Below are 51009 nucleotides of genomic sequence, written 5' to 3' on the forward strand. Positions count from 1 at the left end.
CACGTGCCGCTCGCGGCGTCGTACGGCTTGGGCGTCGGAGGCGCGGACGACGGCGGCGCGGAGGGCGCCGGCGTGGCGGACGAGGCGGCCTGTGTCTGGGAGTCTCCACCGCCGATCAGCGCGACGGCCGCGAAGATGCCGCCCACCACGACGAGCACGCCGGCGGTCGTCCCGATGATCGCCACCCGCTTCTTGCGAGCCTCGCGTTCGAGGCGCCGCTGCGCCTGCCGTTCGTAATGCTCCCGTGCCAGTTGCCTTTGACGGTCTTTGCCGGTCGCCACGCTGAGTCCTCCCGACTGCCGGAGTTGTGGGGGTTTGGCCGCCTCGCGGGGCGACCGCCACCTTTATGGAGTGGGCGAATCGTATCGGCCTACGGGTGATGGTTCGCAGCCCGGCGACCCGCACCGGTACCCTTCGGTTACATTCCCATCCGCTTTCCTTGACGAGATCGATCACCCGAGGACCGCTTCCGTGCTCATCGACGGCTTTCCCGCAGGCTCCTTCCAGACCAACTGCTACGTCGTGGCTCCCGCCGCGGGCGAGGAGTGCGTGGTCGTCGACCCTGGTCAGGACGCCGTGGCCGGTCTCGACTCCCTGCTTCGCGAGCATCGGCTCAAGCCGGTGGCCGTGCTGCTCACCCACGGGCACATCGACCACACCTGGTCGGTGGCCCCGGTGTGCGGGGCGCGCGACGTGCCCGCGTGGATACATTCAGACGACCGCGAGATGCTGGCCGATCCCGGCAAGGGGCTCTCGCCCATGGCGGGGCGGCAGTTGTTCGGCGGCATGGAGTTCACCGAGCCCGACGACGTGCGCGAGCTGACCGACGGCGCGGTGCTGGAGCTGGCGGGCATGGCGATCACCGTCGACCACGCGCCGGGCCACACCCGGGGGTCGGTCACCTTCCGGCTTCCCGGCGAGCGGGTGATGTTCTCCGGCGACCTGCTGTTCGCCGGGTCCATCGGGCGCACCGACCTGCCGGGCGGCGACTACGCCACCATCCTGCGCAGCCTCGGCAGGGTCTGCCTCGGCCTGCCGGACGACACGACGGTGCTGCCCGGCCACGGCCCGGGCACGACGATCGGCCGTGAACGGGCCGCCAACCCGTATCTTGCTGAGGCAAGGCCGTTCGTGGGTCCAACCAGGGGACTGTGATGAGCTTTCAAGCGCCCAAGGGCGTACCTGAATATCTGCCGCCGCGCTCGGCGACGTTCCTCGCGGTGCGCGAGGCGTTCGCCACCGCCGCGGGCAACGCCGGATACTCCTACATCGAGGTGCCGGTCTTCGAGGACACCGAGCTGTTCGCGCGGGGGGTCGGCGCATCCACCGACGTCGTCTCCAAGGAGATGTACACCTTCGCCGACCGCGGCGGGCGCTCGGTCACCCTGCGCCCGGAGTTCACCGCGGGCGTCATGCGCTCGGTGCTGGAGCACGGCCTGCACCACGGCCAGCTCCCGGTCAAGCTGTGGGCCACCGGCCCGGCGTTCCGCTACGAGCGCCCCCAGGCCGGCCGGTTCCGCCAGCTCCAGCAGTTCAACGTCGAGGCCATCGGCAGCGAGGACCCGGCGGTGGACGCCGAGACCATCGCCCTGGCCTGGGCGGGCTACCAGGCGCTCGGCCTGACCCGCGTGCGGCTGCTGCTGAACACGCTGGGCTGCAAGCAGTGCCGCCCGGCCTACCGCGCCGCCCTGCAGGAGTTCCTGCGCGCCCTCGACCTCGACGAGGACACCCGCCGGCGCATCGAGATCAACCCGCTGCGGGTGCTCGACGACAAGCGGCCCGAGGTGCGGGCGCTGGTCGAGAACGCCCCGCTGATCACCGACCACCTGTGCGCCTCCTGCAAGGCCCACCACGACCGCGTCCGGTCGCTGCTGGAGGACCTGCGGATCCCGTGGGAGGACACCCCGCGGCTGGTGCGCGGGCTCGACTACTACACCCGCACCACCTACGAGTTCGACCACCCCATGCTGGGCGCCCAGTCGGGCATCGGCGGCGGCGGGCGCTACGACGGCCTCTCGGAGGACATCGGCGGCCCCGCGCTGCCCGGCATCGGCTTCGCCGTCGGCGTCGACCGCATCATCATGGCCGTGGAGGCCGAGAACGACGACCGCCCGGCGCCGCCCCGCGTCGAGGTCTACGCCGTGCCGCTCGGCGAGGAGGCCGCCAGGCGCGTGTTCACGCTCGTCCACGAGCTGCGGGCGGCCGGCGTCGCCGCCGACATGGCCTTCGACGGCCGGGGCCTCAAGGGCGCCATGAAGGGCGCCGACCGCTCGGGGGCGGCCTACGCGGTGATCGTCGGCGAACGTGATCTCGCCGCCGGCACCGCCCAGGTGAAAGACCTTGTGAGCGGCGACCAGACCGCCCTGCCGCTCGCCGAGATCGTCACGACGCTGAAGGAGATACTGACCAAATGATCCGCACGCACACCGCCGGATCGCTGCGCGAGGAGCACGCCGGGCAGCCGGTGACGCTCGCCGGATGGGTGGCACGCCGCCGCGACCACGGCGGCGTGGTCTTCATCGACCTGCGCGACGCCTCCGGCACGGCGCAGGTGGTGTTCCGCGAGGAGGACCACGCGCACGACCTGCGCTCGGAGTACTGCGTCAGGATCACCGGGGAGGTTCGCGCCCGGCCCGAGGGCAACGAGAACCCCGACCTGCCCACCGGGGCCATCGAGGTCGTCGCCTCGGAGGTCGAGGTGCTCAGCGAGTCGGCGCCGCTGCCGTTCCCGATCGAGGGCGGTGGCGGGGTGTCGGAGGAGGCGCGGCTGAAGTACCGCTACCTCGACATGCGCCGCCAGCAGGTCGCCCAGGCCATTCGCGCCCGTTCCACCGCCACCTACCTGGCGCACGAGGTGATGCGCGAGCACGGCTTCCTGTACGTCGAGACGCCCGATCTCACCAGGTCCACGCCCGAGGGCGCCCGCGACTTCCTGGTGCCGGTGCGCCTGCAGCCCGGGAGCTGGTACGCGCTGCCGCAGTCGCCCCAGCTGTTCAAGCAGCTGCTCATGGTGGGCGGGCTGGAGCGCTACTACCAGCTCGCGCGCTGCTTCCGCGACGAGGACCTGCGCGCCGACCGGCAGCCCGAGTTCACCCAGATCGACGTTGAGATGTCCTTCGTCGACCAGGAGGACGTCATGGCGCTGGGCGAGGCGCTGATCGGCCGCGTCTGGAAGGAGACCGTGGGCTACGAGCTGCCGTCGCCGGTCCCGCGGCTGACCTACCGAGAGGCGATGGAGCGCTTCGGCTCCGACAAGCCCGACCTGCGCTTCGGCTGCGAGCTGGTCGAGATGACCGGCCACTTCGCCGAGACCGCCTTCCGGGTGTTCCAGGCGCCCTACGTCGGCGCCGTCGTCATGCCCGGCGGGGCGTCCCAGACCCGCAAGGAGCTCGACGCCTGGCAGGAGTGGGCCAAGTCGCGCGGGGCCAGGGGGCTGGCGTACGTCCTGGTGCAGCCGGGCGGCGAGCTCGGCGGCCCGGTCGCCAAGAACCTCTCCGAGCGGGAGCGCGCCGGGCTGGCGGCCGCGGCGGGCGCCTCCGAGGGCGACGCCGTCTTCTTCGCGGCGGGCGACCCGTCCGCCTCGCGCGACCTGCTGGGCGCCGCGCGCCTGGAGATCGGCCGCCGCTGCGGCCTGATCGACGAGTCCGCGTGGAACTTCCTGTGGGTCGTCGACGCCCCGATGTTCGAGCCCGTCCTCGACGACGCCGGCGCGCGGATCGGCTGGACGGCCGTGCACCACCCGTTCACCGGCCCGAAGCCCGAGTGGGCCGACAGTTTCCAGGACCATCCGGGCGAGGCCCTGGCGTACGCCTACGACATGGTCTGCAACGGCATGGAGATCGGTGGCGGCTCGATCCGCATCCACCGCGCCGAGATGCAGCAGCGGGTCTTCGACGTGCTGGGCATCTCCAAGGAGGAGGCCGAGTCCAAGTTCGGCTTCCTGCTGGAGGCGTTCAAGTACGGCCCGCCCCCGCACGGCGGCATCGCCTACGGGTGGGACCGCATCTGCATGCTGCTGGCCGGCGGGGAGTCGATCCGCGACGTGATCGCCTTCCCCAAGACCGCCTCGGGCTTCGACCCCCTGACCGGCGCCCCCACCCCGATCACCTCCGCCCAGCGTAAGGAGGCCGGCGTCGACGCCGCCCCGCCGCGGGCGGCCGCGCCCGCCGTGCCCTCTACGGGCTCCTGACGGCACTCCTCCGCGCCGGGGCTCCGAAACCATCGGGAGCCCGGCCGGAGGGCGCAGAAGGCCGCACATCGACGGGAAAGCCCCGGCGCGCCAGGCGCCGGGGCTTTCTGCGTGCCGCGTGGGGGCCGATCGCCCCGGGGCGTCAGCGCAGGGTCACGTTCTTGATGACGACCGGGAGCTTGGGGGCGTTTGAGCCCTCGCCCCGCACGTCGGACAGCGGGTCGCCGCCGAACGGGATGATGCCGCCCTTGGCGATCTTGTCGACGACGTCCATGCCCTTGGTCACCACGCCGAACGGCGTGTACGCGGCTCCCGCGCTCGCGAGCTGGATGTTCTCGTCGGAGAACGAGATCCAGAACTGGCTGCCGTTGGAGTTCGCGTCCTCGCCGCCCTGGGCCATCGCGACCGTTCCCCGGGTGTAGGGGATGCCGCCGAGGTTCTCGTCGCCGAACAGGTAGCCCGGGCTGCCCGTACCGTCGTCCTTGGACTTGCCGTCGCCCTTGGCGAGCGGGTCGCCGCACTGGAGCATGCCCAGACCGGTGGTCTCCACGGTGGCCAGGCGGTGGCAGCGGGTGTTGTCGAAGTAGTTCTTCTTCGCCAGGAACGCGAACGAGTTGACCGTGCACGGCGCCTGCGCGGTGGCGAGCTCGATGACGATCTGACCCTGGTTGGTGTCCAGCGTCATGGTCTTGAGCTTCGTGTTCGGCTTGGACGGAGGCTTGCCCACGTTCTTCTCGGGCGACCCGCTGTCGTCCTTGCGGTACTCGCAGGAGACGGGGCCGGCCTGGCCCGGGTCGGTGGTGGGGATGGGCAGCGCGGCAGGGGGGGACGCGCCCGCCGAGGCGGAGGGGCCGGGGGCCGCACCCGGTGCGACGGTGTCGTCCTCGCCGCCCATGAGCGTGGTGGCCGCGATGATGCCGCCCGCGACCAGGATGACGCCGACCCCCGCACCGATGATCGTGTTGCGCTTGGACGGGCGCTTCGTGGCGGCGCGCTCTTCCTGCCGTTCGCGGTGCTCCCGTGCCAGCTGGGTCTGGCGATCCACGTCGGTCACGGTATGCCTTCCATTTGCCGATAGATGACTGCGATGCCCGGGAATCGTACCGGCCTTTGTGTTGAGCATGCATAAAACGCCCAGTTCGCCCCCGGGGGAGATCGTCTTTGACCTGGTGTGCCAGATCGTTGCGAGGGGGAAAGTTGCGGTTCTCAATCTCTTATGGTGATCTGACGACCAGCCCGCGACCATGGGCTCGCACGGCCGCAGGGGGCGTCCGCGCGATCCGGACCGCCTCGGGGAACCCCGCGGCGGCCGCATCCGTATAGGGACGACGAGCCCACACGAGGAGCCAGCATCCATGTTCGAACAGATTCTCGGGCTGCCCGCCCACCCCCTGATCGTCCACGCCGCCGTGATCTTCATTCCGCTGCTGGCCGTCGGTTCGGTCGTCTACGGCCTCGTGCCGCGCGTGCGCCCGCGACTGGGCTGGGCGGTGACCCTGCTGGCGCTCGCCGCGCCGGCCGCCGCCTTCGCGGCCGAACAGAGCGGCGAGGCGTTCAAGGCCCACACCTTCGCCGGCGGCCTGCCCGAAGGGGAGCTCGGCATGCGGATCGCCGAGCACGAGGGGTACGCCGGCCCGCTGCTGTACAGCACGATCGGGCTCGGGGCGTCCGCACTGGCGCTGGTCTACTCCTCGCTGCGGCTGGGCAAGGTCACCACCACGCTGCTGACCGTGGTCACCGTGGTGCTGGCCCTGGTCGCGGGCTTCTACGCCGTCAGGTCCGGCCACAGCGGAGCCGTCGCCGTCTGGGGCTGAGCCGCGTGAGGGCGGCACGGAACCCTCCGGGCCCGCGCGCGGTAGACACGGGCATGAGGAACATCGTCATCCTGACGGTGTGCGCGGCGCTCGCCGCCGCGTGCGCCACCGCCCCGTCGTCCGCGAACCCCGTCACCCCCTCGCCCCCAGGCACGCCCCCGGCGACCGGGCCCACCGCCTCGGCGGCGCCGGCGGCCGGGACGTCGCCGACGGCCGCGGGCGGGTGCGGGGAGACCCCGGTGCGCGAGGGCCGGCCGCCGGACTGGGCCACGGTGAACGCGCCCGGGACCAGGTTCGTCGTCGGGCGCGAGGGCGACGTTCTCGGCTACCTGTTCACCAGGAAGCTGCGCGCCGGCAAGCCGACCAACCCGTACAACAAGATCCTCTGGTACGTGCGGCTGCCGCGCGGCACGGACGACCTGCGCTACGAGGGCCGCCCGCGCGGCCGGAGCGAGCCCGTGGTCCAGGGCTCCTTCCCGCCGAACTCCGGCCCCGGGGAGATCTACCCGAGCTCGATCGACGTCCCCGCCCCCGGCTGCTGGACCTTCGAGCTCACCTGGGGCCGCAACCACGACACGATCGACCTGCTCTATCAGCGGTAGTGTCGAGGCGTGGAGAGTTTGTTCGACTCGGCCGCGCGGGAGGCGCATCGGAGCCAGGAGCCGCTGGCCGTCCGCATGCGGCCGCGCACGCTCGACGAGGTGCTGGGCCAGCGCCACCTGCTCGGCGACGGCACGCCCCTGCGCCGGCTCGTCGAGAGCGAGGCGCCGATGTCGCTCTTCCTGTGGGGCCCGCCGGGCACCGGCAAGACCACCCTGGCCTACGTCGTCGCCGGCGTGACCGAACGCCGGTTCGTCGAGGTGTCGGCGGTCTCGGCCGGGGTCAAGGACGTGCGCGCGGCCATCGACCAGGCCAAGAAGGAGCTCGGCATGACCGGGCGCCAGACCGTCCTGTTCGTCGACGAGGTCCACCGCTTCAACAAGGCCCAGCAGGACGCCCTGCTCCCGGCGGTGGAGAACCGCTGGGTCACCTTCATCGGGGCCACTACCGAGAACCCGTTCTTCTCGGTGATCTCCCCGCTGCTGTCACGCTCGCTGCTGCTCACCCTGGAGCCGCTGTCCGACGACGACATCCGGGCCGTGCTCGACCGGGCCTGGCGCGACCCCCGGGGCCTGGGCGGGCGGGTGCGCCCGGCGCCCGAGGCGGTCGACCACCTGGTGCGCCTGGCCGGGGGAGACGCCCGCCGCTCGCTCACCTACCTGGAGGCCGCGGCGCTGCTCGTCCCGGACGGCGAGATCACCGTCGAGACGGTCGAGAAGGCCGTCGACAAGGCCGCGGTGCGCTACGACCGGCAGGGCGACCAGCACTACGACGTGATCAGCGCCTTCATCAAGAGCATGCGCGGCTCGGACGCCGACGCCGCGCTGCACTACCTGGCACGCATGATCGAGGCGGGGGAGGACCCCCGGTTCCTGGCCCGCCGCATCGTCATCTTCGCCTCCGAGGACGTCGGCATGGCCGACCCCACCTGCCTGCAGGTCGCGGTCGCCGCCGCCCAGGCCGTGCAGATGATCGGCCTGCCCGAGGGGCGCATCAACCTCGCCCACGCGGTGATCCACTGCGCGCTCGCGCCCAAGTCCAACGCCGTGATCAAGGCCATCGGCGCCGCCTCCGACGACGTCCGGCGCGGCCTGATCGGCCAGGTGCCCGGCCACCTGCGCGACGGCCACTACCCGGGCGCGGCCAAGCTCGGCCACGGCAAGGGCTACCAGTACCCCCACGACTTCGAGCACGGCCTCGTGCGCCAGGACTACGCGCCCGAGGAGGTGCGCGACCGCCGCTACTACGAGCCGACCCGGCACGGTGCCGAGACGCACGTCGCCGACCGCTGGTCCAAGATCCGCGAGTTCCTCCGCGGCCGCGCCTGAGCCTCGCGCCGGCGGGCCGTCGTCCACAGGTGGCGCGCTTGGCGCGGGCACGCGACTCCCGGCGCGATAGGGTCTCCCCTGTTCCGCCGCCCGAGCCGGGCCGCACATCCGTAGGTCATCTCCGAGGGGACGCACGACATGCTTACCGCGGGAGAGGTCGCCGGCCTCATCGTCGCCATGTTCTGGGCGATCCTGGTCAGCTTTCTGGTGGTGGTGCTCGTCAGGCTCTCCCGCCTGCTGACCCAGACCACCAAGATGGTGGCCGATCTCAGCGACCGCGTGATCCCCCTGCTCGACGACGTCAGCGCCACGGTGGCCGAGACCAACCGCCAGCTCGTCGCCGTCGAGGCCATCGCCGGCGACATGAAGGAGGTCAGCGGCAACATGGTGAAGGTCACCGGCGTCGCCTCCACGATCTTCGCCCGCCCGCTCATCAAGGCCTCGGCGCTGGTCCACGGCATCCGCGGCGCCGCGGCGCGCAGGGCCCCCTCCCCGCGCCGCCTGGAGCGCGGGCGGAGGCTCCCGTGATCCGCCGGCTGTTCTACCTCGCCCTGGGCGCGTACGCCGGGGCCTGGGCGACGCGTAGGCTTCAGGCGTTGAAGCCCGACCACCTGGCCCGCCGCGCGGCCGACCGCGCCGTGGGCCTGGCGGCCGGCGCGCGCCAGTTCGCCGACGAGGCACGGCGCCTGTCCGCGGGCAGGGAGTCCGAGCTGCGGGCGCGCTACGGGCTCGACGATTTCGAAGTCATCCACCACCACGATGTAAAGGACGGCCGCTGAGATGGAGTCGGCAGAGATCGCCCGCCGCTTCCTGCGCTTCTTCGAGGAGCGCGGCCACACGATCGTGCCCTCGGCCAGCCTGGTCGCCGAAGACCCGACCCTGCTGCTGGTCAACGCCGGCATGGTGCCCTTCAAGCCCTACTTCCTCGGCCAGAAGAAGCCGCCCTACCCCCGCGCGGCCAGCGCGCAGAAGGTCATGCGCACCCTCGACATCGACGAGGTCGGCAAGACCACCCGCCACGCCAGCTTCTTCCAGATGCTCGGCAACTTCTCCTTCGGCGACTACTTCAAGGACCAGGCGATCCCCTACGCCTGGGAGCTGCTGACCAAGCCCGAGTCCGAGGGCGGGTTCGGCTTCCCCGAGGACCGCCTCTGGGCCACCGTCTACCTCGACGACGACGAGGCCTTCGGCATCTGGCACGACAAGGTGGGCGTGCCCGCGGAGCGCATCCAGCGGCGCGGCATGGCCGACAACTTCTGGTCGATGGGCGTGCCCGGCCCGTGCGGCCCGTGCACCGAGATCTACTACGACCGCGGCCCCGAGTACGGCGCCGAGGGCGGCCCGGTGGCCGACGAGACCCGTTACCTCGAGGTGTGGAACAACGTCTTCATGCAGTTCGAGCGCGGCGCCGGCGGCGGCAAGGAGGGCTTCCCGATCCTGGGCGACCTGCCGGCCAAGAGCGTCGACACCGGCATGGGCCTGGAGCGCATGGCCGCGATCCTGCAGGGCGTCGACAACATCTACGAGATCGACACCACCTACAAGATCCTCGACAAGGCCGCCGAGCTCACCCGGTCCCGCTACGGCAGGGACGCCCGGGCCGACGTCTCGCTGCGCGTGGTCGCCGACCACCTGCGCGCCGGCGTCATGCTCGTCGGCGACGGAGTGCTGCCCTCCAACGAGGGCCGGGGCTACGTGCTGCGCCGCATGCTGCGCCGCGCCATCCGCAACCTGCGGCTGCTCGGCGCGGGCGAGGAGCGCTACATGCACGAGCTCGCCGCCACCACCATCGCCGCCATGGGCGACCAGTACCCCGAGCTCAAGAGCGACGCCGCGCACATCCACACCGTGATCGACGCCGAGGAGACCTCCTTCCTCGGCACGCTCCGCACCGGCACCGCGATCTTCGACGCGGCCGTCGAGGAGACCAAGCGCAAGGGAGCCCCCGTCCTGGCGGGCGGGCAGGCGTTCCAGCTCCACGACACCTACGGCTTCCCCATCGACCTCACGCTCGAGATGGCCGCCGAGCAGGGCCTGCGGGTCGACGAGGACGGCTTCCGCCGCCTGATGAACGAGCAGCGCGACCGCGCCAAGGCCGACTCCGCGGCCAAGAAGACCGGCAACGCCGACGTCTCGGTGCTCGGCGCGATGCTCGACCGCGCCGGCAGGGTCGAGTTCCTCGGCTACGACCACACCCTCGCCGAGGCGACCGTCGTCGGCCTGCTCGTCGACGGGGCGTCGGTCCCGGCGGCCGGCGCCGGCACCACGGTCGAGGTCGTGCTCGACCGCACCCCGTTCTACGCCGAGGGCGGCGGCCAGCTCTGCGACCAGGGTACGATCCGCGCCGGCGGGGCCCTGGTCGAGATCGTCGACGTGCAGTCGCCGTTCGCGGGCCTGGTCGTGCACCGCGGCAAGGTCGCCCAGGGCGAGATCCGCGTCGGCGAGGCGGTCCAGGCCGAGATCGACGTCGAGCGCCGCCGCGCGATCTCCCGCAGCCACACCGCCACCCACCTGGTGCACCGCGGGTTCCGCAACGCGCTCGGCGAGAGCGCGGCCCAGGCCGGCTCCGAGAACTCCCCCGGCCGCTTCCGCTTCGACTTCACCGCCTCCGGCGCCGTGCCGGTGAGCGTGCTGCGCGACGTCGAGGAGGAGGTCAACGCCGTCCTCGTCAACGATCTGAAGGTCCACGCCTACCACACCTCGCTCAGCGAGGCGCGGTCCATGGGCGCGCTGGCGCTGTTCGGCGAGAAGTACGGCGACGAGGTCCGCATCGTCGAGGTCGGCGACTACTCCCGCGAGCTGTGCGGCGGCACGCACGTCGCCAGCTCCGGCCAGCTCGGCGTGGTGAAGGTGCTCGGCGAGTCCTCGATCGGCGCCGGCGTGCGCCGGGTGGAGGCCCTGGTCGGGGTGGACGCCTTCCGTTTCCTCGCCCGCGAGAGCGTGCTGGTGGCCCAGCTCAGCGAGCAGCTCAAGGTGCGCCGCGAGGAGCTTCCCGAGCGTGTCGAGGGCATCGTCTCCCGCCTTCGCGCCGCCGAGCGGGAGCTCGAGAAGCTGCGCTCGGCCCGCGTGCTCGAGGTCGCCGGCGAGCTCGCCTCCTCCGCCCGCGACATCGACGGCGTCTCGGTCGTGACGCACCGCGCGCCTGACGGGACTTCCCCCGATGACCTGCGTAAACTCGCCCTTGACGTGCGCGGCCGGTTCCCCGGTGACCGCGCCGCGATGATCCTGATCGCGGGTGTGCCCGCAGACCGCCCTGTCGTGGTGGCCGCCGTGAACGACGCGGGACGCGGCCGGGGACTCAAGGCCGGGCGTCTGGTCGGCGTGGCCGCCAAGGCACTTGGGGGTGGCGGTGGCGGCAAGGATGACGTCGCGCAGGGCGGTGGGGTGCGTGCCGAGGCGATCGGCGACGCGCTCGGCGCCGTCGAGCACGCGGTGCGCGAGACCCTGTCCTGAGCGTGCGAACAGCGCGGGGGCTTCTGCCGGAGGCCCGGCTCGGCCTGACGAGCCGGCGCTTCCCGGCGGGCCGCCCCGCCCGGGGGGCGCCGTGAGACGCGGCGTCCGCCTGGGGGTGGACGCCGGGTCGGTCCGGGTCGGCGTGGCGCGCAGCGACCCCTCGGGGCTGCTGGCCACGCCGGTCGAGACCGTCCGCAGGGGGCGGGGCGACGTCGACCGCATCGCCGCCATCGCCGCCGAGCATGAGGCCGTCGAGGTCGTCGTCGGCCTGCCGACCTCGCTGTCGGGGCGCGAGAGCCACGCGGCGGCCGCCGCGCGCGAGTTCGCGGGCCGGCTGGCCGCGCGCCTCGCGCCCACTCCGATCCGCCTGTATGACGAGCGGCTGACCACCGTGACCGCCCAGCAGCGCCTGCGCGACGGCGGCGTGACGGCGAAGAAGCAGCGGGCGATGGTCGACCAGATGGCGGCCGTGGTCCTGCTCCAGGCCGCCCTGGACGCCGAGCGCGCGAGCGGCGCGCCGCCGGGCAGGCCCCTCGATCCGCCGGGGGAACGCCCCGGCGGGGGATCGAGCGCCGGGCCGGTCAGGTGACCCGCCCGCCCGGCCCCGGCGAGGCCGGTCGGCCGGAAGGCCCCGGCGAGGGCCCGGAGCCGGAGGACGGGCCCGCACGCCTGTTCAGCCGGTCCCGGGATCCGCAAGGCCGCCCCGGCGACCCTGAGGCGCCCCTTGGCGCCCCGGCGCCCGGCGACGGCGTCTTGGAACGTTCCCCGGAGCCGGAGGGCGGCTTCGCCCGTTCCGAGGAGCCCGTGGACGTCCCGGGGGGTGAGGGGCCGCCGCAGGGCACCGCGGCGCCGGAGCCGGAGGGCGGCTTCGCCCGTCCCGAGGGGCCGGTGGACGTCCCGGGGGGTGAGGGGCCGCCGCAGGGCACCGCGGCCCCGCCGGAGCGGGAGGGCGGCTTCGACCGTCCCGAGGGGCCGCCGGAGGGTCCCGACGCCCCGCCGGAGCCGGAGGGCGACTCCGGCGGGCTGATCTCCTTCGCCGAGGAGCCGCGGGACGCCTCCGTCGCCGGGCGTCGGGAGGCGGCGCGGCGCGGGCGGCGGCGCGCCGTGCTGCTCGTCGCGGCCGGCAGCGCCGTGCTCGTCACCCTCGGGCTGACCGCCGCGCTCACGCTGTTCCGGCCGCTGGTGGCCCCGGAGGACTTCGACGGGCCCGGTTCGGGCCCGGCAGTCGTGGAGATCGCGCCGGGTGCGAGCGCGGGCGCGATCGGCGACGTCCTGGTGGGGGCCGGCGTGGTGGCGAGCACCCGCGCCTTCGTGCGCGAGGTGGAGCGGCGCGGCAAGGCCGGCGGCCTGCGGCCGGGGCGCTACCTGCTGCGCAAGCGCATGTCGGCGGGCTCCGCCGTCGACCTGCTGCTGGCGCCGCGGTCGCGGATCCGCAAGCGGGTCACCCTGCCCGAGGGGCTGCGCGCCTCCGAGGTCGTCGCCCGGCTGGCCAGGGGCTCGGGACTGCCCGCCAAGGACCTGTCGGCGCTGGCCGCCGCGCCGGCCGGGCTGGGGCTGCCCGCGTACGCGGGAGGGGCCGTCGAGGGCTACCTCTTCCCGGCCACCTACGACATCGAGCAGCGGACCACGGCGCGCGACCTGATGAGCGCGCTGGTCCGCAGGTTCAAGCGCGCCGCGGCCGATCTGGACCTGGAGGCCGGCGCGGCCAGGCACCGCCTGAGCCGCCACCAGATCGTGGTGGTCGCGAGCATCGTGCAGGCCGAGGGCGGGGGAGAGGCCGACTATCCGAAGATCGCCAGGGTGATCTACAACCGGCTGGCCGCCGGGGCCAAGCTCGAGATGGACAGCACGGTGATGTACGGCCTCGGCAAGCACGGCATCGTGGCGTCCAACGCCGAGATCAAGAAGGACACCCCGTACAACACCTACATGCACCGAGGGCTGCCGGCCGGCCCGATCGGCAACCCGGGGGAGGCGGCGCTGCGAGCGGCGCTTCATCCCGCAAAGGGCGCTTGGAACTGGTTCGTCACGGTCGATCCAAAGCGTAGAATCACGAAATTCACCGACAAAGAGAGCGAGTTCGTGAAGTTCCGAGAAGAGCTCAACAGACGTCTCGGACAGCAGTGATGCTTGAGGGGACAGCCACCGTGTGCCGTACACTCCCGGTGACCCGGGCCGGTGCGGTGCCGGGCGTGGAACGGCCGCGTGCCTGGCGGATCCCCTCGAAAACGGGCACGCGCTTGACGGACGGCCGGTCCTACCGGGAGATTGGCGAGCGCACCTATGAACGATCTCGACCTCGATGGTCTGCTGGGCGCCGAGGACGACGAAGGTCCCCGGCGCAGGTCACGCGGTGCGAGGAGCACCCGCAGCCGCAGCAGGAGGCGCCAGCGCCGCCAGCGCCGCAAGGGCTACGCGGCGTTCCTGGTCGCGATGCTCATCATCGTCGGCGTCCTCGGCGTCGGCGGGTACTACGGCTACCAGTGGATACGCGGCGTAACCACCGTCAAGGACTTCGCGGGCCCGGGCACGGGCGAGGTGGTCGTGGAGATCAAGGAGGGCCAGAGCGCCAGCCAGGTCGCCCAGACCCTCGTCGAGCAGGGCGTGGTGGCCAGTGAGCGGGCGTTCATCAACGCGATCGGGGCGGCGGGCAAGACCGCCTCGCTGCAGCCCGGCGAGTACAAGCTCCGCAAGGGCATGGCGGCGAGCGGCGCGGTGCCGCTGCTCGACCCGGGCAAGCGGCTGAAGAGCACCGTCACGCTGAAGGAGGGCCTGCGGCTCTCGCAGATCCTGACGCAGCTCGCCGCCGCGACCGGCAAGCCCGTCACGGAGTTCCGGCGCGCCGCCAGGGACGCCGAGGCGCTCGGGCTGCCCGAGTACGCCAAGGGCAAGCTGGAGGGCTTCGCCTTCCCGGCCACCTACGAGATCTCGCCGAGGTCGAGCGCGCAGGACATCCTCGCCGAGATGGTCCAGCGTTACGAGCACGCCGCCGAGGAGGCCGACCTGGTCTCCCGCGCCAAGGAGGTCGGCCGCACGCCCATGGAGATCCTCACCATCGCCAGCATCGCGCAGGCCGAGGCGGGCACCGTCGCCGACATGGGCAAGGTCTCCCGGGTCATCTACAACCGGATGAGCCGCAACCCCCCGCTGACGCTCTCGATGGACAGCACCGTGATGTACGGCCTCAACAAGTTCGGCATCTCCGCCACCCACGCGGACCTGGAGAGCAAGTCGCCGTACAACACCTACAAGCGCCTCGGCCTGCCGCCGGGGCCCATCGGCAACCCCGGCGACGACGCGATCGAGGCGGCCCTCGACCCGACGCCGGGCCCGTGGCTGTACTTCGTCACCGTCGACCCCGACCGCAACATCACCAAGTTCACCGACTCCGACATCGAGCACCAGAAGCTGGTCGAGGAGTTCAACCGGAACCAGCGGGGCGGCTGATGCGGCGTGCCGCCGTCCTCGGGTCGCCCATCGCGCACTCGCTGTCGCCGTTCCTGCACCGGGCCGCCTACCAGGCCCTCGGGCTGACCGGCTGGCGGTACGACGCCGTCGAGTGCGACGAGGCGGCCCTGCCCGCCCTGATGGCCGGCATGGGCCCCGAATGGGCCGGCCTCTCGCTCACCATGCCGCTGAAACGGGCGGTGCTGCCCCTGCTCGACACCGTCTCGGCGCTCGCGGTCGAGGTCGGCGGGGCCAACACCGTGGTGTTCCGCGACGGAGCCCGGCACGGGGAGAACACCGACGTGTACGGCATCGTGGGCGCGCTCGCCGAATCCGGCGTCCTGCCGCCCAGGGCGGCCACGATCCTGGGCGGCGGCGCGACGGCCGCCTCGGCGCTGGCCGCGCTGCGCGAGCTGGGGCTGGGCGAGGCGTCGCTCGCCGTCCGCGACCCGTCGCGCGCGGGGGAGACCGCGCGGGTCGCCGAGCGGCTGGGCATGGCGCTGCGCGTGGAGACCTTCGACAAGGTCGACGGCCTGCTCGACGTCGACCTGGTGGTCTCCACGCTGCCGCCGGGCGCGGCCGACGGGTTCGCCGGCGCCGTCGGCCGCGTGCCCGCCCTGCTCGACGTCGTGTACGCCCCGTGGCCCACCCCCCTGGCGCGCGCCGTGCGCGCCGCGGGCGGCACGGTCGTCAGCGGCTTCGCCATGCTGCTGCACCAGGCCGCGCTCCAGGTGGAGCTGCACACCGGCCGGCGGGACGCCCCCGTCGAGACCATGCGCGCCGCCGGCGAGGCCGAGATCGCCCGGCGCGCGGCGGCCCCGGCGCGCTGAGACGCCCGCACCGGCCGCGATGATGACGGTGCGTGGCGCGCCGGTCGCGCCCCGTGCAGCGGGCGGGGAATCATTCGATAGGTACACGGTGTTGTGGTAGTGTTACTGCTTGATCGGTCCGGCACGAAACTGCTGGACGCGCAAGCGGAGGCCCTCCTCCCACCTGATCGGCCGCGAGGCCGGCGGGTCAAGGATCACACCGGTATCGACTTCCGGCGAGTTCACCTTCGGACGACCGAAGGGCTCAGTGGCCCCGCATGCGCGACGTGTGGGGCTTTTCGCACGTACAGGGCGACATCCCCGGGCGCGATCGAGCAGCGACGCAGGATACGCCAGGTACCTAGGAGGTCCCATCAGCACTGAGCCCCGCATCAACGAGCGTATTCGTGTGCCCGAGGTCCGCCTCGTCGGCCCGAACGGCGAGCAGGTCGGCATCGTCACCATCGGTGACGCGCTCAAGCTGGCCCAGGAGTCCGATCTCGACCTGGTCGAGGTCGCGGCCACGGCTCGGCCGCCCGTGTGCAAGCTCATGGACTACGGCAAGTTCAAGTACGAGTCCGCGATGAAGGCACGCGAGGCGCGCCGCAACCAGGCGCACACGATCATCAAGGAGATCAAGCTCCGGCCGAAGATCGATCCGCACGACTACGAGACCAAGAAGGGTCACGTCGTTCGGTTCCTCAAAGCGGGGGACAAGGTCAAGGTCACGATCATGTTCCGCGGGCGTGAGCAGTCCCGCCCGGAACTGGGTTTCCGCCTTCTGCAGCGGCTCGCCGAGGACGTCACGGAGCTCGGCTTCGTCGAGTCCCAGCCGAAGCAGGACGGCCGAAACATGATCATGGTGATCGGGCCGCACAAGAAGAAGGCCGAAGCGAAGGCCGAGCGGGCGGCCGCCCGTACGCGTTCCGACGACTCGCCCGAAGGGGCCGAGCTCGAGCAGGAACTGGCGGGGGCGGAACCGCAGGAGTGAGGCGGCGCGCCTGAGCGCGCGGCGCGGCGCGGACAAGCACAACCGTGACCGGGTCAGAACTCCAGTCAGGCGATCGTCTGCCTGGGGTAACTTGACCCGGTACATCGGCACGGACGAATGAGGGAGAGACGGCTGACATGCCGAAGATGAAGACGCACAGCGGTGCGAAGAAGCGGTTCCGCCTCAGCGGCAGCGGCAAGATCATTCGCCGTCGGGCGAACCGTGCTCACTACAACGAGCACAAGTCGTCCAAGCTGACGCGCCGTCTCGCGCCGGAGGTCGTCGTGTCCGATGCCGACTCCAAAAAGATCAAGAAGCTGCTGGGCAAGTAACCGAACCCCCGGGGAGATAGAACAATGGCACGCGTAAAGCGGGCGCTCAACGCCAAGAAGAAGCGCCGCGTCGTCCTCGAGCGGGCGAGTGGTTACCGGGGTCAGCGGTCGCGTCTGTACCGCAAGGCCAAGGAGCAGATGCTCCACTCGATGACCTACGCCTACCGCGACCGCAAGGACAAGAAGGGCACCTTCCGGCGCCTTTGGATCCAGCGCATCAACGCCGCGGCGCGCGCGAACGGCATCACCTACAACCGCTTCATCCAGGGTCTGCGGATCGCCGGGGTCGAGGTCGACCGCAAGATCCTCGCCGACCTCGCCGTCAACGACAGCCAGGCCTTCACGGCGCTGGCCGAGGCCGCCAGGAAGGCACTGCCGGCCGACGTGAACGCGCCGGTCGCCTGAGCCGGCGGCGCACGACCCGGTGAACGACTCGTTCTCTTTCGGAGCGGGTCGTTCATCTGTTTACACGCCCGCGCGCCGTCGCGCCGCGCGGGCTCTCCAGGGGGACACATGGCCGGATCAGAGCTGACCAACACCAGGTCCCCGCGGGTCAAGGCGGCCAAGCGCCTGACCAAGCGAGCCTTCAGAGACCGCGACCGCGCGTTCCTCGCAGAGGGCCCCCAGGCGGTCAGGGAGGCGCTGGGCCTTCCCGGCGTCGTCACCGAGGTGTTCACCACCGCGGAGGCCGAGTCGCGCCATCCGGAGATCCTGACGGCCGCTCGGCTGGCCGGGGTGCCGGTGCACGGCGCGAGCGGCGAGGTCATGGCCGAGCTGGCCCAGACCGTCACGCCCCAGGGGCTGCTCGCGGTCTGCCGCTTCGTGCACGTCCCCCTGGCCGAGGCCGTTCCCGAGGGGGCCGGCCTGGTCGCCGTGCTCGCCTACGTGCGCGACCCGGGCAACGCCGGAACGGTTCTGCGCACGGCCGACGCCGCGGGCGCCGACGGCGTGGTCTTCACCGACGCCTCCGTCGACCCGTACAACGGCAAGTGCGTGCGCGCCAGCGCCGGCAGCCTGTTCCACCTGCCGGTCGCCACCGCCGCGCCCGTGGCCGCGGCCGTGGGCGAACTGCGGGCCAAGGGCCTGCGGGTCCTCGCCGCCGACGGGGCGGGGAGCCGGACGCTCGACGACGTCGACCTGAGCGGCCCGACGGCCTGGATCTTCGGCAACGAGGCGTGGGGGCTTCCCGAGGAGGTTCTCGGCCTCGCCGACGAGGTGGTGCGCGTCCCCATCTACGGACGCGCCGAGAGCCTCAACCTGGCCACGGCGGCCGCGGTGTGCCTGTATGCCTCGGCGCGGGCCCGTCGTGCCGCCACGCCCGTCTGAGGGACGCGCGGGCCCCGCCCTCCCGGCGCGCCCGCCCCGGCCAGAAGCGGGGCTGCCGTCGGGCACCGGAAACCCGCTATTGTCGGCCCTGTAGTCGTCGAGGAGGCGGTGTGCACGGCGGACAGACCGACCGACGGGGCGCCGATGCCGCGTGTGCGATCCAGATCGACGATCTCCCCGACGGCGTCGTCGTGGCCGATCACCGCGGCCGGGTCGTGGGCTTCAACCAGGCCGCCGCCCGCCTCACCGGAGTGACTCCCGAGCAGGCCGTGGGAAGGCACTTCCCCGACGTCCTGCCGCTGCGCGACGACGACGGCCGCGACTGGTGGAAATGGCTGGACGCCTACGGCGGGCTGCGCATCCGCAGCCGCCAGCCCGAGTGCTCCCTGTCGCTGCCCGGCGGCCAGGAGCTGCTGGTGGCCGTGCGGTTCGTCCGCGGGCCCGAGCGCGGCGGCGACGTCGTGCGGGTGGTCGTCACCCTGCGCGGCTGCGCGGCCCGCGCCCGGCTGGAGCGCAGCAGGGCCGACCTCGTGTCCACGGTCGCCCACGAGCTGCGCTCGCCGCTCACCAGCGTCAAGGGCTTCACCGCCACCCTGCTGGCCAAGTGGGAGCGCTTCACCGACGACCAGAAGCGCGTGATGCTGGAGACCGTCAACGCCGACGCCGACCGCGTCACCCGGCTGATCACCGAGCTGCTGGACGTGTCGCGCATCGAGTCCGGGCGGCTGCAGATCCACCGCCAGGTGGTCGACATCCCCGCCAGGGCCCGTAAGATCATCGCGGGATGGGTGGCCGCCGGCGAGGCCCCCGAGCGCTTCCGGCTCGAAGTGGGCGACCGCCTCCCCGAGACCTGGCTCGACCAGGACAAGGTTGACCAGATCCTCGGAAACCTGCTGGAAAATGCGATGCGTCACGGGCGCGGTACCGTGACGATAGTCGTGGAGCCCATCGAGTGGGGAGTCGCCGTGTCCGTGCGCGACCAAGGCGAGGGTGTCGCACCCGAGCTGGCCCCGCGCGTCTTCCGGCAGTTCTGGCGCGGCAACGGCCGCCGCCGCGGCGGCACCGGCCTCGGCCTCTTCATCGTCAAGGGCCTCGTCGAGGCGCACGGCGGCACCATCACCGTGCAGCGGGCTCCCGGCGGCGGCGCGGAGTTCCGATTTACCATGCCCACCGGCACCCCCGACTTCGCCTGAGGCGTCGTCCGGAACGGCCGGTGGGCCGCCCACCGCTGGTGCGGGGGCTCACACCCGCGCCAGGCGTGCGGTCGCGGAGGTCGGCGACGACCTCCGCCGGCCTCCGGCCGTGAGGGCCGTCCACAGGCCCTCGCCCGCGGCCGGCGGGCCACCCGCGACGCACTAGAATCGTGCCCGCTCAAGCCCTGGATACGGAGCTCACTCTTGTCGAACACCTATGACCCGGTCGAGGTGACGCCGTTGCACGCCGACGAGGTGGCGCGCATGCAGGCCGAAGCCGTCGCCGCGATCGACGCGGCCGCCGACCTCGACGCACTCAAGCAGGCGCGGCTGGCCCACTCCGGCGACCGCTCCCCGATCGCGCTGGCCAACCGCGAGATCGGCGCGCTGCCGCCGCAGGCGCGCGCCGAGGCCGGCAAGCGCATCGGCGGCGCGCGCAAGGCGATCTCCGAGGCCCTGGCCGCCCGGCAGGCCGTGCTGCAGGCCGAGCGCGACGAGCGGGTGCTGGTGGAGGAGACCGTCGACGTCACCCTTCCCTGGGACCACACGCCCGCCGGCGCCCGCCACCCGCTGACCACGCTGCAGGAGCGCGTGGCCGACGCCTTCGTCGCCATGGGCTACGAGATCGCCGAGGGCCCCGAGCTGGAGGGCGAGTGGTTCAACTTCGACGCCCTCAACATCGCGGCCGACCACCCGGCGAGGTCCGAGCACGACACCTTCTTCGTCGAGTCGGTCGACTCCGGCATGGTGCTGCGCACCCAGACCTCCCCGGTGCAGGTCCGCGCCCTGCTCTCGCGTGATCTGCCGGTGTACGTCATCTCGCCCGGCAAGGTCTTCCGCACCGACGAGCTCGACGCCACGCACACCCCGGTGTTCCACCAGATCGAGGGCCTGGCCGTCGACGAGGGCCTCACCATGGCCCACCTCAAGGGCACGCTCGACCGCTTCGCCGAGGTCATGTTCGGCGAAGGCATCATGACCCGCTTCCGCCCGAACTACTTCCCCTTCACCGAGCCCTCCGCCGAGATGGACCTGCGGTGCTTCGTGTGCCGCGGCGCCTCGGCCGTGCCGGGCAACCCGCCCTGCCGCACCTGCAAGTCCGAGGGCTGGATCGAGTGGGGCGGCTGCGGCATGGTCAACCCCCGGGTGCTGGTGGCCTGCGGCGTCGACCCCGCCCGCTACAGCGGGTTCGCCTTCGGCATGGGCGTGGAGCGCACGTTGATGTTCCGCCACAACGCCGAGGACATGAGGGACATGGTCGAGGGAGACGTGCGCTTCACGCTCCCGTTCGGTATGGAGGTCTGATGAGGTTCCCGCTCTCCTGGCTGCGGGAGTACGTCGACCTGCCCGCCGTCACCGCCCACGAGGTCGCCGACAAGCTGACCGCCGCCGGGCTCAAGCTGGAGTCGATCGAGTCGGTCGGCTACGACATCAAGAACGTCGTCGTCGGCGAGGTCCTGTCGATCGAGGAGCTCACCGGCTTCAAGAAGCCCATCCGCTACTGCTCGCTCGAGGTCGGCGAGGCCGCGCCGCGCTGGCTCATCTGCGGCGCCGTCAACTTCGCGGTCGGCGACCGCGTCCCGGTGGCGCTGCCCGGCGCGGTGCTGCCGGGCGGGTTCGAGGTCGGCTCCCGCAAGACCTACGGCCGGCTCTCCGACGGCATGATCTGCTCGGCCCGCGAGCTCGGCGTCGGCGACGACCACGACGGCATCATGATCCTGCCGTCCGACACGCCCCTGGGCGCCGACGTCGTCGAGCTGCTCGGCCTGCGCGACGACGTCATCGAGCTGGAGGTCACCCCCGACCGCGGGTACGCGCTGTCGGTCCGGGGCGTGGCCCGCGAGGCCGCCACCGCCTTCGGCGTGCCCTGGCGCGACCCCGCCGACGTGGAGCCCCCGGCGTTCACCGAGGAGTCCCACCCGGCGTCCATCGCCGACCCCTCGGCGTGCGACCGCTTCGTGCTGCGCGCGGTGTCGGGCGTCGACCCCACGGCCGAGACGCCGATGTGGATGCGCGTGCGGCTCACCCGCGCGGGCATGCGCCCGGTCTCGCTGGCCGTCGACATCACCAACTACCTGATGATCGAACTGGGCCAGCCGCTGCACGCCTTCGACCGCGCCCGGCTCACCGGGCCCGTGGTCGTGCGCAGGGCCGCGCCGGGCGAGACGCTGGAGACCCTCGACCACGTGGTGCGCGAGCTGCACCCCGACGACATCCTGATCACCGACTCCTCGGGCCCGATCTCGATGGCCGGCACCATGGGCGGCCTGGAGACCGAGATCTCCGCCGCCTCCACCGAGCTGGTCATCGAGGCGGCGCACTTCTCGCCCACCGGCACCGCCCGCATGTCCCGGCGCCACAACCTCGTCAGCGAGGCCTCGCGCCGGTTCGAGCGCGGCGTCGACCGCGAGCTGCCGCTGTACGCCTCCTGGCGCGCGGTGCAGATGCTGGTCGCCTTCGGCGGCGGCACCGCCGAGCCCGGCGTCACGCACGCCTGGGCCGAGGTCGAGCCGGTCACGATCACCATCCCGGCCGACCACCCCGACCAGGTCGCGGGCGTGACGTACGGCCGCGACACCGTCGTGCGCCGGCTGGAGCAGGTCGGCTGCACGGTCGTCGGCCACGGCGAGTCGGTCGGCAGGGCGGGCGCCGAGGGGTCGGTGCCGGTCGCGGCCGACCTGCTGGCCCCGCCCGGCCACCCGAGCCAGGCCGAGCTGCTGGCGGTCACCCCGCCGTCGTGGCGTCCCGACCTGACCGACCCCAACGACCTCGCCGAGGAGGTCATCCGGCTTGAGGGGTACGAGGGGCTGCCGTCGGTGCTTCCGGCCGCCCCCGCGGGCGCCGGCCTCACCGAGACGCAGCGGCTGCGCCGCCGCGTCGGCCGCGCGCTGGCCGCCGCCGGCTACGTTGAGACGCTGGCCTATCCGTTCATGGGCTCCCGCGACCTCGACCAGCTCCGCCTGGCCGCCGACGACGACCGCCGCCGCGCGGTGCGCCTGGCCAACCCGCTGAGCGAGGACGAGCCGCTGATGCGCACGACGCTGCTGCCCGGCCTGCTCAAGACCATGGTGCGCAACGCCGGCCGCGGGTTCGGCGACGCCGCCCTGTTCGAGGTCGGCCTGGTCTACCGCCCCGAGCCGGGCGCGCCGGCCAAGGCGCCGGTGCTCGGCGTCGACCGCCGGCCGAGCGAGGAGGAGCTGTCGAGCATCACCGCTGCGCTGCCCCGCCAGCCGCTGCGGGTGGCGGTCGTGCTGGCCGGTGAGCGGGTGCGCTCGGGCTGGTGGGGCGCGGGCCGCCCGGCCTCCTGGGCCGACGCCGTCGAGGCCGCCCGCGCGGTCGCCCGCGAGGCCGGGGTGGCCGTCACCGTCCACGCCGACCACCACGAGCCGTGGCACCCGGGGCGGTGCGCCGCCCTGTACGTCGGGGAGGCCCTGCTGGGGCACGCCGGCGAGCTGCACCCGCGCGTGGTCGAGGCGTACGGCCTGCCGCCGCGCACCGCGGCGATGGAGCTCGAGCTCGACGTCCTGGAGGCCGTCCTGCCGGGCCCGGCGCAGGCCCGTCCGGTGTCGGCGTACCCCGTCGCCACGCAGGACGTCGCGCTCGTCGTCCCCGCCGAGGTGCCGGTCGCCGGGGTCGAGGCGGCGCTGCGCGAGGGCGCGGGCGAGCTGCTGGAGTCGATCCGGCTGTTCGACGTCTACACCGGCGCCCAGGTGGGCGAGGGCAAGAAGTCCCTGGCCTACACCCTGCGCTTCCGCGCCGCCGACCGCACCCTCACCGTCGAGGAGACCACCGCGGCCCGCGACGCCGCCGTAGCCCTCGCCGGCGAACGCACCGGCGCCCAGCTGCGAGGAGTCTAGGCGGGCGGGCGGCAGGTGGCCTTCACCTGCCGCCCGTGCCGGATCACGTCCTCCAGCGCCGGGGGTCCAGGACGTTGAGGCGACGTGGCCCGCCCGGCGGATCGGAGAGCGCCTCGCCGGCATCGGCCTGGCCCCGTCCCGGCGGGTCCGGCGCGATGCCGATCCTCTGGAGCAGCTCGCGGGTGATTCCCGCCTGTTCGAACAGGGCCATGAGCACCGCCTCCGCGAGGCGGCCGCGGGCTTCGGGGGTGCACATCATGGCCAGGGCGGTGAGCAGCGGTGCCGAGCGCGAGCCGAGGTGGGGCAGGAAGTGTCGCTCCAGGGTCTCCCGGTCGATCACCTGGCCGTGCGCGACGGTCAGCAGGGTGTGAAAGCTCCACACCTGGTCGTCGGGATGGTCGGCGTGCAGCACTTGGACCGCGGTCAGCAGGTCTCCCCGCTCTCCCAGCTCCCGGGTGATCGCCGCCCGGTTGGCCCGGTCGTCCCCGCGTGCCGTCAGCACCGCGCACAGCGTGTGAAGGGTGTGCGGCTCGACGGGCTCCCGCGTCGCGGCCTTGATCAGCACGTCCGAGTCGAGCGGCTTGAGGACGGAGACCTGTTCCTCCGGGTCCAGGTACGCGGCGAGCTTCAACGTGACGGCGGGTTCGGCCGGGGTCAGCCGGCGTAGCGCCGCCGCCAGCGGCGGGGCGATCCAGTGGTCGGCGTTCCGCCGGATCTCCTCGAAGTCGTCCAGCGTCAGCAGCGACCCGTACGCCATGCTCAGCACGATGCCGTACAGCCGTTCCCGCAGTTCCCGATCAAGGGACTGTGCCGTGACGAGCAGCCTGCGGTCGCCGACGATGTTCCGGATGTCCCGCATATGGTCGCCGGCGGTGACCGCGCCCCTCAGCGCGTCGAGCCGGTCGAGCCGGCCCGCGAGGCGCTCGGTCCGCCCCTGGTCGAGGCCGTCGGCGCACGCGATCAGAAGCTCGGCCGCCGCCTGGTGGGCGGTGCGGGTACGCGGCGGAACCCTGTACCGGGCGTCGTCGTCCTCGATGAGGGCGACGAACGCGGCGAGGTCGGCGGCCTTCATGGAGCGTGGCCTGGTGTCGCGCGCGAACCGTGTCACGAGGTCGCCCGGGTCCTCGTGGTTCGCCAGCATGGCGTGGTAGCGCCGGGCGGTGTCGGGGTACTCGTCCACGGATACCGGGCCGCTCCATCTGATCTTGTGGGCTTCCGCCGGGGCGTGCCGCGCGAACGACAACCTGATGCGGTGCCGTACCGCGCTGTCGGTCCAGGTGGAGGTGGTCAGCCTGCTCCGGAAACCGTAGGGGAGCAGCGCCGCCGCCGTGTCGAGGAACCGCAGCCGGTCGGCGAGCGGCACGTGTTCGGCGCCCACGACGCATACGGGCCTGCCGGTGAGGAGAAGGGCGGCCGCGGCCATGGCCGTGTCGTCCACCGCCGCGGCGGTCGACGCCCAGTCCGGTGCGGGCACATGGACGGTGGGCAGGCCCTCGACCGGCAGCGCGCACCCGCCGAAGCCCGTGTAGAGGGCCTCGTACGACACCGGGCCGTGGGCGAGCTGGGCGTAGGGGGCGCAGAAGTAGCGGGTGACGGCGATGTCTCGTCCCAGCCCGTCCCTGTCGTCGGACCGCTCCTGGATGGCCATGCCGACGTGCGCGTTCTCGCCGTCGTCCACCCAGCTGGTGGTCACCTGCGGCAGGTCGGCCTGGCCGCCCGGCGCGAACCGGGCGATGATCTGGGCGAATTCGTCGCGGGTGAACCGGCCCTGGCTGTGGGCCAGGATCTCGTCGCCGTCCCGGGCACCCGGACGCTTCCCGTGGATCGCCCAATCGGGGGTGACTCGTACGATCAATCGATCCTCACCAGTCGGACGCTAGCCGTGGAAGGCGGCCAGGTAGGCGAGCGTGCCGGCCATCACGATCCCGACGGCCCACAGAAGGATCTTGCCGAGAGGCGGGATGAGCGGGGAGGGCGGCTCGACGTCGGGGACCGGGGAGTCCTCGGCGAGAAGCTCGGCATCCCGGTTGCGGAGCCTGAACCCGGTCTTGCGGAACCATCGTGTGGTCTGCCCGTCGACCGGCGCCTCGGCTTCCGGGGCGTACGCCTGCCCCAGCTCGTGCCACGGTTTCGTCCCGCCCAGCCCGGCCCGGCCCAGCACGGCCTCCCGCAGCGCGTCTTCGGCCGCGTCTCCGTACTGGTCCATCGCCGCGGTGACGAGCCTCGCCCGCGGCGGTCGCATGACGCAGGCCAGGATCTCCTCGACGTGGCTCTGGTCCAGGGACGCGCCGTAGGCCGCGACGAGCAGTTGCCTCAGGCGGCGGATCTGGGCCTCGGGGTCGTCCGGGTGCGCCGCCGCGATCGCGTCCGCCAGGTAGGCGTGCCTGCCCAGCGCGGGGGCGATCTCGGGATCCTCGGTCCCCGCCCCCCGTGAGACCAACTCCTGGTGCACGCGCAGGACCAGCGCGGGGTGGAACGGTTCGCGCGCCGCCTCCGCGACGAGGTCCGGGGTCTGAACCTGTCCGAGGAGCCGGGCCTGCTGGGTCCTGTCCAGATGCAGCGCGAGTCGCACGGCGACGCCGGGCTCGGCCGCCTGCAGGCGCGGCCACATCGCCCTCACCAGCGACGGGTTCCGCCCGCCCGCCCGCATGATCCTCTCGTAGGACTCGACGGTGAGCCTGCGCCCGTAACCGAGGGTCAGCAGCACCTGGAGGAACTCGACCGCCATGTCGTCGGTGAGGTTGGTCGTCGCGGCCGGCAGCAGGCGGGTCTCGATGATCTCCCGGTAACGCTCCGGCTCCTCACCGGCGGGTTCACGAAGCTGCGCACTGCGGCCGAGCCGCCCGACGACGACGCTGAGCTCGCCTGTGCGTCTCTCGGCGAGCAGGCCGGCGCACAGGTGCAGGTCCTCCTCGACGGTGTGCGCCGGGGCGGGGGAGCCGCCGGCGACCAGCGTGCGACCGGAGTCGTCCAGCAGTGCCAGAGCCTCCGAGGGGGTCTTGAACGTCAGCGGCTCGGTGGTGCGGGCCAGCCTGTCGACGAGCTCGGCGGGGGAGCGCTGGAGCAGCAGCTCGAAGTAGCGGCGGGCGATGTCGCCGCCCGGCACGCCGATGTCGTCGCCGGCCCCCCAGGTGACGGCGTGCGCCTCGTCCCGGGGGTGTTTGGCGAAGGCGAGTCTGATGCGGTGCGCCGCCGAGCTGTCGGTCCAGGTGGAGGCCGTCAGCCTTGTTCGCAGGCCGTAGGGGAGCAGCGCCGCCACGGTGTCGAGGTGCCGCAGCCGCTCGATCATGGGCAGGGCGTCGGCGCCGACGATGCACACCTGCCGGTCGGTCAGCAGCAGCGCCGCCGCCGCCATGTGCGTGCGGTCGACCCGTGACGCGATGTCGCCGTGGTCGAACGCCGGGACGTCCAGGACCAGCGGGGCGCGGGCGGACGCGGCGTCCGTGCCCGGGTCCTGGTCGAAGGCGCGTGCCAGGTCCTCGTATGACACCGGCCCGCAGGCCAGGTCGGTGTAGGGGACGCAGGCGTAGCGGGTGACGGCGATGGGACGGCCGAATCCGTCCTGCTCGTCGGACCAGCACTGGATGGCCATGCCGACGTACGCGACGTCGCCGGGTCCGTTGACGTAACTGATCGTCACCTCGGGCAGGCTGGCGAGGGTCCCCGGCGTCCACCTGGTCATGATGTCGCGGAAGTCGGCGTCGCTGAAGTGACCCTTGTTGCAGCGCAGGACCCCGTAGTCGTCCTCCGTGCCCTGCCGCTTCCCCCAGACCGCCCACTCGGCGACGATCTTCACCGTGGGCCTCACCTGCCGGCCGTCCTTCTCGGCGCCTGGGCGGCCATCCGCTGTCCGAGCCAGAGCATCGGCTCGACCACGTTGATCGGATACACCGGCCCTCGGATGCGGTATCTCTTGGCGGGCGGCCCGCCGGGCCCGGCGGGCTCTCCCGGATGCCTTGGCGCCTCCGGCAGCAGGTTCTGCGGGTCGTCGAGATCGAAGCTTCCCTTGGCGGGATCCACGAAGAACCCGATCGACGAGGTCACGAAGAACTTGATCTGCTCGCGCCGGAAGAACTGCTTGAGGGCGGGCACGACCATCCCGGCGTACCCGCTGGAGGACACCGAGCACAGCTCCTGGAACAACTCCTCCGCGTAGTCGTCGTCGACCCGGGGGAAGGAGTGCTGGTCGTCGGGGTCCGGCATCAGCATCCCGAGCTTCTGAGCCGTCCGAAGGACACGAAGGTCGTCGAACTTGGTGACGCACACCGCCAGATGGTGCGGCAGCATGTCGTCGGCGTACTCGCCGTTGGAGAGCATCCGCCCCGCGAGATCGGTCAGCACCCCGTGCAGGAAGTCGAACGCGTCGCCGGACTTGAACTCCCGGATCGGGTCGAAGAGGTAGACGATGCCGCTGCTGCGTTCCAGGTTGTCCAGCAGGGCCTCGCGATCAGGGCCCGCTTTGGCGCGCTGGGCGTGGTAGAAGCCGCCCGGCGCGTCGACCACGTCCAGGCCGATGCGGTGGGCGGTCTTCGGCTTCGGTCTCAGGCTTCGCCCCGGCCCGTCGTCGTCCGCCTTGCGGCTCAGCACCCATCTGTAGTTGCCTATGGCCTGCGTCGCCTCGGGAAAACTCTGGTTCTTGGACAAGGCGGTCGTCATCTCGACCAGGAAGTCGCTTGAGGGACCGTCGCTGCCGAAGATGCGCCACGGGCCCTTCTTGTGCATGAGAGCGATGTTCAGGGCGGCCAGGAACGTGGTCTTGCCACTGCCCGGCGCGCCCCATATGGCGATGCTGTGCTCGGGTGGCGACGGCTTCTGCTGCTCAGGGGGCATGATCGGACCTCACTCAATCCATGGTGCGAGCCGGCTCAGGGCGCGGCCAGGAACGGAAAGGGGATGCGGCGGCGGGAGGGGGCCGCGAGGCCCAGCGCCGTGCTGAAGGTGCGCACGTCCACGGCCTCCAGGTGGGCGAGCGCGTCCTTTCCCAGACGCCGCCAGACGGGGTGCGCCTCGCGGGGCGGGTGGTCGCAGATGGCGCCGAAGGTCAGGCCGGGGAGCGTTTCGAGCCGCGACAGGAGCCTCTCCCAGTCGTACCGGCCGGGACAGGGCAGGATCTCCGACAGGTCGGCCCGAGGGGGGTGGGGCGGCCGGGCCCCGACCGTGAGCAGGAGCGCGCGGCCGCCGTCCCCGGCGCCGAGCCTGCGGGTCACCTCCTCCAGCACGTCCTCGACCGGGGCCGCGTAGAAGTATCCGTGGACGGCGGCCGCGTCGTGCTCCGGATGGCGATCCTCCAGACGGCGCAGTGCCTCGTGGGCGCGCTTGGCGGAGACCTGCCAGCTCGGCACGTGAAGCGGTTCGTCGACGGCCCCTCGCTGGTACGCGTGGGAGCCGTAGGCGATCAGCGAGACCCTCAGCGCGTCCGCGAGGTCGTCGGCGATCGCCGAGACGAGCTGCCCCACCCGGCCGATGCGCTCGTGGACCTGTTCGCCGGGCCCGTCGACCTCGACCGCGCAGACGAGATGCACCGGGCCGGCCGGGGGGTGGTCGAGCCGCGGCGGCACCGCGTCGACCAGTTCCTCCCAGGTGCGATCAGACCTGACCATCCCCGGCGGCTCGGAGAACTCGACACGTCCTGGACGTATGAGCTGGGCGACCACGGTGTGACGGCCGGGGGGCAGCCTCGCGGCGTGGACGGACAGCAGCCTCGGCCGGCGATCCTGCCAGGCCGCGACGGCGAACATGACGCCGTCCTCGTCGCTGGGCTCGCACCGGATCGCCACCTCCGCCACCGCGCCGCGGCGCGACTCCAGGCCGAACAGCGGGTGACCGCCCAGCCGGAGCCGGCCCGTGACGGGGTGCCGTTTCGCGACGATGAGGTCATACGACTGCACCAGGGGATCGTCGGCGATGGCCTCGCGGAGCAGTTCGTCGACCCTCGCGCCCGTCTCGGCGAAGGCGGCGGCCTCCGGAAGCGCCGCCTGCAGCCGGTCCATCGCCTCGCCGGCCGGTGAGCCGTCGGGGGAGGTGTTCACCAGGATGACCGTGTCGCGGCCGGGCTCGCCGGCGGCCAGGTCCACCGCCCGTGCGGCCGCGGCGGCCATGGCGCCGTCCCAGCGCACCGTCGGGTTGGCCCAGCCCCGTGGTGTGCCGGCCTCGTCGCGGCGTACCTCGAAAGGGGTGACGCCCTCGGCCGCGACGTCGAAGACGATCAGTCGACGAGACTCCACCAGGTCGGCTATTCCTTCGACAAGAGCCTTACGCAGGGGATTATCCCCCAAAAGGGTCAAATGCCGCTCCAATAACGTGCGTGGAACAAACGGAGCACTCTTGGCGGTGCGCCGTTCGCTGGATCTTGATCCCCCGGCGGACTTATCCGCGTGATCTTTGCAATGCGCCCTAGTATGACCATGCTGAGTTATATGTATAGCCTAAATGGCGATGGGTGCTGATGTGGTGGGCCGCAATTAGGGTGTCCCTGACTTCAGGCCACTGCTGATGCTGGGAGTGGTAAATGCAGAATGTCCTAGTTGTCCTATCCGGCGCCCGTCCGGAGGTTCTCAAGCACTGTGCGACCGAACGCGGCAAGTTCGAGGGCATCGGCGGCGCGGTGCTCACCACCAGCGTGCTGGCCGCCGTCTCCATGGCGTTCGCCTTGCACAGTGCCCTCGGCATTCACCTACTCGTCGCCATCCCCGCCAGCCTGGTCTGGGGACTCGCCATTCTCAGCCTCGACCGGTGGCTGGTCGGCTCGATCCAGCCCGACGGACCGCGCCGGTGGCGGTTGGCCGTGCCGCGGATCATCATGGCCGCGCTGCTCGGCGTGGTGATCTCCACCCCCCTCGTGCTCCAGATCTTCAAATCCGAGATCGACGCCCAGATCGTCGAGATCAAACAGGACCGCGCCGGCGCGTTCACCGACCAGCAGAACAGGGGCGCCGTCGGCGCGGAGGTCACGCGCCTTCGCGGCGCGCTGGCCGCCCAGGAGAAGATCGTCACATCGGGCGGGGAGGTGGCGCAGGACCCGGCGAAGGACCCGAAGATGAAGTCGCTGCTCGCCGAGCGTGACGCCCAGCAGGGGGTCGTCAAGGAGCAGTACGACGAATGGCAGTGCCAGCTCTACGGCGGGCCCGACTGTCCCCGCAAGGGGGACGGCGTGCTCGCGCAGACCAGCAAGAAGAACTACGAAAAAGCGCGGCAACGCGTCGACCGGCTGAATAACCAGATCGAGGAGCGCAAGAGAGAACTCACCGCCACCAGCGAGGACGCGAAGGGCATCCGGCTGGAGGCGGCGAGGGCCGAACTTCCCAAACTGCGAAGCCAACTCGACGTGGCCGAGCGCCGGCAGATGGAACTGCAGGCGTCGTTCGACGCGGAGAACCAGAGCCTCAACGGCCTTCTGATCCGGCTGCAGGCTCTCAACCAGGTTTCCGGCAGGGATTTGACGCTCAACGCGGCCAGATTCCTTCTCTTCCTTCTCTTCCTGCTGATCGAGTGCCTGCCGGTCGCCGTCAAACTGATGCAGAAGCCGGGGAACTACGAGAAGGTGCTCGACCTCATGGCGCGCAAGGAGTTCATCGGCGCCAGGGAAAGCCTCAACGCGGACGCCTGGACCGGGTCGAGAACGAGGCAGCAGGGGCTGGACGACATCTGGGTGAGGGAGCCGGCCGCGCAATGGCGCGCCGCGCACGATCCCGTCGCTGTTCCTCCCGTCGTCCCGCCCGAGCCCGGGCCCCCGCCGCCGTCCGCGCACCTGGGACCGTCCGCGCACCTGGGAGACGACTCCGCGTCCCTGGAGGACGAGTCGCTCCGCGAGATGCCGGACACGCGCGCGATCACGCTCTCGCAGGCCGGAGGCCCCGAGCGGTCCCGCAGACGCGAGCTGTTCCCCGACGACGATTGAGATGCCGATGACGTCCGCCTCGCGGAACAGCCTGCTCAGGGGCAGGTACCGGCTTCTGGAGCCGCTCGGCAGGGGCGGCATGGGAAACGTGTGGCTCGCCGCCGACGAACTGCTCGGGCGCCGCGTCGCGCTCAAGGAGCTCGTGCTGGTCGCGAACGGGGAGCCGATGGCGGTGCGCCGCGAGCGTGCCCTGCGGGAGGCGCGCGCCGCGGCCGGCATCAAGCACCCCAGCGTCGTCGACATCCACGACGTGTTCGAGGACCGAGGGTGCCCGTGGATCGTCATGGCGTACATCGAGGGCCGGTCGCTTCGCGACCTCATCGACGAGGGAGAGCTGGACGAACGCGACATCGCGCGGATCGGCCTCCACGTGCTCGGAGGACTGAACGCCGCGCACGACGCGGGGGTGCTGCACCGCGACGTGAAGCCCGCCAACATCGTCATCGGGCGGGCCGGCGAGGTGCTGCTGGTGGACTTCGGCGTCGCGCAGATCGGCGGCGCGAGCCCCCTGACCGCGCAGAACGGCTTCGTCGGCACCCTGGAGTTCATGTCCCCCGAACGCATAGACGGCCGCACGTTGACGCCCGCCTCCGACCTGTGGTCGCTCGGGGTGACCCTCTTCTGGGCGCTTGAGCGGTATTCGCCCTTCGGGCGCGAGGAGGTGGTCGCCACCTTGCGTGCCATCACCGACCACGCCTGCCCCCGGCCCGCGCGCCGAGGCCCGCTGTCCGAGGCGATCGCGCGGCTGCTCCACAAGGACCCCGATCGGCGGATGAAGGCGGGCGAGCTCGATCTCGTCCTGCGGTCCCTCGTCCGAAACCACGCCGCCCGTCCCGCACAGGCGGGACCGGGCACGCGTGACCGGCACGCCGGACGAGCGGCGAGCGCTCGACCGGCGGCGCCGCACCGACCCCGGCCGGGCGGTGACGCCCCGCCGCGGCCCCAGGCCGCCCCGCCGCGGCCCCAGGCCGCCCCGCCGCGGCCCCAGGCCGCCCCGCCGCGGCCGTCCGCGCCTCTCGGCGACCTGCCCGCCGAGTCCGCCGCACGCCTCTGCGCGCGGCTGCCCGCCGAAGCCGGCCGGGATCTGCTGGCGAAGGAGGCCCCCGACGTCGCCGGGCGCGTCCTGCTCGCCCTGCCCCGCGATGTGGCGGCCTCGATCCTGGCGGTGACCCCGGCCCGGACCACGGGCGTTCTGCTGGGCGCGATGGCGTTCGGCGGCCGGGAGACCGCGGCACTGTTGCAGACGCTGAAGGCGGCCAGGGCGGGCCGGGCGCTCGACTACATGGACTTGGACGCCGCCGCCCGGCTGTTGACCGTGATGCCGCCGCACGAGGCCGCTCGTATCCTCGTGCGCGCCTACGCCAGGACCGCGGCCGGGATCATCACGATCCTCGCCGCCGGGCCGGTCGCCGCGCACGTGGTGGACGCCATGTCGGAGCATTCGGCGAAGACGGTCGGCGAGGTCCTCGGGCACGTGCCGCCCGCGGCCGTCGCGGGGTTGCTGAGATCGCTACCGGAACGGCGCGCCGTCCACCTGCTGGATCGTCTCGGCACCGCGACGCGCGCGCGGGTGCTCCGGCATCTCGAGCCCTCCTGAGCCCTCCTGAGGCGAACGGGGGCGGTGGGCGGCCCGGGCCCGGCGGCGGAGGGCGTCCGCCGCCGGCCGGTTGCGAGGGGTCCGCCGCCTCAGCGGGGGTAGACCTCCAGTTCGTAGAGCGAGTAGCCGTACGACGTCGCCCGGGTCGTGCCCTGCATGCGCACGTAGCGGGCGGTGACCGGGGCGAAGGTCACGTTGTCGACGCCGCCGTTGCCGGCGGTGGTGCTGTGGCGGGTGGTCCAGGCGGATCCGTCGGTGGAGGTCTGGATCGCGTACGCCGACCCGTAGGCCGCCTCCCACCGCAGGATGACCCGGGCCACTGAGGTGGGGGCGCCGAGGTCGACCTGGATGTACTGGTTGTCGCTGGCCGCGCTCGACCAGCGGGTCGACGGGTCGCCGTCCACGGCCTTGCTCGCCGGGTAGAGCAGGAAGAACTCGCTGCTGGACGCGCGGGCCGTCTTCCCGGCGGCCACGTTGGCGACGGCCTCGCCCCTGCGTGCCGGGAAGGACACGACCTGCTGGTAGGTCGGCCGGTTCTGCCACGAGATCAGCGAGTGCTTGATGCCGCCCAGCGGCGAGTGCTCGATGGAGTCGGCGCACCACTGGTCGCCCGCCGAGCAGACGTCGTCGCCCGGGTAGGTGGTCGTGGCCGGCTCCGCCAGCGCCGCCGCCAGGCTGTTCAGCAGCACCGTGCGGCAGCCCGCGACGGTGCCGTCCCCGCAGTACTTCGCGGGAAGCGGACCGGCGACCGGATCACCGAGCACCGCGCGCACGTCCTTGCTGACGTAGCCCCACCAGCCGTACTGGAACGAGGACCCCTTGTGCGCCTGGGCCTCGCCGGCCGAGCCGGGCAGCGAGGAGAGGTCTCCGCGCTGGTGGCCCGAGGGGGACTCGTTGATCTGCATTGCGTCGACCAGCGACCGGTACAGCGGGTCGCCGAGCCCGGGCCTGAACTGGGCCTGGACGAGCCTGGGCCACCAGGCGTCGAACGCGCGGATCGCGTCCGCGTGCGCGTACGCCCTGGAGCCGGGCGAGGTCTCCAGCCGCTTGGCGCCCGAGGCGGCCCACGCGGACAGCCTGGCGACCGCCGAGGCCTGCGCCGGGTCGCTCACCGGTGCGGAGCCGATGACCCGCAGCAGGTCGGGCAGGACCTCCTTGCCCCGCAGGTCGGTGACGGCGGCCTCGGCCATGATCTTGACGGTGCCGGCCCGGTCCAGCTTGCCGGCCCCGGCCAGGGCCGCCTTCACCGGCGCGTCCAGCAGGTCGGCGCGGTGGACGGCGCCGAAGCTGAAGTTGCCGTCGGAGGCCCCGTAGTCCTTGGCCTGCTTGTTGTTCCAGCTCACGAAGTAGTCCTGGTCGGTGGCCTGCGGGTGGGCGGCGGCCGGGGCGTAGGTGGCGGTGTTGGTCGCAGGGTCGTAGCCGGCCCATTCGTGGGCCGGGTCGGCCGTCATCGGCAGGTTCGGATCCGACACCGCCGAGCGGACGGGGTTGTTCCCGGACATGAAGTACGACGACTGGGAGGAGTTGACGTAGAACCAGTTGAAGGCGAAGCCGATGGTGGAGGCCGAGTTCCTGAACGCCGTGGCGTCCCCCATCTGCGAGGGGTCGTTGAACATCTGGAACCCGACGGCCGAGTCGGCCTCGTGCTGGTAGGTCGAGCGCAGGGCGGTGTACGCGGTGGGCTGCCCGCCGACGGTGCCCCGCCAGGTGACCAGGCCGTACTTCGTCCGCTTGACCACCAGGTCGTAGGACCCCGGGGCGGTGGGGTCGGCGACGGTGGGCCGCCAGCGGTTGGTCTTCTTCAGCGTCTCCATCGCCGTGCAGGTGCCGTGGTACAGGTAGTGGTCGGAGGCCACGGTGGGCGTTCCGCCCGCCGGGTCGCACAGCCGCACGGCGTAGGTGTCGGTGATGTCCTGGCCGCTGGAGGTGGCGCTCCAGGCGTAGTCCGTTCCCCGGCCGAGCAGCACGTAGAGGTTGACGCCGGCGAACGCGACGCCGCGTGCCCTGACGCCCGGCCCCGACAGCTCCTGCAGCATGAGCAGCTGAGGGGCGAAGTACCCGGTCTGCGGGCCGAACACCGCGATCGGGTGCCCGGACGCCGACTCGGCGGCCGAGACGACCACCGCGTTGGACATGCCGGGCTTGGAGTTGTCCACCAGCAGCCCGTCGAGCACGCCCTTGGCCGTGGAGGCGGCGGAGGTGGCCGAGCCGCTCTCGTTCTGGGTGATGTCGACCGGCGAGGTCGTGGCCGGTTCGGGCAGCACGACGCCGGTGGCGGCGGGCGCGGCGCCGAAGGGGAAGCTCTGCCCGTTGTGCAGGGTGAGCACCGCCTCGGGGTCGTTCTGCGCGCGGAACGCGGCCCACACCTGGTCGCCGGCCGCCGTCCCGTACTTGGCGCGCGCGGCCACCCGGACGAGCGCCGACTGCATCTCCGCGCCGCCGCCTCCGCCGAAGAGCCCGCCGATCACGCCGGACACCGCGACCAGGTCGGTCATGGTGAAGTCCACGGGCCCGCCCGCGTTGGTGATCGCGTCCAGGTGCCCGGTCAGGACGTACTCGCCGGGGCAGTTCCGGTCGGCCATGCAGCGGTCGATGTAGGCGTTGACGCCGTTGATGTACTCGCGGACGTCGGCGTAGAGCTGCGCCCCGCGGGGGCCGGAGTCGCGCAGCCGGTCGATCTGGGTCTGCAGGTCGGCCTCGGTGTAGGGGGCGTTGCGCCAGACGCTCTGCTCCAGCGCCCGGTTGCCGGGCGCGCCTCCGGCGAACGGGGTCAGCTCGCCCCGGCCGACGTGCCTGAGCAGGTCCATGACCCACAGCCGGTCCTGCGCGCCGGCGTACCCGGCGCCGAACATGGTGCCCTCGCGGGTCGTCCCGGTGATGTGCGGCACCCCGGTGGCCCGGTCGCGGACGATCGTCACGTCCGCCCGCGGGCTGACGGTGCTCTCCACCTGCCCCGCCGGCACGCCGAACGAGGCGTCGTTGAAGAACGTGGCGATCTGGTCGTTCGTCAGCCCGGTGTAGCCGGAGATCAGCCCGGCGTACTTGCCGAGCTGGTCGTCGCTGTGCCGGGGCCTGGTGCCCAGCGACTGGTTGGCCAGGATGTCGACCAGGGTGGCGTTGCCGTTCTGCCCGGGCGGCAGCACGTCCGCGCACTCGCCGAGACAGTAGTCGTCGGCGGGGTAGAAGGCCGTGGTGGTGGAGGTCGTGGTCGTCGTGGCGGCGGTGGTGGCGGTGGCCGCCGATGCGGGCACGACGGGGGATGCCAGCGCGACGATCCCGAGGGCGGTGGCCGCGATCATCGTGCGCCGGAGACGTGCGTGCATGTGAGAGAACCCCCAGAAACATGAGGTGTACTCGGTTGGGAGGAACATACGCTCGCCCCAACAACGGATCAATGGCCCCGGTGAGGATCGCCCTCGCCCATGACACCCACACAGCCCGACCCGTGCACCTCGCACGGCCTCCCGATGACGCGAGGGAGTGCCATTTCCGCGCGCCCCCCCGCACGAGACTTGAAGCCGGGGCTCGCGGCCCCGCTCGCCTAGACGGTGGCCGTGGGCTCGGCGCGGCGGGCGCGTTGGGCCAGGGCGTGTTCGTCGGTGCGGGCGTCGTAGCGGCGGAAGGCGGGGAGGGCGGCGGCCATGGCGGCCACGGCGCCGATGCACAGGAGGCCGCCCGCGCCCAGGGAGAAGCGGGCGCCGCCCAGCTGGGCCATGAAGCCGGCCCTGGCGTCGCCGAGCATGGGGCCGGTGGAGTACGAGAGCAGTTCGATGCCGGCCAGACGGCCGCGGTACTCGTCGGGGATGGTCTGGTTCCAGATCACGCTGCGGAACACGCCGCTGATCGTGTCGGCGCCGCCGGCGACGGCCAGGAAGACCGCCACCAGCCAGATGTTGGGCATCAGCGAAGCCAGGGCGACCCCGGCGCCCCACAGCGAGGCCGCGATGATGACCGCGCGGCCGTGGCGGTGCACGTGGCTCGTCCAGCCCGACGTGGCCGAGGCGATCGCCGAGCCGATGCCGCCGGCCGCGTACAGCAGGCCGAGAGCCGTGGGATGGCGCAGCTCGTCGGCGAGGAACGGGTAGAGGGCGTTGGAGAACGCGAACACCATCGCGGCGATGTCGACCAGGTAGGTGCCCATCAGGTCGGGGCGCCGGACGGCGTAGCGCACGCCCTCGACCAGGGACCGCAGCGACGCTGGGCTGCCGTCGCCGGGGACGGCGACGGGGGCGACCCGCACCAGCAGGTACAACGACAGCAGGAAGGACACCACGTCGATGCCGTAGGCCGTGGCGGGGCCGAGCACGACGACGATCACCCCGCCGACCGCCGGGCCGATGATCATGCCGACGTTGCGGGCCAGGCTCTGGATGGCGAAGGCCGCGCCCATGTGGTCGAGCTTGAGCACCCGGTTCAGGATCGCCTGCTCGCTGGGCCCGCGCAGGCTGGCCAGGCCGGCCGCCAGCGCCGCCACGACGTACAGCACCGGGATCTGGGCCTGCGGGGGCAGCAGCAGCGTGTTCGCCATCAGCAGCACCGAGGTGAAGCAGAGGCCGACCTCGGACCAGATCACGATCTTGCGCCGGTCGAGCGCGTCGGCGATGGCCCCGCCCCACAGGCCGCACACCACCATCGGCACGAACTCCGCGAGGCTGACCAGGCCGACGGCGACGTAGGAGCCGGTGAGCTGCTTCATCTGGTACGGAACGGCCACCATGGTCACCACGCTGCCGAACATGGTGATCATGCTGGAGCCGAGCAGCAGCCGGAAGTCGCGGGACTGGCGCAGCGGGCTCAAATCCATGCGCAGCCGAAGCAGCAGCCGGGTCAGAGACCGTCCGGGCGTGGTGGGCACAGGCGGCAGTGTGGAGGGCCGTGCCTGGTCAGGGCAACCGAATTTCGCCCCGGCCGGCGGGCCCCGGCCTCAGGACGGCGGGCCGGGTGCCCGCGGGCGCGCGGCGGACGGTGACGTCAGCGGCATCGGCCCGCCCCTCATCGCAGGGTGCCCGCGGGCGTGCGGGAGACGGGCTACAGGCCCAGGGTCTCCTTGCGCAGATGGGTCTTGAGGATCTTCCCGCCGGGGTTGCGGGGCAGCTCCGAGTCGCGGAACCAGAACCGGACGGGGACCTTGAACGGCGCCAGCGTCCCGCTCAGGAACGCCCTGAGCTCCTCCGGCGTCGCCGGCACGCCGGGCTTGAGCCGCACGACCGCGCCGACCTGCTCGCCGAGCTCCTCGTCGGGGATGCCGATCACGGCGGCGTCGTCGATCGCCGGGTGCTCGAACAGGGCGGCCTCGACCTCGGCGCAGTAGACGTTCTCGCCGCCCCGGATGACCATGTCCTTGGCCCGGTCGACGATGTACACGAATCCGTCCTCGTCCACCTTGGCCAGGTCGCCGGTGTGCAGCCACCCGCCGACGAAGGTCTCGGCGGTCGCCTCCGGCCGGTTCCAGTACCCGGCGATCACGTTGGGGCCGCGCATGCACAGCTCGCCGACCTGCCCCACCGGCACCTCGCCGCCCATGGGGTCGGAGATCCGCACGTCGCAGACGGCGACCGGCAGGCCGATGCTGTCGGGCCGCGCCTGGTAGGTGGCGCCGCTGTTGTACACGGCCAGGGCGGTGGTCTCGGTCATGCCGTACCCGTTGGACGCCTGCCGCTGGGGAAGCTGTTCGCCGATGCGCTCCAGCAGCTTGGGCGGGGCGGGCGCGCCGCCGTAGCTCACCCCGCCGAGGCTGGAGATGTCGTACTTGCCGAAGTCGGGGTGCGACAGCAGCTGCCAGGCGTTGGTGGGGACGCCGGTGAGCACGGTGACCTTCTCGCGCTCGATGAGCCGCAGCGCCTGCCCGGGATCCCACTTGTACATCAGCACCAGGCCGCCGCCGGTGAACATGGTCGCCGTCAGCACGGCGAAGCAGCCGGTGGCGTGGAAGAGCGGCACCGTCAGCAGGGTGATGCGCCGGGTGCCGGCCGCGGTGGCGGGGTCCTTGCCCGCCAGCGCCACGCTGCGCAGCATCGCGTAGGCGACGGTCATCGGCGCCTGGCCGAGGTTGCGGTGGGTGCCGAGCGCGCCCTTGGGGCGGCCGGTGGTGCCGGAGGTGTAGAAGATCGTGGCCGGGTCCTCGGGCGCGAACTCGACGGCGGGCAGGGTGACGTCGGCGCGCACCTCGCCGAGCACGTCGGCCAGGTCCCGCGCGCCGGGGGGCAGGTCGCCGGGGGAGCGGGTGACGATCACCGGCACGGTGCTCCCGCGCAGCCGCTCGGCGCGCTCACCGTCGGCGAAGATCACCTTGGCCCCCGAGTCGGACACGCCGTACTCCAGCTCCGGAGTGGTCCACCAGGCGTTGAGCGGGACGGCGATCGCGCCGGCCGCCAGCGTGGCCGAGAAGGCGACCACCCATTCGGGGTAGTTGCGCATGGCGATGGCGATCCGGTCGCCCTTGGTCACGCCGAAGTCCTCGACCAGCCGGTTGGCGAGGGTGGCGGCCCGGCGGAAGTGCTCCTCGTAGGTGATCCGCTCGTCCTCGTAGACGAGGAAGACGGCGTCGCCGTGGAATCGGCTGTTCTCCAGCATCGTCCGGAACGTCGTGGGGGCGTGCTTCCATGTCCGGATCCTCGCCCCTCGGATCTCGACCTCGTCCATCTCGAAGAGCTGGCCCGGCGCGGTGAGCTGTTCCTGGGCCTGGTCTGGAGTGACAGTCATGCGTGGTGACTCCCGGCGCTGAGTACGGATCGGCTGGAAAGTGAGGATACCGACCGGTAGGTACGTATAACAGAGGCTTGTTCCGGAGGTGAGATCGCCGTGGCGAATGATTTGCATGAAGATCCCGCGAGGTGCATACTTTCACCGTGTAGCTATGAGGTCGAATGCATGACCATGCGGGAGGTTTCATGAGGGCGGCGGTCGCGGGAGCCAGCGGTTACGCCGGGGGCGAGCTGCTGCGCCTCCTGCTGCGCCATCCCGCCGTCGAGATCGGCGCGCTGACGGCCGGCTCCAACGCCGGCGGCACGCTCGGCGCGCACCAGCCGCACCTGCCCTCCCTGGCCGGCCGTGTCCTGCTGGAGACCACCCCCGAGGCCCTGGCCGGGCACGACGTCGTCTTCCTCGCCCTGCCGCACGGCCGGTCCGCCGCCGTCGCCGAGCGGCTCGGCGACGGCACGCTGGTCGTCGACTGCGGCGCCGACTTCCGGCTGGAGGACGCCGCCGAGTGGGCCCACTTCTACGGCGGCGACCACGCCGGCACCTGGCCCTACGGCCTGCCCGAACTTCCCGGCCAGCGCGACGTGCTCCGCGGCGCCCGCCGCGTCGCGGTGCCCGGCTGCTACCCGACCTCCGTCACCCTGGCCCTGTTCCCGGCCTTCGCCGCCGGGCTCGCCGAGCCCGACGTCGTGGTGGTCGCGGCCAGCGGCACCTCTGGCGCCGGCCGTTCGGCCAAGACCAACCTGCTCGGCAGCGAGGTCATGGGCTCGGTCGCCGCCTACGGGGTCGGCGGGGTGCACCGCCACACCCCCGAGATGGAGCAGAACCTGTCCCGGGTCGCCGGCCGGCCGGTGAAGGTCTCCTTCACCCCGATGCTGGCCCCCATGAGCCGGGGCATCCTCGCCACCTGCACCGCCCCGGCCGCGCCCGGCCTCACCGCGGCCGCGCTGCGCGAGGCGTACGCGGCGGCGGTCAAGGACGAGCCGTTCCTGCGCCTGCTGCCCGAGGGCACCTGGCCGGCGACGGCGATGACGCTGGGCGCCAACACCGCCGCACTGCAGGTGGCGCTCGACGAGCGGTCCGGCCGTGTGGTGGCGGTCGTGGCCATCGACAACCTCACCAAGGGAACGGCGGGCGGCGCGATCCAGAGCGCCAACCTCGCCCTCGGCCTGGCCGAAGAACTCGGCCTTCCCCTCGATGGAGTCGCCCCGTGAGCCCTCTCGTCACAGCCGCCCGCGTAAGCGGGGGAGCCCGCACGACGTCGTTCCACACGCCCGGCGGTGAGCGCGCATGAGCGTCACCGCACCCCTCGGATTCCGCGCGGCGGGCGTCGCCGCCGGCCTCAAGGCGAGCGGCGAGCGCGACGTCGCCATCGTCGTCAACGACGGCCCCTCGCGGGCCGCGGCCGGGGTGTTCACCCGCAACCGTGTCAAGGCGGCACCGGTGCTGTGGTCCCAGCAGGTGGTGTCCGGCGGCCGGGTCAAGGCCGTCGTCCTCAACTCCGGCGGCGCCAACGCCTGCACCGGCCCGCTCGGCTTCCAGGACACCCACGCGACCGCCGAGAAGGTCGCCGAGCTGCTCGGCGACTCGGCCGGTGAGATCGCCGTCTGCTCCACCGGCCTGATCGGCGAGCGGCTGCCCGTCGACAGGCTGCTGGACGGCGTCGGCGAGGCCGCGGGCCGGCTCACCCGCGACGGCGGCCTGAACGCCGCCGACGCCATCCGCACCACCGACACCGTCACCAAGATCGCCTTCCGCAAGGGCGGCGGCTACATGGTGGGCGGCATGGCCAAGGGCGCGGGCATGCTGGCCCCGGCCCTGGCCACCATGCTCTGCGTGGTCACCACCGACGCCGACCTTCCCGCCGAGGAGCTCGACCGCGTGCTGCGCCGGGCCGTCGCCGTGACCTTCGACCGGCTCGACACCGACGGCTGCATGTCCACCAACGACACCGTGCTGCTGCTCGCCAGCGCCGCCTCAGGCGTGACGCCCGACCTCGCGGAGTTCGAGAAGAAGGTGACCGAGGTCTGCGCCGACCTCGCCCGCCAGCTCCTGGTCGACGCCGAGGGCGCCTCCAAGGCGATCGCCATCGAGGTCGTGGGCGCGGCCGCCGAGCAGGACGCCCTGACCGTCGGCCGGGCCGTTGCCAGGTCCAACCTGCTCAAGTGCGCCATCCACGGTGAGGACCCCAACTGGGGCCGGGTCCTGTCGGCGGTCGGCACCACCGACGCCGCCTTCCACCCCGACCGCGTCAACGTCGCGATCAACGGCATCTGGGTCTGCCGCGGCGGCGCCGCCGGAGACGACCGTGCCAAGGTCGACCTGCGCCCCCGCGACGTGACGATCACCATCGACCTGTCGGCGGGCCCGCACTCGGCCACCGTCCACACCACCGACCTCACCGCCGAGTACGTCCACGAGAACTCGGCGTACTCCACATGAGCGGCCCGGCGGCACACGGCCGGGCCGTCCCGGCGGCCCCGTCCATCTCCGGCGCGCACGCCAAGGCGGTCGTGCTCATCGAGGCCCTGCCCTGGCTGGCGCGGTTCCGCGGCGAGACCGTCGTGGTCAAGTACGGCGGGCACGCGATGGCCGACGAGGCCCTGCGCCGCGGCTTCGCCGACGACATGGCGTTCCTGCTGCACGCCGGCCTCAAGCCGGTCGTCGTGCACGGCGGCGGCCCGCAGATCAACGCCCATCTCGACCGCCTGGGCATCGAGAGCAGCTTCACCGCCGGGCTCCGCGTCACCACACCCGAGGCGATGCAGGTGGTACGCATGGTCCTGGTCGGCCAGGTGAACCGCGACGTCGTCGGCCTGATCAACCGGCACGGGCCGTTCGCGATCGGCATGTCCGGCGAGGACGCCCACCTGTTCACCGCCGAGCGCAAGCACGCCGAGGTCGACGGCGAACTGGTCGACATCGGCCAGGTCGGCGAGATCGTCGAGGTCGAGGCCGGGGTCGTGCGCGCGCTGCTGGACGACGGCCGCATCCCGGTGGTGTCCTCGGTCGCCCGCGGCGAGGACGGCGAGGTCTACAACGTCAACGCCGACACCGCCGCGGCCGCGCTGGCCGTCGCGCTCGGCGCCCGCAAGCTCGTGGTGCTCACCGACGTCGAGGGCCTGTACGCCGACTGGCCCGCCTCCAAGGACGGCTCCCCGTCCGAGGTGATCAGCCGGGTGAGCGCCGGCGAGCTGGCCAAGCTCCTGCCGGAGCTGTCCAGCGGCATGGTGCCCAAGATGGAGGCCTGCCTGACCGCCGTGACCGGCGGCGTGCCCCAGGCGCACGTGCTGGACGGCCGGGTGCCGCACGCCGTGCTGCTCGAAATCTTCACGGACGAGGGGATCGGAACCATGGTGCTACCGGAGGCCGCCCAGTGACCGCGGGCCCGGCGCGGACGGCGAACGCCGATCTGCGCGACCGCTTCGAGGCCGCGTTCATGCCCAACTACGGCGTGCCCCCGCTCGCGCTGGCCCGCGGCGAGGGCGCCTATCTGTGGGACGCCGACGGGGCGCGTTATCTCGACCTGTTCGCCGGCATCGCGGTCAGCTCGCTCGGCCACGGCCACCCCGCCCTGGTGGAGGCCGTGTCCCGCCAGGCGGCCACGCTGGCCCACAGCTCCAACCTGCTGGTCAACGAGCCGGAGGTCCTGCTTGCCGAGCGCCTGCTCGGCCTGCTGCGCACCCCGGGCCGCGTCTTCCTCGCCAACTCCGGCACCGAGGCCAACGAGTGCGCCGCCAAGCTCGCCATCAAGTACGGCAGGACGACAGGCAGGCGGTACTTCGTCGCCGCCGAGAACGGCTTCCACGGCCGCACCCTCGGCGCGCTCGCCCTGACCGGCAAGGCGTCCATCCGCGACCAGTTCGGCCCCTTCCCGCTCGACGTGCGCTTCATCCCCTACGGCGACGCCGACGCGCTCAAGCAGGCCGTCACGCACGAGTGCGCCGCCGTCTTCCTGGAGCCCACGCAGGGCGAGGCCGGCGTCGTGCCCCCGCCGCCCGGCTACATGACCGCCGCGCGCGAGATCTGCGACACCACCGGCGCGCTGCTGGTGCTCGACGAGATCCAGTCGGCCATCGGGCGCACGGGGCACTGGTTCGCCCACCAGCACGACGGCGTCGTCCCCGACGTGCTCACCCTGGCCAAGGGGCTGGGCGGGGGCATGCCGATCGGCGCCTGCGTCGGCTTCGGCGACGCCGGCGTCATCTTCGCCAAGGGCGACCACGGCTCCACCTTCGGCGGCAACCCCGTCTCCTGCGCGGCGGCCCTGGCCGTCCTGGACACCATCGACCACGACGGCCTGTTGGCCCACGCCCGCGCCGCCGGCGAGCGGCTGTCCAGCGGGATCCAGGCCCTCGGACACCCGCTGGTGTCGGGGGTGCGTGGCCGGGGGCTGTGGCTGGCGATGGTGCTGTCCGCCGAGCGCGCGGCCGACGTCCAGGCGGCCGCCCAGCGCGCCGGTTTCCTGGTGAACGCCGTGCAGCCCGACGCCGTGCGCCTGGCGCCGGCGCTGGTGATCACCTTCGAGCAGATCGACTCGTTCCTCGCCGCCCTGCCGGCGATCCTCGCGGAGGTGACCCCGTGACCGGCGCACCCACGAGCGGAGCCGGCCCCCTGAGCGCGGGCCGCCCCGTCCGGCACTTCCTGCGCGACGACGACCTGACGCCGGCCGAGCAGGCCGAGGTGCTCGACCTCGCCGAGGCGATGAAGAAGGACCGCCACGGATACCGCCCCTTCGAGGGCCCGATGACCGTCGCGGTGCTCTTCGACAAGCACTCCACCCGCACCCGCATCTCCTTCGCCGTCGGCATCGCCGAACTCGGCGGGCAGCCGCTGATCATCGACGGCGCGAACTCCCAGATGGGCCGGGGCGAGCCCGTCGAGGACACCGCGCGCGTCCTCGAACGGCAGGTCGCCGCCATCGTCTGGCGCACCTTCGGCCAGGAGCGTGTGGAGGCGATGGCCTCGGCCTCCTCCGTGCCCGTCGTCAACGCGCTGACCGACCTCTTCCACCCGTGCCAGGTGCTCGCCGACCTGCTCACGATCCGCGAGAGCCGCGGGCCGCTGGCAGGGCAGACCCTCGCCTACTTCGGCGACGGCGCCAACAACATGGCGCACTCCTACCTGCTCGGCGGCGCCACCGCCGGCATGCACGTGCGCGTCGCCGCCCCGGCCGCCTACCAGCCGGACGCCGTGATCCTCGACCGGGCGGCGGAGATCGCCGCGTCCACCGGCGGCTCGGTCGCGGTGCTGACCGACGCAGAGCGGGCGGCGTCCGGGGCGCACGTCCTGGCCACCGACACCTGGGTGTCGATGGGGCAGGAGGGCAAGGACCAGCGGGTCGCCGACCTCATGCCCTACCAGGTGAACGCCGCGCTGCTCGCGGCCGCCGCGCCCGGCGCCGTCGTCCTGCACTGTCTGCCGGCCTACCGCGGCCTGGAGGTCACCGCCGAGGCGCTCGACGGCCCGCAGAGCCTGGTGTGGGACCAGGCCGAGAACCGCCTGCACGCCCAGAAGGCGCTGCTGCACTGGCTGGTGACGCGATGACGATCCCGCTGACCAAGGCCGGCAGGCTGGCCAAGATCGCCGACCTGGTCACCCGGCACCGCGTGCGCTCCCAGCCGGAGCTGGCCCGGCTGCTCGCCGAGAGCGGCGTCGAGGTCACCCAGGCCACACTCTCACGCGACCTGGACGAGCTGGGCGCCCTCAAGCTGCGGGCCGACGACGGGGCGCTGGTGTACGCCCTGCCGGGCGAGGGCGGCGGGCGCATCCCGCTGCTCACCCGCAACGGCGGCGGCGAGACTCCCGCTTCCCGGCTGCGGCGCGTCTCCGAGGACTTCCTGGTGTCGGCCGAGTCCTCGGCCAACCTCGTCATCGTGCGGACGCCCCCCGGGGCCGCGCAGTTCCTGGCCTCCGCCATCGACCACGCCGAGTGGCCGTCCATCCTCGGCACCGTGGCCGGTGACGACACGATCCTCGTCATCAGCCGCGACCCCGCGGGCGGAGCCGAGCTCGCCGACGCCCTGCTCGGGCTGACCGCCCGACGAGGCCAGCCCGCGTGAGCGGGCGCCGACGACGGCGCCGCGCACCGGGCATTCCGCACAGGCCATACCGAATTCTTTCCAGGGAGAGCAGATAAATGAGCGACAGGGTGGTACTCGCCTTCTCCGGAGGCCTCGACACGTCCGTGGCGATTCCCTTCCTCGCCGACAAGACCGGCGCCGAGGTCGTCGCCGTCGCGGTCGACGTCGGCCAGGGCGGCGAGGACATGGAGGTAATCCGCAAGCGCGCCCTCGACTGCGGCGCCGTCGAGTCGGTGGTCGTGGACGCCCGCGAGGAGTTCGCCGCCGACTTCTGCGTGCCCGCCCTGCAGGCCAACGCGCTCTACATGGACCGCTACCCGCTGGTCTCCGCGCTGTCGCGCCCGCTGATCGTCAAGCACCTGGTCGCCGCGGCCAAGGAGTTCAAGGGCACGCACGTCTCGCACGGCTGCACGGGCAAGGGCAACGACCAGGTCCGCTTCGAGGCCGGTCTCGCCGCACTCAACCCCTCGCTCAAGGTGATCGCGCCCGCGCGCGACTACGCCTGGACCCGCGACAAGGCCATCGCCTTCGCCGAGGAGAAGGGGCTGCCGATCGACGTCACCAAGAAGTCGCCGTACTCCATCGACCAGAACATCTGGGGCAGGGCCGTCGAGACCGGCTTCCTGGAGGACATCTGGAACGGCCCCATCGAGGACGTCTACGCCTACACCGCCGACCCCGCGCAGCCGCGCGAGGCCGACGAGGTCGTGATCAGCTTCGAGGCCGGCGTCCCGGTCGCCGTGGACGGCCTCCCCATGACGCCGTTCCAGATCATCGCCGAGCTCAACCGGCGCGCCGGCGCCCAGGGCGTCGGCCGCCTCGACATGGTCGAGGACCGGCTGGTCGGCATCAAGTCCCGCGAGGTCTACGAGGCCCCCGGGGCGATCGCGCTGATCACCGCCCACCTGGAGCTCGAGAGCGTCACCGTCGAGCGCGACCTCGCCCGGTTCAAGCGGACGGTCGACCAGCGCTGGGGCGAGCTGGTGTACGACGGCCTGTGGTTCTCGCCGCTCAAGCACGCGCTCGACGCCTTCATCGCCGACACCCAGAAGCACGTCACCGGCGAGATCCGCATGACGCTGCACGGCGGGCGCGCCGTGGTGACCGGCCGGCGCTCGGAGGCGTCCCTGTACGACTTCTCGCTGGCGACCTACGACACCGGCGACGCCTTCGACCAGTCCCTCGCCAAGGGCTTCGTCCAGCTGTGGAGCCTGCCCTCCAAGATCGCCGCCGCGCGGGACGAGCGTCTCGGCTGAGCCCCCGAGTGGGCTAGGGTCGCGGATTGGCAACGGCGAGGAGAAGAGGAGAACGGTGGCTGAGGGTGGCAAGCCCATGCGGCTCTGGGGTGGCAGGTTCGAGGGCGGTCCGGCGGACGCGCTGACACGGCTCTCAGTGAGCGTGCAGTTCGACTGGCGGCTCGCCCCGTACGACCTGCTGGCGTCACGGGCGCACGCCCGGGTGCTGCATCAGGCGGGGCTGCTCACCGCCGACGAGCTCGAACGCATGATCGGCGCGCTCGACGACCTCGATCGGGCCTGCAAGGCCGGCGAGTTCCGGCCCACCGTGGCCGACGAGGACGTGCACACCGCGCTGGAGCGCGGGCTGCTGGAGCGGCTCGGCTCGCTCGGCGGCAAGCTGCGCGCAGGCCGCAGCCGCAACGACCAGGTGGCGACCGACCTGCGGCTCTACCTGCGCGACCACGTCCGCCACATCGTGTCGCGGCTGGTGGAGCTGGAGACGGCGCTGATGAGCCAGGCCGAGGAGCACGCGTCCACCGCGGCCCCCGGCATGACGCACCTGCAGCACGCCCAGCCGGTGTCGTTCGGCCATCAGCTCCTGGCCCACGTCCACCCGCTGGCCCGCGACGTCGACCGCCTGCGCGACTGGGACCGCCGCGCGGCCGTCTCCCCGCTGGGCGCCGGCGCGCTGGCCGGCTCCTCGCTGCCGCTGGACCCGCAGGCGGTCGCCGAGGAGCTCGGCTTCACCTCGGCGGCGGCGAACTCCATGGACGCCGTCGCCGACCGCGACTTCGCCGCGGAGTTCCTGTTCTGCGCCGCGATGATCGGCATCCACCTGTCGCGCCTGGGCGAGGAGATCGTCCTGTGGGCCTCACAGGAGTTCCACTGGATCGAGATGGACGACGCCTACTCGACCGGCTCGTCGATCATGCCGCAGAAGAAGAACCCCGACGTCGCGGAGCTGGCCCGGGGCAAATCGGGCAGGCTCATCGGCGACCTCACCGCGCTCCTCACCACGCTCAAGGGCCTGCCTCTGACCTACAACCGCGACCTGCAGGAGGACAAGGAGCCGGTGTTCGACGCCGTCGACACCCTGCTGCTGGTGCTCCCGGCGGTCTCCGGGCTCGTCGCCACCATGCGGGTCAACACCGCGAGGCTGGAGACCTCGGCGCCCGACGGCTTCGCCCTGGCCACCGACCTCGCCGAGCTGCTGGTGCGCAAGGGGGTGCCGTTCCGCGACGCCCACGAGGCGGTCGGCCATCTGGTGGTGTGGTGCCAGGTCAACGACACCACCTTCGAGCGGCTCACCGAGGAGGATCTCGCCAAGATCTCCCCGCACTTCGCCCCGGGCGCCGGCGGGCTCACCGGGCCCGACGGCGAGGAGCTGCCCGGCGCGCTGGAGGTGCTCAACGTGCAGGGCGCGCTGGCCTCGCGCAAGGCGTACGGCGGCACCGCCCCCGCCCAGGTGCGCAACCAGCTCCTCACGCTGCGCGAGACGGTCGACGGGCAGGCGGCGTGGGCGAGCGGGTCCTAGACCGGGAGTTCTTCGACCGGCCTTCCCACGAGGTCGCGCCCGACCTTCTCGGGCGCGTCCTCGTGCACGGGCCGGTCGCCGTCCGCCTCACCGAGGTGGAGGCGTACGGCCCGCCCGGTGAGGACCCCGCCTCCCACACCTACCGCGGCCGCACCCCGCGCAACGCGGTCATGTTCGGCCCGCCCGGGCACCTGTACGTCTACTTCACCTACGGCATGCACTACTGCGTCAACCTCGTGTGCATGCCCGAGGGCATGGGCTCGGGGGTGCTGCTGCGCGCCGGCGAGGTGATCGAGGGCGTGCAGGAGGCCCGCAGGCGGCGCGCCCGCCCGGGCGACGCCGCCGCGACCACCGGCGCGAACCGTCCACTCCTCGACCGCGACCTCGGGCGCGGGCCGGCGCGCCTGGCGGTCGCCCTGGGCATCGCCCGTGAGCACAACGGCCTCGACTGCTGCGACGACTCGGGCCGCGACCCCGCGGCGGGGGAGCCGCGGGTCCTGGAGGGCGACCCGCCGGACGCCGCCCTGATCCGCACGGGCCCGCGCACCGGCGTCTCCAGCGCCGCGGACATCCCCTGGCGCTACTGGATCGACGGCGACCCCACGGTGTCGCCGTACCGCAAGCATGTGCCCAAGCGGCGGCCCGGGTGAGCTGCCCGGCGCCTTTTCGGTGGCGAAGTGGTGAGATGATCGGGCAGGCTTGTCTGACGAGGCGAAAGCCTCGATCGGGCGAAAGCCGCACTTCCATCCGCTGACCGACCCACGAAAGCCAGGACCGTGACCGACATCCTCGATGACCTTGCGTGGCGCGGCTTGATCGCGCAGTCCACCGACATCGACGCCCTGCGGGCGGCGATGGCCGAGGGTCCGATCACGGTCTATTGCGGGTTCGACCCGACAGCCCCCTCGCTGCACGTCGGCAACCTCGTGCCGCTGTTGGCCCTCACCCGCATCGAACGCGCCGGGCACCGGGCGATCGGCCTGGTCGGAGGCGCCACCGGTCTGATCGGCGACCCCAGCGGCAAGAGCGAGGAGCGGTCGCTCAACTCCGCCGAGACCGTCGCCGAGTGGGTGCGGCGCATCCGCGTGCAGGTGGAGAAGTTCATCGACCTGTCCGAGGGCTCCGGCTCGGTCCTGGTCAGCAACCTCGACTGGACCGCCGGCCTCTCGGCGATCGACTTCCTGCGCGACGTCGGCAAGCACTTCCCGGTGAACCGCATGCTGGCCCGCGAGTCCGTCTCCGCGCGCCTGGCGGGCGAGGGCCTCAGCTACACCGAGTTCAGCTACCAGATCCTGCAGGCCAACGACTACCTGGAGCTGCACCGCAGGCACGGGTGCACGCTGCAGATCGGCGGCAGCGACCAGTGGGGCAACATCACGGCCGGCTGCGACCTGATCCGCCGGGTCGAGGGCGCCCACGTGCACGCGCTGACCGTGCCGCTGATCACCAAGGCCGACGGCACCAAGTTCGGCAAGACCGCCGGGGGGGCGGTGTGGCTAGACCCCGAGCTGACCTCGCCCTACGCCTTCTACCAGTTCTGGCTGAACGCCGACGACCGCGACGTCGTGCGGTTCCTCAAGATCTTCAGCTTCCGGTCCCGCGACGAGATCGAGGCTCTGGAGAAGAGCGCCTCGGAGCGTCCGGCCGCGCGTGAGGCGCAGCGCGCGCTCGCCGAGGAGTTCACCACGCTGCTGCACGGCGCCGACGAGTGCGCCGCGGTGATCGCGGCCTCCGCGGCGCTGTTCGGCCAGGGGTCCCTGGAGGCGCTGCCCGAGCGCACGCTGGCGGCCGCCCTCGCGGAGGTGCCCACCGCCACGGTGCCCGCCCTGGGGGCCACCCTCGTCGACCTGCTGGCCGAGAGCGGGCTGGTCGAGAGCAAGTCGGCCGCGCGCCGCGCCATCAAGGAGGGCGGGGCGTACGTCAACAACGTGAAGGTCTCCGACGAGGCGTACGTGCCAACCGACGACGACCTGCTGCACGGGCGCTTCCTGGTGCTCCGGCGCGGGAAGCGGTCCGTGGGCGGCGTCGAGCTGCGCTCGGCCTGACGTCTCGACACCGCTCGGCTTCCGGCCGCTCCCCACCGGGCGTACGGAAGCCGGCGGATGCCTGGTAACAGTCCTGTGGCGGATGCGTGAGACTTTGCGGGGGTCGGTTACTGACCTGCGAGGATCACCGTCACAGCGATTTGACGGGTCTCCGGCGGGCGTTTAGTGTTCTCTACGCCCCAGGGAACGACAGGTCGCCATCAGGCGCCTGGCTCCCGGGAAATCCCGGCCAACGCAACGGATTCACCGTCTTCGACGGAGAGTCCTGCGCCGCTGTGTCGTCGACCGATTTCCGCGAAACGACTGACTGTTTCGCTGGACAATAGGAAAGCGATAGAGTAAGTTGGTAGGGTTGCTCTGGAAACAGGGTAGAAGTAATGCCCGCTTTAACCCGGTAAGCAACAAATCAAACGATTTGACGCGAATTGTGTCGGGCGGGTAAACTAAGTAACAACAGAACGGTGAGCCCCGGTCGAGCCGGAACGAAGATTTCCGGTCGCGGTCGGTGTACGCGTCCGTTTCTTGAGAACTCAACAGTGTGTTAAAAGCCAGTGCATGATTGTTTTTTCCTCCGTGC

At 72.3% G+C, this 51009-nt stretch carries 41 protein-coding genes (1 of these 41 only partly in view); 32 read left to right on the forward strand and 9 right to left on the reverse strand.

The features are described from left to right. A protein-coding gene (locus PYR91_RS18365; protein ID WP_279781093.1) for a peptidylprolyl isomerase crosses the window boundary here: on the reverse strand, window positions 1-281 show its start. The gene continues 583 nt to the left of window position 1, outside the view; only the first 281 of its 864 coding nucleotides appear in the window; it begins with the start codon at window positions 279-281; the stop codon falls past the left edge of the window. Between the two features lie 190 nt (window positions 282-471). Between PYR91_RS18365 and PYR91_RS18370 the strand changes: the two genes are divergently transcribed. From PYR91_RS18370 to aspS, 3 genes are read left to right on the forward strand one after another with little or no spacing between them, the layout of a single operon-like run. Next, window positions 472-1155: an MBL fold metallo-hydrolase gene (locus tag PYR91_RS18370; RefSeq protein ID WP_279781094.1), complete on the forward strand. Its 684-nt coding sequence runs from the start codon at window positions 472-474 to the stop codon at window positions 1153-1155. Beyond that, on the forward strand, window positions 1155-2414 hold the full coding sequence (gene hisS, locus PYR91_RS18375) for a histidine--tRNA ligase (RefSeq protein ID WP_279781095.1): 1260 nt from the start codon (window positions 1155-1157) through the stop codon (window positions 2412-2414). Before PYR91_RS18370 ends, hisS begins: the two co-directional genes overlap by 1 nt. Then, window positions 2411-4189: an aspartate--tRNA ligase gene (gene aspS / locus PYR91_RS18380; RefSeq protein WP_279781096.1), complete on the forward strand. Its 1779-nt coding sequence runs from the start codon at window positions 2411-2413 to the stop codon at window positions 4187-4189. The genes hisS and aspS overlap by 4 nt, the downstream gene beginning before the upstream one ends. 142 nt (window positions 4190-4331) lie before the next feature. Here aspS and PYR91_RS18385 read toward each other — a convergent pair whose 3' ends face one another. Further along, window positions 4332-5234 (reverse strand): peptidylprolyl isomerase, encoded by a 903-nt coding sequence (locus PYR91_RS18385; protein ID WP_347943252.1) that lies wholly within the window; start codon window positions 5232-5234, stop codon window positions 4332-4334. A 310-nt stretch (window positions 5235-5544) separates the two neighbouring features. Between PYR91_RS18385 and PYR91_RS18390 the strand changes: the two genes are divergently transcribed. The 17 genes from PYR91_RS18390 (at window position 5545) to PYR91_RS18470 (ending at window position 23339) form a co-directional block, all read left to right on the forward strand. Continuing rightward, entirely contained in the window at window positions 5545-6003 is a 459-nt protein-coding gene (locus PYR91_RS18390) for a DUF2231 domain-containing protein (protein WP_279781098.1), read from the forward strand. A gap of 53 nt (window positions 6004-6056) precedes the next feature. Then, window positions 6057-6605, forward strand: coding sequence for a hypothetical protein (locus tag PYR91_RS18395; RefSeq protein WP_279781099.1), 549 nt, complete (start codon window positions 6057-6059; stop codon window positions 6603-6605). 9 nt (window positions 6606-6614) lie between these two features. Then, window positions 6615-7931, forward strand: a complete 1317-nt coding sequence (locus tag PYR91_RS18400) for a replication-associated recombination protein A (protein WP_279781100.1) — start codon at window positions 6615-6617, stop codon at window positions 7929-7931. Window positions 7932-8069: 138 nt separating this feature from the next. Further along, window positions 8070-8459: a DUF948 domain-containing protein gene (locus PYR91_RS18405; RefSeq protein WP_279781101.1), complete on the forward strand. Its 390-nt coding sequence runs from the start codon at window positions 8070-8072 to the stop codon at window positions 8457-8459. Then, entirely contained in the window at window positions 8456-8710 is a 255-nt protein-coding gene (locus PYR91_RS18410) for a hypothetical protein (RefSeq protein ID WP_279781102.1), read from the forward strand. The genes PYR91_RS18405 and PYR91_RS18410 overlap by 4 nt, the downstream gene beginning before the upstream one ends. 1 nt (window position 8711) lies before the next feature. After that, window positions 8712-11384, forward strand: coding sequence for an alanine--tRNA ligase (gene alaS, locus PYR91_RS18415; protein WP_279781103.1), 2673 nt, complete (start codon window positions 8712-8714; stop codon window positions 11382-11384). A gap of 91 nt (window positions 11385-11475) precedes the next feature. After that, complete coding sequence (gene ruvX / locus PYR91_RS18420; RefSeq protein ID WP_279781104.1) at window positions 11476-11973, forward strand: Holliday junction resolvase RuvX; 498 nt, start codon at window positions 11476-11478, stop codon at window positions 11971-11973. Window positions 11974-12188: 215 nt separating this feature from the next. Then, a complete protein-coding gene (mltG, locus tag PYR91_RS18425) occupies window positions 12189-13511 on the forward strand; it encodes an endolytic transglycosylase MltG (RefSeq protein ID WP_279781105.1) in 1323 nt (440 codons plus the stop codon). Window positions 13512-13667: 156 nt separating this feature from the next. After that, window positions 13668-14831 (forward strand): endolytic transglycosylase MltG, encoded by a 1164-nt coding sequence (gene mltG / locus PYR91_RS18430; RefSeq protein WP_279781106.1) that lies wholly within the window; start codon window positions 13668-13670, stop codon window positions 14829-14831. Then, window positions 14831-15661 (forward strand): shikimate dehydrogenase, encoded by an 831-nt coding sequence (locus PYR91_RS18435; protein ID WP_279781107.1) that lies wholly within the window; start codon window positions 14831-14833, stop codon window positions 15659-15661. Before mltG (PYR91_RS18430) ends, PYR91_RS18435 begins: the two co-directional genes overlap by 1 nt. A gap of 352 nt (window positions 15662-16013) precedes the next feature. Beyond that, window positions 16014-16631, forward strand: coding sequence for a translation initiation factor IF-3 (gene infC, locus PYR91_RS18440; protein WP_347943269.1), 618 nt, complete (start codon window positions 16014-16016; stop codon window positions 16629-16631). A gap of 137 nt (window positions 16632-16768) precedes the next feature. Further along, a complete protein-coding gene (rpmI, locus tag PYR91_RS18445; protein ID WP_279781108.1) occupies window positions 16769-16963 on the forward strand; it encodes a 50S ribosomal protein L35 in 195 nt (64 codons plus the stop codon). Between the two features lie 24 nt (window positions 16964-16987). Continuing rightward, the gene (gene rplT, locus PYR91_RS18450) at window positions 16988-17368 is read left to right on the forward strand and encodes a 50S ribosomal protein L20 (RefSeq protein ID WP_279781109.1); all 381 of its coding nucleotides are present in this window, start codon (window positions 16988-16990) and stop codon (window positions 17366-17368) included. Between the two features lie 108 nt (window positions 17369-17476). Then, window positions 17477-18289 carry an RNA methyltransferase gene (locus PYR91_RS18455; RefSeq protein ID WP_279781110.1) on the forward strand — a complete coding sequence of 271 codons (813 nt, stop codon included), beginning with the start codon at window positions 17477-17479 and terminating at the stop codon, window positions 18287-18289. A gap of 110 nt (window positions 18290-18399) precedes the next feature. Beyond that, window positions 18400-19482, forward strand: a complete 1083-nt coding sequence (locus tag PYR91_RS18460; protein WP_279781111.1) for an ATP-binding protein — start codon at window positions 18400-18402, stop codon at window positions 19480-19482. A gap of 264 nt (window positions 19483-19746) precedes the next feature. Beyond that, complete coding sequence (gene pheS / locus PYR91_RS18465; protein ID WP_279781138.1) at window positions 19747-20787, forward strand: phenylalanine--tRNA ligase subunit alpha; 1041 nt, start codon at window positions 19747-19749, stop codon at window positions 20785-20787. Then, the gene (locus tag PYR91_RS18470; protein WP_279781112.1) at window positions 20787-23339 is read left to right on the forward strand and encodes a phenylalanine--tRNA ligase subunit beta; all 2553 of its coding nucleotides are present in this window, start codon (window positions 20787-20789) and stop codon (window positions 23337-23339) included. Before pheS ends, PYR91_RS18470 begins: the two co-directional genes overlap by 1 nt. Before the next feature lie 43 nt (window positions 23340-23382). On the opposite strand, the gene PYR91_RS18475 is transcribed toward PYR91_RS18470, so the two are convergent. The 4 genes from PYR91_RS18475 to PYR91_RS18490 are packed head-to-tail and all read right to left on the reverse strand — an operon-like array spanning window position 23383 to window position 29563. Further along, the gene (locus tag PYR91_RS18475; RefSeq protein ID WP_279781113.1) at window positions 23383-25194 is read right to left on the reverse strand and encodes a hypothetical protein; all 1812 of its coding nucleotides are present in this window, start codon (window positions 25192-25194) and stop codon (window positions 23383-23385) included. Window positions 25195-25215: 21 nt separating this feature from the next. After that, window positions 25216-27147 carry a hypothetical protein gene (locus tag PYR91_RS18480; RefSeq protein ID WP_279781114.1) on the reverse strand — a complete coding sequence of 644 codons (1932 nt, stop codon included), beginning with the start codon at window positions 27145-27147 and terminating at the stop codon, window positions 25216-25218. After that, on the reverse strand, window positions 27144-28169 hold the full coding sequence (locus PYR91_RS18485) for a hypothetical protein (RefSeq protein WP_279781115.1): 1026 nt from the start codon (window positions 28167-28169) through the stop codon (window positions 27144-27146). Before PYR91_RS18485 ends, PYR91_RS18480 begins: the two co-directional genes overlap by 4 nt. A gap of 35 nt (window positions 28170-28204) precedes the next feature. Further along, on the reverse strand, window positions 28205-29563 hold the full coding sequence (locus tag PYR91_RS18490) for a hypothetical protein (RefSeq protein WP_279781116.1): 1359 nt from the start codon (window positions 29561-29563) through the stop codon (window positions 28205-28207). A 284-nt stretch (window positions 29564-29847) separates the two neighbouring features. Here PYR91_RS18490 and PYR91_RS18495 point away from each other — a divergent pair, with 284 nt between their 5' ends. After that, window positions 29848-31236 (forward strand): DUF4407 domain-containing protein, encoded by a 1389-nt coding sequence (locus PYR91_RS18495; protein WP_279781117.1) that lies wholly within the window; start codon window positions 29848-29850, stop codon window positions 31234-31236. A gap of 7 nt (window positions 31237-31243) precedes the next feature. Then, window positions 31244-32833 (forward strand): protein kinase, encoded by a 1590-nt coding sequence (locus PYR91_RS18500; protein WP_279781118.1) that lies wholly within the window; start codon window positions 31244-31246, stop codon window positions 32831-32833. Between the two features lie 89 nt (window positions 32834-32922). Here the strand turns inward: PYR91_RS18500 and PYR91_RS18505 are convergent, their stop codons facing one another. The 3 genes from PYR91_RS18505 to PYR91_RS18515 form a co-directional block, all read right to left on the reverse strand. Continuing rightward, window positions 32923-36156 carry a penicillin acylase family protein gene (locus tag PYR91_RS18505; protein WP_279781119.1) on the reverse strand — a complete coding sequence of 1078 codons (3234 nt, stop codon included), beginning with the start codon at window positions 36154-36156 and terminating at the stop codon, window positions 32923-32925. A 218-nt stretch (window positions 36157-36374) separates the two neighbouring features. Continuing rightward, a complete protein-coding gene (locus PYR91_RS18510; protein WP_279781120.1) occupies window positions 36375-37688 on the reverse strand; it encodes an MFS transporter in 1314 nt (437 codons plus the stop codon). A gap of 173 nt (window positions 37689-37861) precedes the next feature. After that, complete coding sequence (locus PYR91_RS18515; protein ID WP_279781121.1) at window positions 37862-39535, reverse strand: class I adenylate-forming enzyme family protein; 1674 nt, start codon at window positions 39533-39535, stop codon at window positions 37862-37864. 188 nt (window positions 39536-39723) lie between these two features. Here PYR91_RS18515 and argC point away from each other — a divergent pair, with 188 nt between their 5' ends. The 10 genes from argC to tyrS all read left to right on the forward strand — a co-directional run bounded on the left by argC (window position 39724) and on the right by tyrS (window position 50432). Next, window positions 39724-40746: an N-acetyl-gamma-glutamyl-phosphate reductase gene (argC, locus tag PYR91_RS18520; protein ID WP_279781122.1), complete on the forward strand. Its 1023-nt coding sequence runs from the start codon at window positions 39724-39726 to the stop codon at window positions 40744-40746. A gap of 76 nt (window positions 40747-40822) precedes the next feature. Next, window positions 40823-41974, forward strand: a complete 1152-nt coding sequence (gene argJ, locus PYR91_RS18525) for a bifunctional glutamate N-acetyltransferase/amino-acid acetyltransferase ArgJ (RefSeq protein ID WP_279781123.1) — start codon at window positions 40823-40825, stop codon at window positions 41972-41974. Beyond that, on the forward strand, window positions 41971-42912 hold the full coding sequence (argB, locus tag PYR91_RS18530; protein WP_279781124.1) for an acetylglutamate kinase: 942 nt from the start codon (window positions 41971-41973) through the stop codon (window positions 42910-42912). The genes argJ and argB overlap by 4 nt, the downstream gene beginning before the upstream one ends. Beyond that, on the forward strand, window positions 42909-44117 hold the full coding sequence (locus PYR91_RS18535) for an acetylornithine transaminase (RefSeq protein ID WP_279781125.1): 1209 nt from the start codon (window positions 42909-42911) through the stop codon (window positions 44115-44117). Before argB ends, PYR91_RS18535 begins: the two co-directional genes overlap by 4 nt. Then, window positions 44114-45079, forward strand: coding sequence for an ornithine carbamoyltransferase (argF, locus tag PYR91_RS18540; RefSeq protein WP_279781126.1), 966 nt, complete (start codon window positions 44114-44116; stop codon window positions 45077-45079). Before PYR91_RS18535 ends, argF begins: the two co-directional genes overlap by 4 nt. Further along, window positions 45076-45594, forward strand: coding sequence for an arginine repressor (locus PYR91_RS18545; protein ID WP_279781127.1), 519 nt, complete (start codon window positions 45076-45078; stop codon window positions 45592-45594). The genes argF and PYR91_RS18545 overlap by 4 nt, the downstream gene beginning before the upstream one ends. Window positions 45595-45671: 77 nt before the next feature. Continuing rightward, window positions 45672-46871 carry an argininosuccinate synthase gene (locus PYR91_RS18550; RefSeq protein ID WP_279781128.1) on the forward strand — a complete coding sequence of 400 codons (1200 nt, stop codon included), beginning with the start codon at window positions 45672-45674 and terminating at the stop codon, window positions 46869-46871. Window positions 46872-46926: 55 nt separating this feature from the next. Continuing rightward, window positions 46927-48387, forward strand: coding sequence for an argininosuccinate lyase (gene argH / locus PYR91_RS18555; protein WP_279781129.1), 1461 nt, complete (start codon window positions 46927-46929; stop codon window positions 48385-48387). Continuing rightward, window positions 48369-49037 (forward strand): DNA-3-methyladenine glycosylase, encoded by a 669-nt coding sequence (locus tag PYR91_RS18560; RefSeq protein WP_279781130.1) that lies wholly within the window; start codon window positions 48369-48371, stop codon window positions 49035-49037. Before argH ends, PYR91_RS18560 begins: the two co-directional genes overlap by 19 nt. 126 nt (window positions 49038-49163) lie before the next feature. Next, window positions 49164-50432 (forward strand): tyrosine--tRNA ligase, encoded by a 1269-nt coding sequence (tyrS, locus tag PYR91_RS18565; RefSeq protein ID WP_279781131.1) that lies wholly within the window; start codon window positions 49164-49166, stop codon window positions 50430-50432. Window positions 50433-51009 lie beyond the last annotated feature (577 nt).

Origin of the sequence: Sphaerisporangium sp. TRM90804 (genome assembly GCF_029846175.1) — a bacterium.
GTDB lineage: Bacteria > Actinomycetota > Actinomycetes > Streptosporangiales > Streptosporangiaceae > Sphaerisporangium.

Excerpts from the sequence above, each read along its gene's own strand:
- PYR91_RS18390 (WP_279781098.1), top strand. The coding sequence starts at position 5,545 with ATGTTCGAACAGATTCTCGGGCTGCCCGCCCACCCCCTGATCGTCCAC.
- PYR91_RS18435 (WP_279781107.1), top strand. The coding sequence starts at position 14,831 with ATGCGGCGTGCCGCCGTCCTCGGGTCGCCCATCGCGCACTCGCTGTCG.
- pheS (WP_279781138.1), top strand. The coding sequence starts at position 19,747 with ATGCAGGCCGAAGCCGTCGCCGCGATCGACGCGGCCGCCGACCTCGAC.
- PYR91_RS18550 (WP_279781128.1), top strand. The coding sequence starts at position 45,672 with ATGAGCGACAGGGTGGTACTCGCCTTCTCCGGAGGCCTCGACACGTCC.
- PYR91_RS18505 (WP_279781119.1), bottom strand. The coding sequence starts at position 36,156 with ATGCACGCACGTCTCCGGCGCACGATGATCGCGGCCACCGCCCTCGGG.
- PYR91_RS18455 (WP_279781110.1), top strand. The coding sequence starts at position 17,477 with ATGGCCGGATCAGAGCTGACCAACACCAGGTCCCCGCGGGTCAAGGCG.
- aspS (WP_279781096.1), top strand. The coding sequence starts at position 2,411 with ATGATCCGCACGCACACCGCCGGATCGCTGCGCGAGGAGCACGCCGGG.
- mltG (WP_279781106.1), top strand. The coding sequence starts at position 13,668 with ATGAACGATCTCGACCTCGATGGTCTGCTGGGCGCCGAGGACGACGAA.
- argJ (WP_279781123.1), top strand. The coding sequence starts at position 40,823 with ATGAGCGTCACCGCACCCCTCGGATTCCGCGCGGCGGGCGTCGCCGCC.
- argB (WP_279781124.1), top strand. The coding sequence starts at position 41,971 with ATGAGCGGCCCGGCGGCACACGGCCGGGCCGTCCCGGCGGCCCCGTCC.
- argC (WP_279781122.1), top strand. The coding sequence starts at position 39,724 with ATGAGGGCGGCGGTCGCGGGAGCCAGCGGTTACGCCGGGGGCGAGCTG.
- rpmI (WP_279781108.1), top strand. The coding sequence starts at position 16,769 with ATGCCGAAGATGAAGACGCACAGCGGTGCGAAGAAGCGGTTCCGCCTC.
- PYR91_RS18500 (WP_279781118.1), top strand. The coding sequence starts at position 31,244 with ATGACGTCCGCCTCGCGGAACAGCCTGCTCAGGGGCAGGTACCGGCTT.
- PYR91_RS18395 (WP_279781099.1), top strand. The coding sequence starts at position 6,057 with ATGAGGAACATCGTCATCCTGACGGTGTGCGCGGCGCTCGCCGCCGCG.
- PYR91_RS18495 (WP_279781117.1), top strand. The coding sequence starts at position 29,848 with ATGCAGAATGTCCTAGTTGTCCTATCCGGCGCCCGTCCGGAGGTTCTC.
- rplT (WP_279781109.1), top strand. The coding sequence starts at position 16,988 with ATGGCACGCGTAAAGCGGGCGCTCAACGCCAAGAAGAAGCGCCGCGTC.
- alaS (WP_279781103.1), top strand. The coding sequence starts at position 8,712 with ATGGAGTCGGCAGAGATCGCCCGCCGCTTCCTGCGCTTCTTCGAGGAG.
- PYR91_RS18470 (WP_279781112.1), top strand. The coding sequence starts at position 20,787 with ATGAGGTTCCCGCTCTCCTGGCTGCGGGAGTACGTCGACCTGCCCGCC.
- PYR91_RS18485 (WP_279781115.1), bottom strand. The coding sequence starts at position 28,169 with ATGCCCCCTGAGCAGCAGAAGCCGTCGCCACCCGAGCACAGCATCGCC.
- hisS (WP_279781095.1), top strand. The coding sequence starts at position 1,155 with ATGAGCTTTCAAGCGCCCAAGGGCGTACCTGAATATCTGCCGCCGCGC.
- PYR91_RS18545 (WP_279781127.1), top strand. The coding sequence starts at position 45,076 with ATGACGATCCCGCTGACCAAGGCCGGCAGGCTGGCCAAGATCGCCGAC.
- PYR91_RS18405 (WP_279781101.1), top strand. The coding sequence starts at position 8,070 with ATGCTTACCGCGGGAGAGGTCGCCGGCCTCATCGTCGCCATGTTCTGG.
- PYR91_RS18515 (WP_279781121.1), bottom strand. The coding sequence starts at position 39,535 with ATGACTGTCACTCCAGACCAGGCCCAGGAACAGCTCACCGCGCCGGGC.